This is a genomic window from Amycolatopsis heterodermiae (assembly GCF_034929455.1).
Taxonomy (GTDB): Bacteria; Actinomycetota; Actinomycetes; order Mycobacteriales; family Pseudonocardiaceae; genus Amycolatopsis; species Amycolatopsis heterodermiae.
This window is the reverse complement of record NZ_JAYFSI010000002.1, coordinates 1-57671: the sequence shown is the minus strand read 5'-3', so window position 1 is coordinate 57671 and position 57671 is coordinate 1. Positions and strand designations below refer to the sequence as shown.

The 57671-nt window shown below is 71.6% G+C and carries 52 protein-coding genes (1 of these 52 running past the window's edge); 20 read left to right on the top strand and 32 right to left on the bottom strand.

The genetic code is table 11. The features are described from left to right. Both VA596_RS11000 and VA596_RS10995 read right to left on the bottom strand, forming a co-directional pair. A protein-coding gene (locus VA596_RS11000; protein WP_323325871.1) for a 5-dehydro-4-deoxyglucarate dehydratase crosses the window boundary here: on the bottom strand, positions 1-409 show its 5' end (the start). Its footprint begins 527 nt before the window's first position; only the first 409 of its 936 coding nucleotides appear in the window; its start codon is at positions 407-409; the stop codon falls past the left edge of the window. A 49-nt stretch (positions 410-458) separates the two neighbouring features. Further along, positions 459-1964 (bottom strand): sodium:solute symporter family protein, encoded by a 1506-nt coding sequence (locus VA596_RS10995; RefSeq protein ID WP_323325869.1) that lies wholly within the window; start codon positions 1962-1964, stop codon positions 459-461. 174 nt (positions 1965-2138) lie between these two features. Here VA596_RS10995 and VA596_RS10990 point away from each other — a divergent pair, with 174 nt between their 5' ends. Next, positions 2139-2948 (top strand): IclR family transcriptional regulator, encoded by an 810-nt coding sequence (locus VA596_RS10990; protein WP_323325867.1) that lies wholly within the window; start codon positions 2139-2141, stop codon positions 2946-2948. A 25-nt stretch (positions 2949-2973) separates the two neighbouring features. Then, positions 2974-3780, top strand: coding sequence for an NAD-dependent epimerase/dehydratase family protein (locus VA596_RS10985; RefSeq protein ID WP_323325865.1), 807 nt, complete (start codon positions 2974-2976; stop codon positions 3778-3780). Between the two features lie 210 nt (positions 3781-3990). On the opposite strand, the gene VA596_RS10980 is transcribed toward VA596_RS10985, so the two are convergent. Beyond that, positions 3991-4608 (bottom strand): TetR/AcrR family transcriptional regulator, encoded by a 618-nt coding sequence (locus VA596_RS10980; protein WP_323325863.1) that lies wholly within the window; start codon positions 4606-4608, stop codon positions 3991-3993. Between the two features lie 67 nt (positions 4609-4675). Between VA596_RS10980 and VA596_RS10975 the strand changes: the two genes are divergently transcribed. The 6 genes from VA596_RS10975 (at position 4676) to VA596_RS10950 (ending at position 11641) form a co-directional block, all read left to right on the top strand. Then, entirely contained in the window at positions 4676-5302 is a 627-nt protein-coding gene (locus tag VA596_RS10975; protein WP_323325862.1) for an MSMEG_1061 family FMN-dependent PPOX-type flavoprotein, read from the top strand. Positions 5303-5305: 3 nt separating this feature from the next. Next, a complete protein-coding gene (locus VA596_RS10970; protein ID WP_323325861.1) occupies positions 5306-6196 on the top strand; it encodes a PDR/VanB family oxidoreductase in 891 nt (296 codons plus the stop codon). After that, entirely contained in the window at positions 6196-6990 is a 795-nt protein-coding gene (locus tag VA596_RS10965) for a siderophore-interacting protein (protein WP_323325859.1), read from the top strand. Before VA596_RS10970 ends, VA596_RS10965 begins: the two co-directional genes overlap by 1 nt. A gap of 30 nt (positions 6991-7020) precedes the next feature. Further along, positions 7021-8055, top strand: a complete 1035-nt coding sequence (locus VA596_RS10960) for a helix-turn-helix domain-containing protein (RefSeq protein WP_458364010.1) — start codon at positions 7021-7023, stop codon at positions 8053-8055. 74 nt (positions 8056-8129) lie between these two features. Beyond that, on the top strand, positions 8130-9899 hold the full coding sequence (locus VA596_RS10955; RefSeq protein ID WP_323325858.1) for a maleylacetate reductase and hydroxyquinol 1,2-dioxygenase domain-containing protein: 1770 nt from the start codon (positions 8130-8132) through the stop codon (positions 9897-9899). Beyond that, a complete protein-coding gene (locus tag VA596_RS10950; RefSeq protein ID WP_323325856.1) occupies positions 9896-11641 on the top strand; it encodes an FAD-dependent oxidoreductase in 1746 nt (581 codons plus the stop codon). Before VA596_RS10955 ends, VA596_RS10950 begins: the two co-directional genes overlap by 4 nt. Positions 11642-11782: 141 nt before the next feature. Here VA596_RS10950 and VA596_RS10945 read toward each other — a convergent pair whose 3' ends face one another. From VA596_RS10945 to VA596_RS10915, 7 genes are all read right to left on the bottom strand, one after another. Continuing rightward, on the bottom strand, positions 11783-12676 hold the full coding sequence (locus VA596_RS10945; RefSeq protein WP_323325854.1) for a peptidylprolyl isomerase: 894 nt from the start codon (positions 12674-12676) through the stop codon (positions 11783-11785). A 92-nt stretch (positions 12677-12768) separates the two neighbouring features. After that, a complete protein-coding gene (locus tag VA596_RS10940) occupies positions 12769-14184 on the bottom strand; it encodes a M1 family metallopeptidase (protein ID WP_323325852.1) in 1416 nt (471 codons plus the stop codon). A 107-nt stretch (positions 14185-14291) separates the two neighbouring features. Further along, positions 14292-18236 (bottom strand): Pls/PosA family non-ribosomal peptide synthetase, encoded by a 3945-nt coding sequence (locus tag VA596_RS10935; protein WP_323325850.1) that lies wholly within the window; start codon positions 18234-18236, stop codon positions 14292-14294. Positions 18237-18602: 366 nt separating this feature from the next. Further along, positions 18603-20072, bottom strand: coding sequence for a ribosome biogenesis GTPase Der (der, locus tag VA596_RS10930; RefSeq protein WP_323325848.1), 1470 nt, complete (start codon positions 20070-20072; stop codon positions 18603-18605). A gap of 16 nt (positions 20073-20088) precedes the next feature. After that, positions 20089-20748: a lysophospholipid acyltransferase family protein gene (locus VA596_RS10925; RefSeq protein WP_323325846.1), complete on the bottom strand. Its 660-nt coding sequence runs from the start codon at positions 20746-20748 to the stop codon at positions 20089-20091. Further along, positions 20745-21449: a (d)CMP kinase gene (cmk, locus tag VA596_RS10920; RefSeq protein ID WP_323327712.1), complete on the bottom strand. Its 705-nt coding sequence runs from the start codon at positions 21447-21449 to the stop codon at positions 20745-20747. Before cmk ends, VA596_RS10925 begins: the two co-directional genes overlap by 4 nt. Before the next feature lie 91 nt (positions 21450-21540). Beyond that, the gene (locus VA596_RS10915) at positions 21541-22107 is read right to left on the bottom strand and encodes a TetR/AcrR family transcriptional regulator (RefSeq protein WP_323325844.1); all 567 of its coding nucleotides are present in this window, start codon (positions 22105-22107) and stop codon (positions 21541-21543) included. A 91-nt stretch (positions 22108-22198) separates the two neighbouring features. On the opposite strand from VA596_RS10915, the gene VA596_RS10910 reads away from it, so the two are divergent. Genes VA596_RS10910 through VA596_RS10895 form a run of 4 tightly spaced genes read left to right on the top strand, consistent with a single transcriptional unit; the run spans position 22199 to position 25020 of the window. Beyond that, positions 22199-22567, top strand: a complete 369-nt coding sequence (locus VA596_RS10910) for a DUF4267 domain-containing protein (protein ID WP_323325842.1) — start codon at positions 22199-22201, stop codon at positions 22565-22567. 36 nt (positions 22568-22603) lie between these two features. Beyond that, positions 22604-23086: a cation:proton antiporter regulatory subunit gene (locus VA596_RS10905; RefSeq protein ID WP_323325840.1), complete on the top strand. Its 483-nt coding sequence runs from the start codon at positions 22604-22606 to the stop codon at positions 23084-23086. A gap of 7 nt (positions 23087-23093) precedes the next feature. After that, positions 23094-24287, top strand: coding sequence for a cation:proton antiporter (locus VA596_RS10900; protein ID WP_323325838.1), 1194 nt, complete (start codon positions 23094-23096; stop codon positions 24285-24287). Positions 24288-24291: 4 nt separating this feature from the next. Further along, positions 24292-25020: a hypothetical protein gene (locus VA596_RS10895; protein ID WP_323325836.1), complete on the top strand. Its 729-nt coding sequence runs from the start codon at positions 24292-24294 to the stop codon at positions 25018-25020. Here the strand turns inward: VA596_RS10895 and VA596_RS10890 are convergent. After that, positions 25017-26879 carry a Xaa-Pro dipeptidyl-peptidase gene (locus tag VA596_RS10890; RefSeq protein ID WP_410171874.1) on the bottom strand — a complete coding sequence of 621 codons (1863 nt, stop codon included), beginning with the start codon at positions 26877-26879 and terminating at the stop codon, positions 25017-25019. The genes VA596_RS10895 and VA596_RS10890 overlap by 4 nt on opposite strands. Positions 26880-26945: 66 nt before the next feature. On the opposite strand from VA596_RS10890, the gene VA596_RS10885 reads away from it, so the two are divergent. Continuing rightward, entirely contained in the window at positions 26946-27734 is a 789-nt protein-coding gene (locus VA596_RS10885) for an SAM-dependent methyltransferase (RefSeq protein WP_323325834.1), read from the top strand. A gap of 57 nt (positions 27735-27791) precedes the next feature. Here the strand turns inward: VA596_RS10885 and VA596_RS10880 are convergent, their stop codons facing one another. From VA596_RS10880 to xerD, 6 genes are all read right to left on the bottom strand, one after another. Further along, positions 27792-28544: a pseudouridine synthase gene (locus tag VA596_RS10880; protein WP_323325832.1), complete on the bottom strand. Its 753-nt coding sequence runs from the start codon at positions 28542-28544 to the stop codon at positions 27792-27794. Continuing rightward, positions 28531-29487 carry an SMC-Scp complex subunit ScpB gene (scpB, locus tag VA596_RS10875; protein ID WP_410171873.1) on the bottom strand — a complete coding sequence of 319 codons (957 nt, stop codon included), beginning with the start codon at positions 29485-29487 and terminating at the stop codon, positions 28531-28533. The genes VA596_RS10880 and scpB overlap by 14 nt, the downstream gene beginning before the upstream one ends. After that, on the bottom strand, positions 29484-30419 hold the full coding sequence (locus tag VA596_RS10870) for a segregation and condensation protein A (protein WP_323325830.1): 936 nt from the start codon (positions 30417-30419) through the stop codon (positions 29484-29486). The genes scpB and VA596_RS10870 overlap by 4 nt, the downstream gene beginning before the upstream one ends. Further along, entirely contained in the window at positions 30419-30841 is a 423-nt protein-coding gene (locus tag VA596_RS10865) for a cobyrinic acid a,c-diamide synthase (protein ID WP_323325828.1), read from the bottom strand. The genes VA596_RS10870 and VA596_RS10865 overlap by 1 nt, the downstream gene beginning before the upstream one ends. Beyond that, positions 30838-31809: a ParA family protein gene (locus VA596_RS10860; RefSeq protein ID WP_323325826.1), complete on the bottom strand. Its 972-nt coding sequence runs from the start codon at positions 31807-31809 to the stop codon at positions 30838-30840. The genes VA596_RS10865 and VA596_RS10860 overlap by 4 nt, the downstream gene beginning before the upstream one ends. A gap of 146 nt (positions 31810-31955) precedes the next feature. Further along, positions 31956-32858, bottom strand: coding sequence for a site-specific tyrosine recombinase XerD (gene xerD, locus VA596_RS10855; RefSeq protein ID WP_323327706.1), 903 nt, complete (start codon positions 32856-32858; stop codon positions 31956-31958). Between the two features lie 92 nt (positions 32859-32950). Between xerD and VA596_RS10850 the strand changes: the two genes are divergently transcribed. After that, entirely contained in the window at positions 32951-33445 is a 495-nt protein-coding gene (locus tag VA596_RS10850) for a DUF1707 domain-containing protein (RefSeq protein WP_323325824.1), read from the top strand. A 21-nt stretch (positions 33446-33466) separates the two neighbouring features. Here the strand turns inward: VA596_RS10850 and VA596_RS10845 are convergent, their stop codons facing one another. The 4 genes from VA596_RS10845 to VA596_RS10830 form a co-directional block, all read right to left on the bottom strand. Continuing rightward, positions 33467-34096, bottom strand: coding sequence for an NUDIX hydrolase (locus VA596_RS10845; protein WP_323325822.1), 630 nt, complete (start codon positions 34094-34096; stop codon positions 33467-33469). Further along, entirely contained in the window at positions 34093-35793 is a 1701-nt protein-coding gene (locus VA596_RS10840; protein WP_323325820.1) for a CTP synthase, read from the bottom strand. Before VA596_RS10840 ends, VA596_RS10845 begins: the two co-directional genes overlap by 4 nt. 79 nt (positions 35794-35872) lie before the next feature. Beyond that, positions 35873-37033 carry an acyltransferase gene (locus VA596_RS10835; protein WP_323325818.1) on the bottom strand — a complete coding sequence of 387 codons (1161 nt, stop codon included), beginning with the start codon at positions 37031-37033 and terminating at the stop codon, positions 35873-35875. Positions 37034-37247: 214 nt separating this feature from the next. After that, on the bottom strand, positions 37248-38582 hold the full coding sequence (locus tag VA596_RS10830; protein ID WP_323325816.1) for an aminotransferase-like domain-containing protein: 1335 nt from the start codon (positions 38580-38582) through the stop codon (positions 37248-37250). Between the two features lie 62 nt (positions 38583-38644). On the opposite strand from VA596_RS10830, the gene VA596_RS10825 reads away from it, so the two are divergent. Then, complete coding sequence (locus VA596_RS10825; protein ID WP_323325814.1) at positions 38645-39259, top strand: DJ-1/PfpI family protein; 615 nt, start codon at positions 38645-38647, stop codon at positions 39257-39259. Here the strand turns inward: VA596_RS10825 and VA596_RS10820 are convergent. Next, complete coding sequence (locus VA596_RS10820; RefSeq protein WP_410171884.1) at positions 39229-39930, bottom strand: GntR family transcriptional regulator; 702 nt, start codon at positions 39928-39930, stop codon at positions 39229-39231. The two genes, VA596_RS10825 and VA596_RS10820, sit on opposite strands and share 31 nt — an antisense overlap. Before the next feature lie 132 nt (positions 39931-40062). Here VA596_RS10820 and VA596_RS10815 point away from each other — a divergent pair, with 132 nt between their 5' ends. From VA596_RS10815 to VA596_RS10800, 4 genes are all read left to right on the top strand, one after another. Further along, entirely contained in the window at positions 40063-41484 is a 1422-nt protein-coding gene (locus tag VA596_RS10815) for an NCS1 family nucleobase:cation symporter-1 (protein ID WP_323325810.1), read from the top strand. After that, positions 41481-42188 (top strand): aspartate/glutamate racemase family protein, encoded by a 708-nt coding sequence (locus VA596_RS10810; protein ID WP_323325809.1) that lies wholly within the window; start codon positions 41481-41483, stop codon positions 42186-42188. Before VA596_RS10815 ends, VA596_RS10810 begins: the two co-directional genes overlap by 4 nt. 98 nt (positions 42189-42286) lie before the next feature. Further along, on the top strand, positions 42287-43558 hold the full coding sequence (locus tag VA596_RS10805) for an alginate lyase family protein (RefSeq protein WP_323325805.1): 1272 nt from the start codon (positions 42287-42289) through the stop codon (positions 43556-43558). Between the two features lie 207 nt (positions 43559-43765). Beyond that, complete coding sequence (locus VA596_RS10800; RefSeq protein ID WP_323325804.1) at positions 43766-45475, top strand: glycosyl hydrolase family 18 protein; 1710 nt, start codon at positions 43766-43768, stop codon at positions 45473-45475. Positions 45476-45526: 51 nt separating this feature from the next. On the opposite strand, the gene VA596_RS10795 is transcribed toward VA596_RS10800, so the two are convergent. From VA596_RS10795 to VA596_RS10780, 4 genes are all read right to left on the bottom strand, one after another. Next, positions 45527-46477 (bottom strand): copper transporter, encoded by a 951-nt coding sequence (locus tag VA596_RS10795; protein ID WP_323325802.1) that lies wholly within the window; start codon positions 46475-46477, stop codon positions 45527-45529. After that, the gene (gene steA, locus VA596_RS10790) at positions 46474-47658 is read right to left on the bottom strand and encodes a putative cytokinetic ring protein SteA (RefSeq protein WP_323325800.1); all 1185 of its coding nucleotides are present in this window, start codon (positions 47656-47658) and stop codon (positions 46474-46476) included. Before steA ends, VA596_RS10795 begins: the two co-directional genes overlap by 4 nt. An 86-nt stretch (positions 47659-47744) precedes the next feature. After that, complete coding sequence (locus VA596_RS10785) at positions 47745-48920, bottom strand: DUF1266 domain-containing protein (RefSeq protein WP_323325798.1); 1176 nt, start codon at positions 48918-48920, stop codon at positions 47745-47747. Then, on the bottom strand, positions 48917-49909 hold the full coding sequence (locus VA596_RS10780) for a zinc-binding alcohol dehydrogenase family protein (RefSeq protein ID WP_323325796.1): 993 nt from the start codon (positions 49907-49909) through the stop codon (positions 48917-48919). The genes VA596_RS10785 and VA596_RS10780 overlap by 4 nt, the downstream gene beginning before the upstream one ends. Positions 49910-49975: 66 nt before the next feature. Here VA596_RS10780 and VA596_RS10775 point away from each other — a divergent pair, with 66 nt between their 5' ends. Then, on the top strand, positions 49976-50422 hold the full coding sequence (locus tag VA596_RS10775; protein ID WP_323325794.1) for a MarR family winged helix-turn-helix transcriptional regulator: 447 nt from the start codon (positions 49976-49978) through the stop codon (positions 50420-50422). A 427-nt stretch (positions 50423-50849) separates the two neighbouring features. Here the strand turns inward: VA596_RS10775 and recN are convergent, their stop codons facing one another. From recN to VA596_RS10745, 6 genes are all read right to left on the bottom strand, one after another. After that, entirely contained in the window at positions 50850-52628 is a 1779-nt protein-coding gene (gene recN, locus VA596_RS10770; protein WP_323327704.1) for a DNA repair protein RecN, read from the bottom strand. A gap of 99 nt (positions 52629-52727) precedes the next feature. Then, entirely contained in the window at positions 52728-53654 is a 927-nt protein-coding gene (locus VA596_RS10765; RefSeq protein ID WP_323325792.1) for an NAD kinase, read from the bottom strand. Next, positions 53651-54484 (bottom strand): TlyA family RNA methyltransferase, encoded by an 834-nt coding sequence (locus VA596_RS10760; protein ID WP_323325790.1) that lies wholly within the window; start codon positions 54482-54484, stop codon positions 53651-53653. Before VA596_RS10760 ends, VA596_RS10765 begins: the two co-directional genes overlap by 4 nt. Positions 54485-54488: 4 nt before the next feature. After that, positions 54489-54686: a hypothetical protein gene (locus VA596_RS10755; RefSeq protein WP_323325788.1), complete on the bottom strand. Its 198-nt coding sequence runs from the start codon at positions 54684-54686 to the stop codon at positions 54489-54491. Between the two features lie 17 nt (positions 54687-54703). Then, positions 54704-55693 carry an HAD-IIA family hydrolase gene (locus VA596_RS10750; RefSeq protein ID WP_323325786.1) on the bottom strand — a complete coding sequence of 330 codons (990 nt, stop codon included), beginning with the start codon at positions 55691-55693 and terminating at the stop codon, positions 54704-54706. Beyond that, positions 55686-57671: hypothetical protein (locus VA596_RS10745; RefSeq protein WP_323325784.1), on the bottom strand; the 1986-nt coding region annotated here is incomplete at its 5' end. The genes VA596_RS10750 and VA596_RS10745, both read right to left, overlap by 8 nt.

Genomic DNA, 57671 nt, shown 5'->3' with positions numbered 1-57671 from the left:
CGATCACCGGCACGGATGTGTCGCCGACGGCGTAGCGGACGAAGTCGACCAAGCCCGACTGCGGCCCGGACACGAGGTACGGCGGCAGCAGCAGAACGCCGTCCGCGCCGCCCGCCTGAGCGGCCGCGACGCCGGCCCGCGCCGACGCCGCGCCGCCGCCGGCGCCCACCCAGACCGGGACGCGGCCGGCCGCCACCTCACGGGACCGGGCGAGCACCGCGGCGTGCTCGGCGGGCGAGAGCGAGCTGAACTCGCCGGTGCCGCACGCGACGAACAGCGCACCGGCGCCGGCCGCGATGTGGCTCTCCACGTTCTCCGCGAGCGCGTCGAGGTTGACCTCGAGGTCCTCGCCGAACGGGGTGAGGGGGAACGCCAGCAGGCCGTCCAGCTCGATCTCGGTCTGTGCCATCAGTTTCTGCTCTCTCGTCCTTGGTCGGTTCGGCCGGGTGTGGCCAACATCAGGCGGGCACTGTTGTGCCCGCCTTCGTGCGGTCGACGTCGTCGTCGGTGTTCACGGTGTCGACGATCTCATCGGTGACCGCGCTGCGCTCGGGCGCGATCAGGCCGAGGCCGGCGTAGAGGGCGAGCGAGACCAGGATCGGCGTCGCGATGAGCACCGTCTGGTTCGCCTCGAAGACGTAGTAGCAGAGGCCATAGGCGATCAGGCCGCCCGCCCAGGAGACGAGCGCCGCGCGCGGGCCGCACCTGCGGAACCACGGCAGCATGCCCAGCAGCAGCGGGATGGAGATCGGGCCCATCAGCGCGGCGACCCAGTTGACGACGATCTGCAGCACCCCGCCGAGGTTCTGCGCCTGCGTGGCCACCAGCATGGTCAGCGCGACGAACACGACCGTGGTGATCCGCGCCGCCTTGAGGCCCTGGACGTCGGTCCACTCGCGGGTGCGGCGGACCATCGCCGGGATCATGTCGCGGGTGATCACCGCGGAGATCGCGTTGGCGTCGGAGGAGACCATCGCCATGGTGTGCGAGAAGATCCCGGCCAGCACCAGGCCGACCAGGCCCGGCGGCAGGAACGTCGTCGTCATGATCGCGTAGGACTGCGTCGGGTCCTTGATGCCGGGGATCAGCAGCGGCGCCGCGAACATCGGGAACATCAGCACCAGCGGCCACAAAAGGTACAGCGCCGACGAAAGCCGCGCGCCGCGCCGGGCCGCCTGCGTGTTCGGCGCCGCCATGTACCGCTGCGCCAGGTTCCACATACCTCCGTTGTACTCGAGCGTCTTCACGAGTACGTAAACGAGCAAGAAGACGGTGGTGTACTTGGACGTCACGGGGTCGACGTGGTTCTCGGGCAGCTTGTCCCACATCGTCCAGAGCGCGGAGATCCCGCCGAGCTTGCCCAGCACCACGACGATCATCACGATCGCGGCGATGGCCTGGATGACGAACTGGCCGAAGTCGGTGAGCGCGTCGGCCCACAGGCCGCCGATGGTGCAGTAGACGAGGGTGACGGCGCCGGTGATCAGGATGCCCAGGTTGTAGTCCAGCCCGGCGAACACGTGCAGCAGGGTCGCGACGGCGAACCACTTGGCCGCGATGTCGAAGATCTTCAGCAGGCTGCCGCTCCAGGCGAGCGCCTGCTGCGTCGGCACGTTGTACCGCTGGGCCAGGTACTCCAGCGGCGAGGCGACGCCGAGCTTCGAGCGGAGGCGGTTCCACCGGGCGGCGAACAGCCAGCTGCCGATGCCCACGCCGATGCCGATGCTCGCGAAACCCCAGAAGTACACGGTGACGCCGGTGGTGTACGCGACGCCCGCGTACGCGACGAAGAGCACGGCGCTGTAGCCGGACATGTGGTGCGAGATCCCGGCCAGCCACCACGGCATCCTGCCGCCGGCCGTGAAGAAGTCCTTCACGTCGCTGACCCGTTTGTGCGACCACCAGCCGATCACGATCATCAGCGCGAAGTACGCGCAGATCATCGCCCAGTCGAGTGCGTGCACCGCAGGCTCCTTTCCGCGTCCACGGTGGTGCTGTCCCCGAGGTGCTATCCCCAAACGAGATGTTCACATCCGTGAACGGAGTCTGTTATAGTGATTATGTTCATCCATAAGAACGTTGTTCGGGACGCTAATATGGCCGGAGTCACAAGTCAACGGCCGGACGGAGGCGCGCAAATGCCGCAGAAGGTGGACAACCCGGCGGTGACCGACGGCGCCCCCGCCGAGTCTTCGGGAGTGAAATCCGCGCGCCGCGCGGTGGACCTCATCGAGACCTTCGCGGCGAACGACGTCTGGCTCTCGCTCTCCGACCTGCACGCGCGCACGGGGTTCCCGCGCTCCTCGCTCCACGGGCTGCTGCGCACCCTCCTGGAAGCCGGCTGGCTGGAGGCGGACGCCAACACCGCGCGCTACCGCCTCGGCGTCCGCGCGCTGATCTGCGGCACGGCCTACCTCGACCGCGACGCCGTCGTCCCGTTCGCCACCGAGGCCCTCGAGCGGATCCGGGAGAAGACCGGTTTCACCGCGCACTTCGCGCGCCGCAACGCCACCGAGGTCGTCTACCTGGAGACGCGCGAGTCGCAGCGCTCCACGCACCTCGTCTCCCGCGTCGGGCGCACGCTGCCCACGCACGCGACCGCGCTGGGCAAGGCGCTGCTGGCCGAGCTGACGCACGACGAGATCGAGGCGCTGATGCCGCCGTCGCTGATCGCGCTGACCCCGAACACCATCACCTCGCTCGACGCCCTGCACGCCGAGTGCGCCGCGACCCGCGAGCGCGGGTACGCCGCCGAGATCGAGGAGGGCACCCTGGGCGTGCGGTGCGTCGCCGCGGTGATCCCCTACCGGATCCCGGGCACGGACGCGATCAGCTGCTCGATGCCCATCTCCCAGGTGACCGACGCCGACGCCCAGCGCGTCGGCGAGCTGCTCGCCGAAACCACCGCCGAGCTCGGGCAGCAGCTGCGCCGCGCCGGCATTCGCTGACCGCCGCCCTGACGGAAGGAAATCCATGACGGACCAGCGTGTGCTCATCACCGGGTCGGCGGGTGTCGTCGGCACCCTGATGCGCCCCCGCCTGCGGCGCCCCGGCCGGGTGCTGCGCCTGCTCGACGTCGCTGCGCAGACGGCGTCGGACGCCGCCGAGGAGATCGTGACGGCGTCGGTCACCGACGCGGCGGCGATGGCGTCGGCGTGCGAAGGCGTTGACGCGCTGATCCACCTCGGCGGCCACAGCCGCGAGAACTCCTGGGCCGCGACGCTCGAGGTCAACATCGACGGCACGCACACGGTCCTGGAGGCCGCCCGCGAAGCCGGGGTCAAGCGCGTGATCCTGGCGTCGAGCAACCACGCCGTCGGCTTCCGGCGCACCGACTCCGACCTCCCGGCGGACTCGTCGCCGCGCCCGGACACCTACTACGGCGTCAGCAAGGCCGTGATCGAGTCGCTGGGCAGCCTGTACCACTCGCGGTTCGGGATGGACGTCATCGTGATCCGCATCGGCTCGTGCTTCGAGACGCCGCTGAAGCTGGGCCCGCGCGGCCTCACGACGTGGCTCTCCCCTGACGACGGCGCGCGGCTGTTCGAGGCGTGCCTGAGCGCGCCGTCGCCGGGTTACCGCCTGATCTGGGGCGTCTCGGACAACACCCGCCGGATCTACTCGCTGGCCGAGGCCGAGGCGCTGGGCTACAAGTCCCTGGACAACGCCGAGGTCTACGCGGACCGGCTGGCGGACCAGCCGGCCCCGGCGGGCGCGGCGGCCGAGTTCGTCGGCGGCCCGTTCTGCACCGCCCCCCTGGGCGAGTTCAACCCGCTCTGACGGTCTTCCGGAAGCCGCCACGACCGGTGGTGCCGGGCCCGCCCCGCGCGAGCCCGGCACCTCTCCCCGTTCGCCCTCGAGCCCCCCGGCCCGTCGAGGACGCGCACGCGCTCCCTCGCGTGCACCGGGGAAACCTGCGCCGCCCGGCGGCCTGACGCGGGGCGGCGCCCGGTCCCCCGCGCGGAGGACGACGAAAGTCGGGTACGCCGGTCACCCCCGGACGTAGCGGGTCAGCATCGCGACCAGCTCGTTCTCCAGCTTCCCGGTGTCCACCGGCTCGTGGTCGGCCACGAGCTGGTGGATGACCAGCTCGGCCGTCGTGACGATCAGCCGCGCCGCCGTCTCCGTGTCGGCGACGCGGACCTCGGGGTGGTCGTCCAGCAGCTGCCGCATGTAGGCGACCAGGTTCTTCTTGAGCAGCTCGACCTTCTCGAGCACGTCGGTCGACTTCGGGGCCTGCTCCAGCAGCACCCGCAGCAGCCGCGGCTCGTCGAGGTGGCTTTCGATCGCGCCGCGGACGAAGAGGCGGAAGATCTCCTCGATCGGGCCGGGCAGCTCCTCGCGCTGGACCCGCTCGGCGATCGCCGCGCCGTCGTCGAGGTGGCGGACGAGCAGCTCGGCGAGGATCGCGTCCTTGTTCGGGAAGTACTGGTACAGCGAGCCGATGGAGATCCCGGCCCGCTCGGCGATGCGGTTGGTGGTGCCCGCGGCGTAGCCGTGCTCGCCGAAAACGTGAGCAGCCGCGGTCAGGATCCGCTGCCGGGTCAGCTCGGCGCGGACCTGACGCGGCTGTTTACGTGGCTGGATGCGGCGCTGGTCCGACGGCACGGCGCTCCCTTCCGCGCGCCTCGAAAGCGAGTAGCGCAAGACCTGAGTATTTGCTCATAATTGTGTCATGACCAGCACAGATACGCTGCACCGAGTCTCCATGGCCGAGGTGCGGGCCCGGCTGGGCGACCCCGAGCCGATGATCGAGGCCAAGGTCGGCGACCACGTCGACAAGCACGCCCGCCGGTTCATCGCCCACTCCCCGTTCCTCACGCTGGCCACCGCCGACGCCGCGGGCCGCGCCGACTGCTCGCCCCGCGGCGACTACCCCGGCTTCGTGAAGGTGCTCGACGAGCACACGGTCGCGATGCCCGACCGCACCGGCAACAAGATCGCCGACTCCTTCCGCAACATCGCCGAGAACGACGGCGTCGGAATGCTGTTCTTCGTCCCCGGCATGCGGGAAACCCTGCGGGTCAACGGCCGCGCGTACGTCACCGACGAGCCAGACGTGCTCGCCCGGATGCGGACCGAGGCGAAGGAGCCGATCCTGGCGATCGTCGTGGAGGTCGAGCAGGTGTACTTCCACTGCGGCCGCGCGCTGATCCGGTCGCGGCTCTGGGATCCCGCGAGCCAGGCCCTGGCCGAGGAACTGCCGTCGGCCGGCGAGATCGTCACCGACCAGCTCGGTATGGACATCGATCCGGCGCAGTTCGAGGCCATGCTCGAAGCCGGCTACCGGAAGTTGTACTGACCCATGCAGAAGACGATCCTCGACCGCGTCGAGCGGGTCGCCGACGACGTCGTTTCCCTTACCCTGCAAGGAGACGAAGGGCCGCTGGCACCGTGGGAACCGGGCGCGCACGTCGACCTCGCGCTGCCGAACTGGCTGACCCGGCAGTACTCGCTGTGCGGCGACCCGGGTGATCCGACGAGCTACCGGATCGCGGTCCGCCACGACCCGCTCAGCCGCGGCGGCTCGGAGTACGTCCACCTCTACCTGCGCCCGGGCCGGACCCTCGAAGTCTCCTTGCCCCGCAACCACTTCCCGCTGGAACCGGCCCCGGAGTACCTGTTCCTGGCCGGCGGGATCGGGATCACGCCGATCGTGCCGATGCTGCGGGCGGCCGTCGCGGCCGGAGCCAGGGCGACACTCGTGTACGCAGGCCGTTCCCTGGCGAGCATGCCGTTCGCTGCGGAACTCCTCGCCGAGTACGGCGAACGCGTGCGGCTGTTCCCGACGGCCGAACGCGGCCGCCCGGACTTCGCGGCGCTGAGCCCGCGCGCCGAGGTCTACTGCTGCGGTCCGGCGTCGATGCTCGCCGCGGCCGAGGCGGTGTTCCCGCGTGTGCACGCCGAACGCTTCCAGCCCACCCGCCGCGTCTTCGGGCCCGACACGGCGTTCGAGGTCGTCTGCGCCCGTTCCGGGCAGACGATCCAGGTCCCGCCGGACGAATCCCTGCTGGACGCGCTGACCCACGCCGGACGTCCGGTGTCCTCCGGCTGCCGCGAAGGCGTCTGCGGCAGCTGCGAACTCGCGGTCGTCGACGGCGAGCCCGACCACCGCGACGACATCGGCGCCCCGCCCGGCCGGATATACGCGTGCGTATCGCGCTCGCTCTCGCCCCGGCTCGTCCTGGACGTCTGATGATCCCGAAGGTGCGCCGCGCGAAGACGCGGAAGATGGTCACGCTCGAAGTCCTGGCGAACACCGCGCCGAGCCCGGCGTTCCGGACCGTCACCCTCGGCGGCCCGGAGCTGGCCGCGTTCGAGCCGGCGGGTGACGACCAGGCCGTCAGGCTGTTCTTCCCGCGCGCCGGGCAGGACGGGCTGCGGATGCCGACCCGGGACCACGAGGGCTGGATGGCGGAGGTGCTGATGATGCCGAAGAGCCGCCGCCCGTGGGTCCGCAACTACACGATCCGGCGGTCACGCCCCGGGGAGATCGACATCGAGTTCGCGCTGCACGACGGGGACGCCCCGGCCGCCGACTGGGCCCGCCACGCCCACCCGGGCGACCCGGCCGGAGTCTTCGATCTGGGCGTGAGCTACCTGCCGCCGTCCGGGGTGGCCTGGCAGCTGCTCGCCGCGGACGAGAGCGCGCTGCCCGCGGCCTTGGCGATCCTCGAGAACGCCGCCGCCGACCTGGTGGCGGAGGTGTTCCTGGAGGTGCCGTCGAAAGCGGACATCCGGGAGGTCGAGGCACCGTCCGGGGTGAAGGTGCACTGGCTGCCCCGGGACCGGGCCGGACGCCCGGGCGCACTCGCGCTGCAGGCGGTCCGGGACGCCGACCTGCGGTCCGGAAGCGCCTACGCGTGGATCGCCGGGGAAGCCGCGCTGGCCACCGGGGTCCGTCGCCACCTGGTCCGCGACCGCGGCTGGCCGAGGCCCGACATCGCCTTCCTCGGCTACTGGCGCCACGGCCGGTCGTCCCCGGGCTGACGTACCCAGCCGGACGACACGCGCACCGGGATGGACGACACGCGTACCTGGACGGACGACACGGCCCGGCGAGGTCCGGTCACCGTGTCGTCCGGCTGGGTACGCGTGTCGTCCGCCGGGGTACGCGAGTCGTCCGGCTGGGTACGCCGGGCGGGTACGATCGCGGTCGGCCTCGACGTCGAGGAGGCAGGCGTGGGCGAATTCGGGCTGGCCGACACCAACGGCATCCTCGCGCTGCCCTGGGTCCGCCCGGAACGCACCAGCGAAGGCCTCGGCTGGGAGCGCCTCTACCTCTCCAAGCAGCGCGAACGGCCCTACCGCGCCCAGTTCGGCGCCGCGCGCAGCCATCAGCTGATCCTGCACCTCGGCGGGCCCGTGACGGTCCGGCGCGGCGTCGGGACCCCGCGCGAGCGGAGCCGCCGGATGCCCGCCGGCGGGCTGTTCCTGCAGCCTTCGCACACCGAGCTGTCCGTCGAGCTCGGCGGGGAGCTCGACACCGTGCACGTCTACGTCGCCGACGACGCCGTCCAGGAGGCCGCCGGCGGCGGCACGCCGGTGCGGCTCGCCGAGGAGTTCGGCAGCGATCCGCTGCTGGAGCAGCTCGTGCTGAGCCTCGACGGCGTCGTGCGCGACTGGGAGCCGAGCGCGCGGACCTACGCCGACCAGCTGGGCGCGCTCGTCGCCGCGCAGCTCGTGCGCCACCACCAGGCCGGGCCCGCGCGCGGCCCCGAGCCGTTCCGCGGGCTGTCCGACCACCAGTTCGCGCGGGTGCGCGACCGGATGACGGACCGGCTGGCCGAGCCGGTGCCGCTGGCCGACCTGGCCGCGCTCGCCGGGCTGAGCGTCAGCCAGTTCTCCCGGCAGTTCAAGGCGCGCACCGGCCTGCCGCCGCACCGGTTCCTGCTGCGGCTGCGCGTCGAGCAGGCCGGGCTGCTGCTGCGCACGGGCACCGACCCTATCGCCGAGATCGCGCTCCGCTGCGGCTTCTCCCACCAGGAGCACCTGACGCGCGTGCTGCGCGCCCAGCTCGGCACCACCCCCGCCGCGCTGCGCCGGGCGGGCTGAGACGCGCGTTTCGTGCCGCTCCGGAGCACGAACGTGCAGGACCCGCCGCCGCCCGGCCGCTGATACTGCGTCCCATGACCTCGTTCAGCTACGCCGCGAACCCCGTGCGGGTGGTGTTCGGCTCCCTCCACGACGTCGGCGACGAAGCCGACCGGCTGGGACTCGGGCGCGTCCTGCTCGTCGCCGGCCCCCGGTACGGCGACCGGGCCGCGCGGCTCCTCGGCCCGCGGCTGGCCGCGCGGTTCGAGGACGCGGCGATGCACACGCCGGTCGACGTCACCGAGCGCGCGCTGAAGCTCGTCGCCGAGCACGACGTCGACGGCGTCGTCGCGGTCGGCGGCGGCTCGGCCACCGGGCTGGCCAAGGCGCTCGCGCTGCGCACCGATCTGCCGCAGCTGATCGTCCCGACGACGTACGCCGGTTCCGAACTCACGAGCGTCCTCGGCGAGACGGCCGACGGCCGCAAGACCACGCAGCGGTCGCCGAAGGTGCGCCCCGAGGTCGTGCTCTACGACGTCGACCTGACCCTCTCGCTGCCCGTGGCCGTCTCGGCCGCCAGCGGGGTCAACGCGCTCGCCCACGCCGTCGAAGCGCGGTACGCCCCGGACGCCAACCCGATGACCGACCTGCTCGCCGCGGAGGCGATCCGGCTGCTCACGGACGCCCTCCCGCGGATCGTGGCCGATCCGTCCGATGTGGACGCCCGCGCCGCCGCGCTGCGCGGCGCATGGCTGGCGGGCTCGTGCCTCGACAGCGTTTCCATGGGCCTGCACCACCAGCTGTGCCACCACCTCGGCGGCAAGTTCGGGCTGCCGCACGCCGAAACCCACGCCGTCCTCCTCCCCTACGTCATGGCCCACCTGGGGGTGGCCGACGCGAACGACGTCTTCGAGCTGACGGCGTCCCTCCCGATCCCGCACTCGCTGGCCGAACTCGGGCTCACCGAGGACGACATCGCCGGCGAGCCGGAGGCGGAGTTGCTGCGCCAGGCGGTGAACGGCACCCGGCCGACCGCCCCGCCCAGTCTGAAGGCGCTCACGAGGCAGGTCGTCGAGAGCTTCGCGGGCGCGCCGGACCGCGTCCGCGAGCTGCTCACCGACCTCGTCGAAACGCTGCACGGGTACGCGATCCGCACCGACCTCACGCAGGAGGAGTGGGAGTACGCGATCGGGTTCCTGACCCGCACCGGGCAGATCTCCAGCGACACGCGCCAGGAGTTCATCCTGCTGTCGGACACGCTCGGCGTGTCGAGCGTCGTCGACGTCCTGACGAACTCGCGCACGCCGGACACCACGCCGTCGGCCGTGCTGGGCCCGTTCTACGTCGAAGGACCGCCGGAGACGCCCCAGGGCGCCGACCTGGCCGACGGCCTGCCCGGCACTCCACTGTGGACGGACGTCGCCGTGGCCGACACCGAGGGAAACCCGGTCCCGGACGCGGTCGTCGACGTCTGGCAGTCCAATGAGGACGGCTTCTACGACGTCCAGCTACCGGACGTCGACGGCCCGGTGCTGCGGGCCCGCTTCCGCACCGACGACGGCGGGCGGCTGCGGTTTCGGACGATCGTGCCGAGCGCGTACCCGATCCCCGCCGACGGCCCGGTCGGGCACATGCTCGAAACCGCCGGGCGGCACCCCTACCGGGCCCCGCACGTGCACTTCATGATCGCCAAGCCCGGCTACCGCACCCTGATCACCCAGCTGTTCGTCGCCGGGGGCGAGTACCTCGACTCCGACACCGTGTTCGGCGTCAAGGACGGCCTGATCGTCGACTTCACCGAGCGGCCCGGCGAAACCGGGCGGCGGCTCGAGTTCACGTTCCGCATCTCAGGGAGCAGCGCATGACCCACGACACCGACGTCATAGTGATCGGCAGCGGCCCCGCGGGTGGTTCGGCGGCGCTGCTGCTCGCCACCTACGGCGTCCCCACCGTGCTCGCGACGAAGTACGGCTGGATGGCCAACACGCCCCGCGCGCACATCACCAACCAGCGGACCATGGAGGTCTTCCGCGACCTCGGCGTCGAGGACAAGGCCCTCGCCGTCGGCACGCCGCCGGACCTGATGGGCGACACCGTGCTGTGCACGTCGCTGACCGGGCCGGAGATCGGCCGGATCGCCAGCTGGGGCACCGGTGCCGGATCGGCGTCCGAATACGGCGCCGCGAGCCCGTGCCACATGATCGACCTGCCGCAGACCTACCTCGAGCCGATCCTGGCGAGCGAGGCCGCCGCGCGCGGCGCGAAACTGCGGCTGGACACCGAGTTCCTCGACTTCACCCAGGACGAAGACGGCGTCACCGCGCGGTTCCTCGACCGCGTCCGGGGTGACGAGTTTTCGTTGCGGGCCAAGTACCTGATCGGCGCGGACGGCGCCCGCAGCCGCGTCGCCGAGCAGGCCGGCCTGCCGATCGCCGGGCAGACGGGCAAGGCGGGCAGCATGAACATCACGTTCACCGCCGACCTCGCGCCGTACGTGGCCCACCGGCCGAGCGTGCTGTACTGGGTGATGCGGCCGGGCGCGCACCTCGGCGGGATCGGGATGGGCCTGGTCCGGATGGTGCGGCCGTGGAACGAGTGGCTGCTGACCTGGGGCTACGACATCGAGCAGGCACCGCCGGAGGTCGACGTCGAAGAGGCGACGCGGCTGGTGCGCGACCTCGTCGGCGACCCGGGCCTCGACGTCGAAATCACCTCGACGTCCCTGTGGACGGTCAACCACAACTACGCGACGGAGTACCGCAGCGGCCGGGTGTTCTGCGCCGGGGACGCCGTGCACCGGCACCCGCCGTCCAACGGGCTCGGCTCGAACACGTCCATCCAGGACTCGTACAACCTGGCGTGGAAGCTCGCGATGGTGCTGCGCGGCGAAGCGGGCGAAAGCCTGCTGGACAGCTACACCGCCGAACGCGCGCCGGTCGGCAAGCAGATCGTCGACCGGGCGAACCTCAGCCGCGACCAGTTCGGGCCGATCTTCACCGCGCTCGGCATCTCCGGCGACACCGACTCCGACGGCATCACGGCGGGCCTCGAAACCTGCCTCGCGCCGACGCCCGAGGGCGCGCTGAAACGGCGTGAGCTGGAGAAGGCGATCGAGCTGAAGCACTACGAGTTCAACGCGCACGGCGTCGAGATGGACCAGCGGTACGTCTCCGGCGCGGTGCTGCCCGACGGCGTCGCCGCCCCTTCGCCCGAGCGCGATCCCGAGCTGTTCCACCGGCCCGGCACCGAACCGGGCGCGAAGCTGCCGCACGCATGGCTGGTCGGCCCGCACGGCCGCCGGGTGTCCACTTTGGACGTCGTCGGCGGCGGCCGCTGGACGGTGCTGACCGGCCTGACCGGCACCGCCTGGCGCGACGCCGCGGCCAAGGCGGGCGCGGAGCTCGGCCTGGACCTGCGAGCGGTCCTCATCGGCGCCCCCGACCTGCGCGACGCCTACGGCGACTGGTCCCGCCTCAGCGGCATCACCGAAGACGGCTGCCTCCTGGTCCGCCCGGACGGCTACATCGCCTGGCGCCGCCGCACCACCTCCCCCACCGCAACCCCCACCCTCCTCACCGCCCTCCGCGACCTGCTCAACCGCCCTTAACGGGCATCACGCGTGATCCGAGGGGCATCACGCGTGATTGGAGAGGCATCACACCCGATGCCCCTTCAATCACGAGTGATGCCCGCTCAATCACGAATGATGCCCCTCCAGTCACGCGTGATGCCTGCTCGATCACGCGGGTTACGGGGTGGTGATGGTGACCGGGGTCTTCGGGGGGCCGCTGCCGTCGCCGATGCCGGGCTTGGACGGGTCGACGCCGGCGGCGGCGACCTTGTCCAGCACCGCGAGGCCGGCGTCGTCGATGCTGCCGAACACCGTGTACTCCGGCGGGATCCGGGTTTCGCCGAAGACCAGGAAGAACTGGGAGCCGCCCGAGTCGGGTTCGGCCGTCTTGGCCATCGCGAGGACGCCGCGGCCGTACGTCAGCTCCGGGAACGTCTCGTCCTTGATAGTGTAGCCCGGGCCGCCGGTGCCGTCGCCGGCCGGGTCGCCGCACTGCAGCATCCGCAGCCCGTCCGCCACCGAGAGCCGGTGGCACGCGATGCCGTCGTAGAACCCTTGCCGGGCCAGGCTCAGGAAGTTCACCACCGTGCACGGCGCCAGCGCGCGGTCCAGCGTCAGCCCGATCGCGCCCGCGCTGGTCGCGAGCAGTGCCGGGACGGTGCCCGACGACGGCGCCGGGCCGTCCGGCGGCGGGGTGGCCTTCTTCGGCGCGGGTGCGCCGGGGGCGGGTGTGAACGCGCACGTGATCGGGTCGGCGAGCGGCGTCGTCCGCTTCGGCAGCTCGGCCCGGCCACCCGGCGACGACGGCGGCGGCGCGGGCGTGGTCGTCGTCGGGACCGGGGACACGAGCGTCGCCGACGGGGCGGGCCAGATCCCGATCTCCGACTTCGCCTCCGGCTCACGCAGGAAGCCGGGATAACCCCAGGCCAGGAACGCGAAGGCCATCACGACGACCACGACGGCCGAGCCGGTGATCAGCACGACGGCGGCCGGCGACGTCTTCTTCGGCGGCACCGGCGGCTGCCACTGCGGATACCCGTAAGGCGGCCGGCCGTCCCCCTGCTCGCGCATCGGCGCTCCCCTCGTCGAGCCCCATTCTGCCGGGAAGACCACGCCGTCCGGGCGGGAACGGGCAAGGGAACTCCCCCGGCCGTCCGCGAAACCTAGGGCAGCGGCGGCAACGCCGGGGTGTCCAGCCAGCGCGTGAAGAACGCGCCCAGCGAACGGGCCGCGTACGCCTCCGCCATCGCGACGAACCCGTCGGTCGTGACGAGCCCGTGCCGGTGGTCGGTCGTCCACGCCTTCAGCAGCGCGAAGAACGCCGGGTCGCCGATCTCCGCCCGCAGCGCGTGCAGGGTCAGCGCGCCGCGCTTGTAGACGCGCTCGTCGAACATCCGCGCCACGCCGGGGTCGGCGATCCGGACGTCCGCGGGCCTGGCCTTCATGCGGGTGTGCCAGGTGCGGGCCAGCGACTGCGCGGACTCGCCGCCCGACTCCTCCGACCACAGCCACTCGGCGTAGGTCGCGAAGCCCTCGTTCAGCCAGATGTGGCGCCAGTCGGCCACCGTCAGGCTGTTGCCGAACCACTGGTGCGCCAGCTCGTGCACCACGAGCCGCTCGTACGTGCGGCGGCCGTCGACGTGGTTGGCGCCGAAGATCGACATGCCCTGCGCCTCGATCGGGTCGTCGAGGTCGTCGTCGGCCACGATGATCACGTACTCACCGAAGGGGTACGGGCCGAACAGCCGCTGCAGGACCTCCATCATCCGGCCCTGCCGGCCGAAGTCGCGCTCGAACAGCCGGCGCAGCCGGGGCGGGACGGCGGCGCGCTGCGGCACGGTCGCGAAGACCGACTCCACCTGCCCGCTCTCGCGGCCGAAGTCGACACTCAGCCGGCGCGCGGCCGCGCCCACGCGGGCGAGCCAGCCCCCTCCGGTCAGGTCGATGTCGTCGTACCGGCCGACCTGCACGCTCATCAGGTAGGTCGCCGTCGGCTCGCGCCGTTCGAAGATCCACTTCGTGGTGCTGGCCGAGGTGTAGCGGTCGACCAGGTCCCCGGTGACGGCGACCAGGTACGGCGACGCCGTCGTCACGGCGACCCGGTAGGTCGCCTTGTCGGACGGGTGGTCGTTGCACGGGAACCACGACGGCGCGCCGACCGGCTGGCTCGCCACGAGCGCGCCGTCGGTCAGCTCGTCCCAGCCGACGTCACCCCAGCGGCTCCCCACCGGGCGCGGGTTGCCGACGTAGCTGATCTCGACGACGAACGCGCTGCCGGCGGCGATCGACTTCTGCGGCTTGACCTGAAGCTTCCGGACGCGCTTGAGGTACTTCGCGGGCTTGCCGTCGACGAGCACGCGGTTGATCCGGAACTCGCCGAAGTCGAGGGTGAGGCGCGACAGCGCCTGCGTCGCCTCGGCGGTGATCACCGCCGAGGCCGACAGCCGGTTCGGGGCGACCTTGTAGTCGAGGGTCAGGTCGTAGTGCTTGACCCGGTAGCCGCCGTTGCCGTGCGCGGGGAGGTAGGAGTCGCCGGAGGTGTCCGCGCCGGGTGCGGGGGCGGGGGCCTTCGAAATCACCCGTCGCGAACCTTTCCTCGTACCTGCTTCACCAAATGCCTACGTCATAAACCAGGCTCGCACGGAGGGGTGATTCCGTGCGAGCCGGGTGGGTACTTCGTGACCTTCTACTTACCCGTCCACGCGGAGATCGGGTTGCCGAGCCAGCGGGTGTCGGCCGGCACCTCGTCGCCGCGGGTCACCAGGGACCCCGGGCCGACCGTGGTGCGCGCGCCGATCCCGGCGCCCGGCAGCACGATCCCGTGCGGGCCGAGGGTCGCGCCCTCGCCGAGGGTCACCCGCGACATGCTCATGATCCGGTCGTGGAACAGGTGCGTCTGCACGACGCAGCCGCGGTTGATCGTCGCGCCGTCACCGAGCTCGACGAGGTCGGACTCCGGCAGCCAGTACGTCTCCAGCCACACACCGCGGCCGATCTTGACGCCCATCGTGCGCAGCCAGGCCGTGAGCAGCGGGGTGCCGCCGATCGAGCCGATCAGCCACGGCACCGCGAGCGCTTCGACGAAGGTGTCGGCCAGCTCGTTTCGCCACACGAAGGAGCTCCACAGCGGGTGGTCGACCTCGCGGAACTTGCCGACCAGCAGCCACTTCATCACGGTCGCGGTCAGCGCCGCGACGATCCCGGCGGCCAGCAGAGCGGGCCCGGCCAGCAGCACGGCGACACCGAAGCCGAACACCGACGCGGCCCACAGCAGCCCGAACGCGACCGAGACGGTCAGCGCGACCCCGCACATGACCGGGACGATCCGGCACAGCTCGACCAGCGCCCGCGCCGCCTTGAGGTGCAGCGCCGGGGTGTAGGTGCGGCTCGTGTCGGCGTCGCCGATCGCGCGGCGCACCGGCAGCGGCGGCATGCCCAGGTACGACGAGCCCTTCTTCGCCTTCAACGGCGTCGAGGACAGCACACCGACGAGGCCGCGCTTGGGCACCGAACGGCCGGGCGCGGTCATCCCCGAGTTGCCGAGGAAGGCCTGCTTGCCGATCCGGGCCGGGGCGACGTGCAGCCAGCCGTGGCCGAGCTCGTAGGTGGCGACCATCGTGTCGTCGGCCAGGAACGCGCCGCTGTCGACCTTGGTCATCTTCGGCAGCGCGAGCACGGTCGACGCCTCGACGTTGCGGCCGACCTTCGCACCGAGCAGCCGCAGCCACACCGGTGTGAACAGGCTGGCGTACAACGGGAACAGGCCTTCGCGGGCCATGCTCATCAGCCGCTCGGTGGCCCAGACCTGCCACGCGACGCGGCCGTGCACCGGGTGGTAACCCTCGACCATGCCGATGCTCAGGCACCGGACGCCGGCGAGCACGAGCAGCATGTAGGCCAGGAAGTACGCGGCGGTCGCGACCGGCACGAAGAGCAGCGCCTGGGTGAACGCGGCGAGCAGCGTCGGCGCGCCGGCGATGGCGTAGCCGAGCACGGCCACGCCGGGGAGCGCGGCCAGTCCCGGCAGGAAGCCGAGGATCACCGAGGTGATGCCGTAGACCGCGGCCCAGAAGTGCGAGCGCGGCGGGCGGCTCGACGGCCACTTCAGCGCGTCCTTCGCGTCCTTGCCGTCCTTGCCGACGGGGGCGGCGGGCGAACCGGCGAAGTGCTGGCCGGCCTTGACCACGCCGCGGACGGTCGACCCGGCCGCGATCTCCGCGCCCTTGCCGATGCGGACGCCGGGGAACAGCGTGCTGCGCGCGCCGATCCGGGCCTCCGCGCCGATGCGGACCTTGCCGATGTGCACCAGGTCGCCGTCGACCCAGTGCCCGGTCAGGTCGACCTCGGGCTCGACGGCGGCACCGCGGCCCAGCTTGAGGAACCCGGTGACCGGCGGCGGCGAGTGCAGGTCGACGTCTTTGGCGATGCGGGCGCCGAGCGCCTTGGCGTAGGTCGTCATCCAGGACGCGCCGGCGACGCTGTCCGCGCCGGAGAACTCCGCGAGCTTTTCGGCCGTCCACAGGCGCAGGTGGACGCTGCCACCCCGCGGGTAGGTGCCGGGGCGCACGCCGGAGAGCAGCACGCGGGCGCCGCCCGCGGCGATCGCGATGCGGCCGGCCGGGCTGAACAGCACGACCCAGGCCAGGCCGATCCAGGCCCAGTGCAGCGTCGGCGCCCAGGCGACCCCGAGCAGCGACAGGATGTTCGACAGCGCGGCGGCGAGCGTCGCCCAGCGCAGGCCGACGAGCCCCATCAGGGGAACCATCAGCAGCGTCTGGATCACGCCGGCGCGGCGCCGGGTCGGCTGGATGTCCCGGCGTTCGGTGGCCTGGCCACTCAGCGCGTCCAGCATGGCGGCCAGCGCGCCCAGCTTCGGGTAGGCGTAGATGTCGGCGACCGACACCTGCGGGTGCCGGGTGCGGATCCGCGCGACGACCTGGGCGGCGGTCAGGCTGCCGCCGCCGTGGGTGAAGAAGTCGGCCTTCGGGTCGTCGACCGACACGCCGAGGATCTCGGCCCAGCCTTCGGCGAGCCACGCCTGGGTCGGCGACAGCCCGGCCGCGGCGGCGTCCACAGTGGACAGCGGCCACGGGAGGGAGTTGCGGTCGACCTTGCCGGAGGTGCGGGTGGGCAGGTCTTCGACGACGGCGAGCAGCGGCACCAGCGCGGCGGGCAGGTGCTCGCGCAGCCGGGTCGCGGCCTGCTCGTGGTCGAACGACACTCCGGCAGCCGGGACGACGTACCCGACGAGAACCTGGTTGCCCGCCTTGGTGCGGCGGATCGCGGCGGCCGCGCCCTGCACGCCCGGCAGGGCCTGCAGCGCGGCGTCGACCTCGCCCAGCTCGATGCGGCGGCCGCCGAGCTTGACCTGCTCGTCGAGCCGGCCGAGGAACAGCAGGCCCTCGGCTTCGGCGCGGACCATGTCGCCGGAGCGGTAGGCGCGCTGCCAGCCCAGCGACGGCAGGGCCGCGAACTTCTCGGCGTCCTTCTCGGCGTCGAGGTAGCGGGCCAGGCCGGCACCGCCGATGACGAGCTCACCGGTTTCGCCCATGGCGACCGGCTGTCCCTCGTCGTTGACGACGGCCAGCTGCCAGCCCGCCAGCGGCAGGCCGATGCGGACCGGGCCCTCGCCGGTCAGCTGCGCGGCGCAGGCGACGACGGTGGCTTCGGTGGGGCCGTAGGTGTTCCAGACCTCGCGACCTTCGACGGCGACGCGCTCGGCCAGCTCCGGCGGGCAGGCTTCGCCGCCGAAGATGAGCAGGCGGACGTCTTCCAGGGCGTCGGCGGGCCACAGGGCGGCCAGCGTCGGCACGGTCGAGACGACGGTGATCTGCTGCGCGACCAGCCAGGGGCCGAGGTCGACGCCGGTGCGGACCAGCGCGCGGGGCGCCGGGACCAGGCAGGCGCCGTGGCGCCAGGCCAGCCACATCTCTTCGCAGGAGGCGTCGAAGGCGACGCTCAGCCCGGCCAGCACGCGGTCGCCGGGGCCGATCGGCTCCTCGGTGAGGAACAGCCGGGCCTCGGCGTCGACGAACGCGGCGGCGGAGGCGTGCGTGACCGCGACGCCCTTGGGCTTGCCGGTGGAACCGGAGGTGAAGATGATCCAGGCGTCGTCGGCCGGGCCGGGGGTGCCCTCACGGCCGCCGGGCGTGCTGTGGACGTTGATCTTGCCGTCGGTGGCGACGGCGGCCACCTGGGCCTCTTCGAAGACCAGCTCGGCGCGCTCGTCCGGGTCGTCCGCGTCGACCGGCACGTAGGCGGCGCCGACGGACAGGGTGGCGAGGATCGCGACGTACAGCTCGGCGGTGCCGGAGGAGATCCGGATGCCGACCCGGTCGCCGACACCGACGCCGTAGCCGCGCAGGCGGCGGCCGTAGGCGTCGATCTCTTCGAGGAGCCGGCGGTAGGTCAGGGTGGTGGTGCCGTCGTCGATCGCGGCGGCGTTGGGGTGGCGCTCGGCCGTGGCGGCCAGGATGTCGAGCAGGGTGCGCTCGCTCGCGCCGAGGCCGGACCAGAACAGGGCGCGGTCGGCGACGGGGGCCGTCGACGGCGCGTGGGTCACCTCGGCGACGCAGGGCAGCGGCGCGGTCGTCTCGGCCGCCGTTTCGGCCGGCTCGATCGTGACGGTCATCGCCCGGTCACCTCGGCCGTGACTTCGAGCGTGATGCAGACGTGCAGGACTGAACTATGGGCGGACAAGCCCATCACTCACCTTCCGCGAGCCTCTATCGGGCTTGCTCTCCGGAATGAGGCGCCCGCAACGACCCTCCACTGTAACCGAAGATGAACGAAAGGTATCTCGTGGGTCACGGCGGAGTGTCGGACCTCACGCTCCGGACGAACCCGCGTGACGGAGGGGTCGACACGCGTGATTGCAGGGTCGACACGGCGTTGGGCCGGTGATTCTCCGTGTCGTCCCCGTAATCACGCGTGTCGGCGTCCGCATCACGCGTGTCGTCCATTCAGTCCCGGGCGTTCCCCGGAACGGGGGAGGAAATCACCGGGATTTGGCGGGACGGGCCGCTTTTCCGCCCGCTTTCGGCTTTGCGCTCTTTTCCCGGACGCGCACATTCACCCGGACGGGGCTGCCTTCGAAGCCGAACTGCTCGCGGAACCGGCGCTCGATGAACCGGCGGTAGCCCGCCTCGAGGAAGCCGGTGGTGAACAGCACCAGCGTCGGCGGCCGGATGCCGGCCTGCGTCGCGAACAGCACCTTCGGCTGCTTGCCGCCGCGGACCGGCGGCGGGGTGGCCGCGATCAGGTCGGACAGCCACGAGTTGAGCTGGCCGGTCGGCACCCGCTTGTCCCACGACGCGAGCGCCGTCCGCAGCGCCGGGGCGATCTTGCGCACCGAACGGCCGGTCAGCGCGGAGACGTTGACCTTCTCCGCCCACGGGACGCGGACCAGGCCGCGGTCCAGCTCGCGGACCATGGCGTGCCGGCGGTCCTCGTCGACCAGGTCCCACTTGTTGAACACGAGCACGCACGCGCGCCCGGCCTCGACGACCATGGTCAGCACCCGCAGGTCCTGCTCGGACAGCGGCTCGGCCGCGTCCAGCAGCACGACCGCGACCTCGGCCGCGTCGATCGCGGTCTTGGTGCGCAGCGAGGCGTAGTACTCGGCGCCCGCGGCGAAGTTGACGCGCTTGCGCAGGCCGGCCGTGTCGACGAACCGCCAGGTCTCGCCGTCCAGCTCGACCAGCGAGTCGACCGGGTCGACGGTGGTGCCGGCGACCGAGTCGACGACCGAGCGCTCCTCGCCCGACAGCTTGTTCAGCAGGCTCGACTTGCCGACGTTCGGCTTGCCGACCAGCGCGACGCGCCGCGGGCCCGACGTCGCGGCGACGCCCTCGCGCGGCGCCTCGGGCAGGGTCTTGAGGATGGCGTCGAGCAGGTCGCCGGAGCTGCGGCCGTGCAGCGCGCTGACCGGGTGCGGCTCGCCGAGGCCGAGCGACCACAGCGACGCGGTGTCCGCGAGCAGCCGGTCGTCGTCGACCTTGTTCGCCACGAGCAGCACCGGCTTCTTCGAGCGGCGCAGCACCTTGGAGGCGGCTTCGTCGGTGGCCGTGGCCCCGACCGAGGCGTCGATCACCAGCAGGATCGCGTCGGCGGTCTGCATGGCCAGCTCGGCCTGGGCGGCGACGGAGGCCTGCAGCCCGGTCGCGTCCGGTTCCCAGCCGCCGGTGTCGACCAGGGTGAACTTGCGCCCGCCCCAGTAGGCGTCGTAGGCGACGCGGTCGCGGGTGACGCCCGGCACGTCCTGCACCACGGCTTCGCGGCGGCCGATGATGCGGTTGACCAGCGTGGACTTGCCCACGTTCGGCCGGCCGACCACGGCGAGCACCGGCTGCGCGAGCGCGGCCTCCTCGGCCGCTTCGGCCGCGTCGATCTGCGCGTCGATCCGGGCGAACTCGGTCTCGTCCGACCAAGTGCCGTCGACTTCGCCGGCGCCTTCGTACTCTTCCATCAGAACCCAATTTCCCTTATGGCGTACCGAAACCGTTTTCGGCACGCCAATCGTCCAAAGTCTTCACGAGCGCCGCGAGCTCGCCGCGCAGCTCCTCGGTGCCCTGGTCGAGCCCGGTCTTCCCGGGTCCGACCTTCGGCGAGAACGGCTCCCCCACGAGGATGTCCACGCGCGGGCGCCAGCGCCGCTTGCCGTTCGACGGCTTGAGCGTCCCGCGGGTCGCGACCGGCAGCACGACCGCGCCGGACGCCCGGACCAGCCACGCCGCGCCGCGCTCGGCCGCGCCGACGTCCCCGGCACCGCGGGTGCCCTCCGGGAAGATCCCGACGACACCGCCGTCCTTCAGCACGCCGACCGCCGTCATCAGCGGTTTGCGGTCGATCGCGCCGCGCTTGAGCGGGATCTGCCCGATCGCCAGGAAGAACTTCCCGACGATCCCGGCGAACAGCTCGGCCTTGACCAGGAACGCCGAACGCCGCGGCAGCATTCCGAAGATCAGCTGCGGCTCGACGAACGAGCTGTGGTTGGCGACCACCAGCACCGGCCCGGTGGCGGGCATGCGCTCGCGGCCGTGGACGCGGATCCGGAAGACCGCCCGCAGATGGTACCGGCCGACGAGCCGCCCGGCGTCGTGGAGCCAGCCGACGGAGCCTTCCGGCAGTCCGTCAGCGCTCATCGCGCTACCTCGGCGTTGCACCCCACCAGCAGGCCGCGGTGGCTGGCCAGTTCGCTGAGCGCGACGATCACCTGGTCGATGGACAGTTCCGAGGTGTCGACGTGGACCGCGTCGTCGGCCGCGCGCAGCGGCGACGTCACGCGGGTCGAGTCGAGGTGGTCACGGCGCTCGACGCTCGCCAGCGCGTCGGCGACCGACGACTTCCGGCCGGCCGCGGAGTCCTGGGTGCTGCGGCGCGAGGCGCGGACGTCGGCCGACGCGGTCAGGTAGACCTTGAGCGGCGAGTCCGGCGCGACGACGGTGCCGATGTCCCGGCCTTCGACGACGATGCCGCCGACGCCGCCGAGCACCTCGTCGATGATCCGCCGCTGCCGGGCGACCAGCAGCTCACGCACGTGCGGCACGGCGGAGACGGGCGAGACGGCCTTGGTGACCTCGGGCCCGCGGATGTCGGCGGCGACGTCCTGGCCGGCGAGGCGGATCTCGGGCCGGTCGGGGCTGGTCCCGATGGCGAAGTCGGCGTGGTCGGCGAGCTGCGCAACGGCCGGGGCGTCCGCCGGGTCGACGTCCGCGCGCAGCACGGCGAGGGTGACCATCCGGTACATCGCGCCGGTGTCGAGGTAGCCGGCGCCGAGGCGCTGGGCGAGCTTGCGCGCGACGGTGGTCTTCCCGGTCCCCGACGGGCCGTCCAGGGCGACCACACCTCGTAGGGCTCCCGTCACCGGCACTCTCCTCGCGTTCTCGTCTCGTCCTCCGCCGGTGTCCATTCTGCCGGTCGGGGTGCGGAGGAGATCAGTCGCCCCGCGCGCCGAAGCGCGCCACCACCACCGCCAGCCGCTCCGCGTGGTTCTCCGGGGAGAGCCGGCGGCCGCGGTCCAGCGTGATCAGGCCGTGGAGCGCGCCCCAGAACACCTCGGTCAGCGTGCCCGGCGCCTGCCTGCCGGCCACCGGCTCGACCACCGCGTACAGGCCCGCGAACGCCTCCTGGAGCACCGGCGGCGTGTCGTCCTGGGCGAAGGGCAGGTCCGAGGCCAGCGTGAACATCGCGTCGTAGAGCGCGGGCTTGGCCTCGGCGAAGGCGACGTACGCGCCCGCGACCCCCGCGACACCGCCTTCGCGGGCGGAAGCCAGCACCTCGGCCAGCTCGGCGAAGCCCTCCAGCGCGGCGGCCGCCATGATCGCGTCCTTCCCGCCCGGGAAGTGGCTGTAGAGCACCGGCTGGCTGTACTCGATCAGCGCCGCGAGCCGCCGGGTGGTGACGGCGTCCCAGCCCTCCGCCTCGGCCAGCTCCCTGGCCGCGGAGACGATCCGCTGCCCGCGTTCGGATCGGTCGCGCACACGGCGCTGTCGCTGGGTCATGCCGCTGATACTAGCACTGCTAGACAATCTAGCGCCGCTAGGTTAGCGTTGCTAGTATCGCTAGCAACGCTAGAAAACTGGAGGGAACACCATGGTCATCGCCGGCTACGTCCTCGTCGCGATCGTCTCGCTCGGCATCATCTACGTCGGCCTCAACTACCTCTTCGCGCCGGCGAAGATCGCCGCGGGCTTCGGTTTCACCGAGGTCCCCGAAAACGCCGAGAGCTTCCTCAACGTCAAGGGCGGCCGCGACATCGGCGCCGGGCTGGTCCCGCTGGCCCTGGTGCTCTACGGCGACCCGCACGCGCTGGGCTGGGTCTTCCTCGCCGCGGCCGTCTGGCCCGTCTTCGACATGCTGATCGTCCTGCGCCACGGCGGGAAGAAGGCCATCGCGTACGGCGTCCACGGCCTGACCGCCGCCGTGATGGTCGTCGCGTCCCTGCTGCTCCTGCTCGGCTGAACATCGCGAATCGGACACGTGGGTTACGGTGGTTAGGTGAACGTCGAAGTAACTCCCCTGCCCGGCATCGGGGTCCGCAAGGACTTCGCCACCCGTACCGGCCGCCGCATCGGCGTCGTCACCCAGCGGGACGGGCACATCGAGCTGATCGTGTCCAAGACCGACGATCCCGACACCTGCGTCGCCTCGATCCCGCTGACCGCCGACGAAGCGGGCGCGCTGGCCAACCTGCTCGGCGCGCCCCAGCTGGTCGCGCAGCTGACCGAGGAGCACCGGGACCTGCCCGGGATCAGCACCCGGCAGCTGCCGATCAAGCCGTCCGGCCCGTTCGACGGCCGCACGCTCGGCGACACGGCCATGCGCACCCGCACCGGGGTTTCGGTGGTCGCGGTGGCGCGGGCCGGCCAGGTGCACCCCTCGCCGACGCCGGACTTCACCCTGACCGGGGGCGACCTGCTGGTCGCGGTCGGCACCGGTGAAGGCTTGGAAGCCGCCGTCAAGATCCTGAAGTACGGCTGAGCCCACCATGGACCACACCGCACTGTCCCTGATCGAACTGGGGGCGGTCTTCTTCGTGCTGGGCGCGCTCGGGCGCCTGGCCGGGAAGATCGGCCTCTCCCCCATCCCCCTCTACCTGCTCGGCGGCCTCTGCTTCGGCTCCGGCGGGCTGATCCCGCTGACCGACATCGGCGGCTTCACGCACCTCGCCAGCGAGATCGGCGTCGTGCTCCTGCTCCTGCTGCTCGGCCTCGAGTACTCGGCGGCCGAGCTGTTCACCGGGCTGCGCCGCTCCTGGACGGCGGGGCTGCTCGACATCGTCCTCAACGCCGCCCCCGGCGCGGCCGTCGCGCTGCTGCTGGGCTGGGGCCCGGTCGGCGCGATGGTGATGGCGGGCGTCACGTACATCTCGTCGTCCGGGATCGTCGCGAAGGTGCTCGGCGACCTCGGGCGGCTCGGCAACCGCGAGACGCCGGTGGTGCTGTCGATCCTCGTGTTCGAGGACCTCGTGATGGCGCTCTACCTGCCGATCCTCACCGCGGTGCTGGGCGGGGTCTCCCTGCTGGGCGGCATGGAGGCCGTCGGGATCTCGCTGCTGGTGATCACCGTGGTCCTGGTGATCGCGCTCAAGTTCGGCCGGTACGTCTCGGCCGCCGTCGACAGCCCGGACCGCGAGGTGTTCCTGCTCAAGGTCCTCGGCGCGGCGCTGCTGGTGGCCGGGATCGCGTCGGCGCTGCAGGTGTCGGCCGCGGTCGGGGCGTTCCTGCTGGGCATCGCGATCTCCGGCTCGACGGCGGAGAACGCGACGCACATGCTCGAGCCGCTGCGGGACCTGTTCGCCGCGGTGTTCTTCGTGGTGTTCGGCCTCAACACCAACCCGGCGTCGATCCCGCCGGTGCTCGGCTGGGCCGTGGTGCTCGCGGTCGTGACGACGCTGACGAAGGTCGCCACCGGCTGGTGGGCCGCGCGCCGCCAGGGCATCGGGAAGATGGGCCGCGCGAGAGCCGGGGCGTCCTTGGTGGCCCGCGGCGAGTTCTCGATCGTCATCGCCGGCCTGGCGGTGACGGCGGGCGCGGTGGACGGCGAGCTGGCCGCCCTCGCGACGGCGTACGTCCTGCTGATGGCCATCCTCGGCCCGACGGCCGCGCGCGTCGTCGAGCCGGTCGCCCGCGCCCTGCAACGGAAGTCGGCTGCGAAGACCGCTCCCGCCGAGGCAAGCTGACGTGATGAACGCGACCTTGGCCGCCGTCCTCGACCGCGAGGAACGGGACGGGCAGCAGATCCTCGCCGCGCTCGTGGACCACGGGGTGTTCGTCCCGGTGGACGCGAACGGCTCGGTGGTGTTCCTCAAGGGCGAGGACGGCGACCCCGTGCTGCCCGGCTACGTCAGCGAAGCTTGCCGCGCCGAGCTGCTGCCCTCCGCCGACGGGGCCGTCCGCTGTGACGCCCTGCGGCTGCTGGACATCGCCCGCGACACCGGCGTCGAGGTCCTGGCGCTGTTCTCGACCGGCGGCTGGGCGCGCGTTCCAGCAGCTCTGCTGCGGCAGACGCTGCAGGAGCGTGGTCAGCAGGCTGCCGGCGACCAGCTGAAGCTCGGCTGGTCGCGGCACCCGGCGGCGGTGGTCCTGCGCGACGGCGCGGTCCAGCGGATCCGGGAGTTCCCGGCGGTGCGCACGGTGTGGGTCTCCCACGCGCGACGGCTCGCCACGGGCGCGGAGCACCTGATGGTGCACATCGCGGTCGACGAGGACCTGCCGTCGGCGTCGGCGGACCGGCTGATGAAGGCGCTCCTCGCCGACGCACGCCAGGACGTCCCGGTGGGAATGCTCGCCCTGAACACGAAGACGCACGCCGAGACGATCGCCGAGCTGGGCACGATGGGGCTGGACACCGTGCTGGCCGACCACACCACCGGCCGCGTCGAGGTGCTCTCGCGGGAGTACGACCCGGGCTAGTGCAGGTCCGCCCGGCCCGCCGACGGCACGAACGCGCCGCCGCCGAGGCTCGGGTGGGTCGACGCCGCCGGGAGGACGCCGGCCAGCGGGACCGACGCCGACGTCTTCGCCAGGTCGAGCGTCACCCGCCCGGGACGCGCCGGGCCGCGGATGAAGCTGCCGTCCGTGCCGCCGATGATCAGCGCCAGCGCGTGGCCCTTCGGCACGACGTGGTCCGTGGACGCCAGCCGGAACGTCATCGTGTACGCCGTGCCCGGTGTCAGAACCCGTTCCTGCGAAAGGGAAGCGTAGTTCGCGAGGTCGGCCCAGCCGCGGCTGAGGATCGTGTAGTTCACCTTCTTCGGGTCCGCGGAGGTGATCCGGTAACAGGCGTCGTCACCCGTCGTCGACGAGCCCCAGCAGTTCTCCGTCGTGCCCGTCTTGATGCCCTCGCCGCTGCCCGCGAAGTTGCGGATCGTCGCGGGGCCGAGGTCCACCAGCAGCGCCGAAAGCCGCGCCGACGACGTGCTCGGCGTGGCCGTGACCGTCAGCGAAGACGTGCCCGACACCTGCAGGTCCGACGTCAGCGTCCCGGTCGAGTAGGTCAGCGCAGCGCTGCCCGGGTTCGTGACCCAGGTGTCCTCGCCGACGTTCGGGTTGTCGGTGAACGACGCCGTGCCGGACGCCGCGGCCGTGCCGAGCTTGCCACCGGCCTGCGGGCGCAGGGCCGTCGCGATCGCGTTCGCGGCCGGGTAGGCGGACTGGTCGGCCCACTGGTCCGGCTGCCGCTCGACACTGGCCATCGGGCCGTTCTGCACGCCGTTGTCGACGCCGAGCAGGTAGTGGTCGAACCAGCGGTGCAGCAGGTCGACCCAGTCGGAACGCCGGTAGTCGAACGGGTCGACGTGCCCGGTCTGCGCGAGCCAGATCTTCCGCTCGACGTGGTTCGCGGCCAGCGCGTCCCACCACTGCCCGAAGTTGATCGTCTTGACGTTGAGGTCGTTGACGCCGTGGGAAACCAGCACGCTGGCGTGGACGTTGCGCGCCTGGGCGACGTAGTCCCGCGCGGCCCAGAGCGGCCCGTAGTCGCCGTTGGCCGTCGCGCCCGTGGCCAGGTCCTGGTTCTGCGCCGAGCAGTTCTGCCCGCTGTTGTTCGCCTCGACCGTCTGCGCCAGCCCGGCCGGGTCGAAGCCGAAAGTCGCGCCGTCGGAGCGGTAATAGTCGTACCAGGAGCTGATCGCGGAGATCGGCACGATGGTCTTCAGCCCGGCGACCCCGGTCGCGGCGACGCCGTTGGCGATCGTGCCGTCGTAGGACTTGCCGATCATGCCGACGTTCCCGGTGCTCCAGCCCGCGCTCACCGCGCTGCCGCCGGTCTTCGCGCTGTAGCCGGTCGCGCGGCCGTTGAGCCAGTCGACGACCTTGCGGGCCGAGCCGACGTCGGAGGCGCCGCCGACGTCCGCGCACCCGGCCGAGCGGTTCGTCCCGGCCAGGTCCACGAGCACCGCCGCGTACCCGCGCGGTACGAAGTAGTTGTCGTAGAACAGCGGGAACTTCACCGGTTTCCCGGCGCTGTCGTACGTCTTCAGCTCGCTCTCGTTGCCGCGCCCGCAGCACGAGTAGTACGGGCTGGCGTCCATGATCACCGGCACCTTGGTGCCCGCCGCGGCGGGTTCGGACGGCCGCACGATGTCGGCGGCCACCCGGTCGGACTGACCGTCCCCGTCGCCGTCCCGGCCGATGTCGACCCAGACGGTCTCGCGGATCGCCTTCGTGTAGTCGTAGACGGGTTCGCTTGCCCGGGGCGCCGCGGCCACCGCCGGGGCGAGCGCGCCGAACAGGACCACCGCGAGGACTCCGCACACCAGACCGGATCGCATGCGGGTCACGCTACGAGGCGGAGATCGTTCCCGCCACGGCGGAAAGTCGGGGGTAGCTTGGCGGTCATGACGGAGTCCCTGCCCGCGGTCGGCCGCACCGCCGTCGGCGTCGCCGCGTTGCGAGCCCTGGAAAGCCGCCGTCCGGACCGGCTGTTCGACGACCCGTACGCCACCGCGTTCTACCAAGCGGGCCGCTCGGCGCTGCCGGCGACCCGGGACGGGCTGGGCCCGGTCTTCGCTTCGCAGGTCGCGATCCGCACCCGCTTCTACGACGACTACCTGCTCGGCGCCGGGTGCCCCCAGGTGGTGCTGCTCGCCGCGGGCCTCGACGCGCGGGCGTTCCGGCTGCCCTGGCCGCCCGGGACCCGGCTGTTCGAACTCGACCTGCCCGAGGTCCTGGCGTTCAAGGACCGGGTGCTCGCCGGGCAGGGCGCGCAACCGTCGTGCGAGCGGGTCGCCGTCGGCGCGGACCTGCGTGACGACTGGGCGGCCGCGTTGCGCGCCGCCGGGTTCGACGCGCGCGTCCCGGCCGCGTGGCTGGCCGAAGGCCTGCTCGTCTACCTCTCCCGCGAAGACGCGGACCGGATGCTCACCGCGGTGACCGAGCTGTCCGCGCCGGGCAGCCGGGTGTCGTTCGAGCACGGGACGACCGACGGCCTGCTGGCCCGCGCCAGGGCGACCTCGGGCGGCGAGCACGTCACACGCCTGTGGAAGGGCGGCCTCGGCAGACGGGCCCCGGAGTGGCTGCGCGAGCACGGCTGGGAACCCGCCACGGTGACCCGCTCGGCGCTGGCGGAGCGCTACGGCCGCCAGGACGAGCAGACCGCGGACGGGTTCGTCACCGCCGTGCTGTGACAACTGGGGCTTCGCCCCAGGCCGGGGGCTTCGCCACCCGGACCCCCGGAAAACGGGTCAGAGCTCGACGTTGCGGTAGAGCGTGCCGACCTCGGTCTTGGTCAGGCGGCGGATCGAGCCGACGCGCTGGTTGCCGAGCTGGACGTCGCCGACCGCGGTACGGACCAGCTTGAGGACCGGGTGCCCGGTGTCCTTGAGCAGGCGGCGCACGATGTGCTTCTTGCCCTCGTGGATGACCAGCTCCACCAGCGACTTACCGGAGTGCATGTCCTTGACGCGGAACTGGTCGACCTTGATGATGCCGTCCGGCAGCTCCCAGCCGTTGCGCAGCTCCTTGCCGAGCCCGCGCGGCACCAGGCCGTCGACCTCGGCGAGGTAGGTCTTGAGCACCCGGTAGGACGGGTGCATCAGCCGGTGGCCGAGGTCACCGTCGTTGGTCAGCAGCAGCAGGCCCTCGGTGTTCTCGTCGAGCCGTCCGACGTGCACGACGCCGGGCGTCTCCTCGTAACGGCCCTTGAGGTAGTCGCCGACGCAGGGGCGGCCGCGGTCGTCCGACATCGTCGAGTGCACGCCCTTGGGCTTGTTCAGCGCCAGGTAGATCAGGTCGTCGCGCAGGTTCACGCGGGTGCCGTCGACGTGGATGATCGCCTCGTCGGGGTTGACGCGGCGGCCCAGCTCGGTGACGACCTCGCCGTTCACCTCGACCCGGCCGGCGACGATCAGGTCCTCCGCCGCACGCCGGGACGCGACCCCGGCCTGCGACAGCACCTTCTGCAGCCGGATGCCGTCGGGGTGTTCACTGGAAGTCATCGATGGTGTCCACTTCGGGTAGCAACGGAGCGATGGCGGGCAGGTCGTTCAGTGACGACAGCCCCAGTCGCTCCAGGAACAGCTCGGTCGTCACGTACAGCGTCCCGGTCGTCTCGGGGTCGGTCCCCATCTCTGCGATGAGGCCGCGCGCGAGCAGCGTCCGGATCACGCCGTCCACGTTCACGCCGCGCACCGCGGCGACCCTGGAACGGGTCACCGGCTGCCGGTACGCGATCACGGAGAGGCTCTCCAGCGCGGCCCGGGTCAGCTTCGACCGCTGGCCGTCCAGCAGGAGCTTCTCCACGAACGGGGCATAGACGTCCCTAGTGTAGAACCGCCACCCCTCACCGACTCGCCGCAGGTCGATCCCGCTGACGCGGTCGGTGAACTTCTGCGCCATCGTCCGCAGCGCGACGACGATGCGGGCGCGCGGTTGCTGCAGCGTCTCGGCGAGGGAGTCTTCGCTCGCGGGCGAGTCGACGACCAGCAACAGCGCCTCGAGCGCGGCTTCGAGCGCCTCGTCGGAACTGATGTCGGGCATCGAGTCGACATCCCCGGCGGCGACCAGGTCGGACTCGGGATCGGCGGGATCCAGCTCGGCCGCGCCTTCGCCCGCTTCCGCGGAAGCGTCACTTTCACGTGAAAGTGCCGGGCTCGGCTCTTCCGCGGGCACCGGCTCCCCCAGCGGTTCCTCTGGTCGGCCGTCCTCGGTCACCGGTTCGCCGGACAGGGCTTCGCCGAACGCCAGCTCGGCCGCGGCGGCCTCGACCGGCTCATCGGCCGCGGGCGGTTCCGGATCCTCGACCTCGGGCGAGGCGGTCCCCGGCGCAGCCGTCTCAGCCGCAGCCGTCTCGGGCGCTGTGGCCTCGGCCGCAGCGGTCCCCGGTGCAGCCGTCTCGGCCGGAGTGGCTTCCTCGTGCGGCGTGGTGTCTTCGGGGGTCACCCGTACTCCTCTTCGTCTCCGGCGGTCAGGTCCTTCTCGGCCGCCACGGAGGCTTCTTCCTTCGAACCGCCGGTCCAGCGCACGTGCAGCTCGGCCAGCGCCTCGGACTGCTCGAACTGCACCGTCGCCTCGCGGTAGAGCTCCAGCAGGGCCAGGAACCGCGCCACGATCTCGACGGTGTGCTCGCAGTCGTCGACCAGCTCGCCGAACGTCGCCTGGCCGCGCTCGGCCAGCATCACCCGCAGCAGCGCCGCGTGCTCGCGCACCGAGACGCGGCCCATGTGGATGTGGGCGATCGACACCGTCGGCGGCGGCTTCGGCTTGAACACCGCCACGGCGATCTCGGCGAACTTCTCCGGCGTCACGCCCAGCATCACCTCGGGCAGCAGCCCGACGAACCGCTCCTCCAGCGCCACCGACCGCGGGTACCGCCGCAGCGCGCCCTGCTCCAGCTCGCCGAACAGCGCCGCCACCTGCTTGTACGCGCGGTACTGCAGGATCCGCGCGAACAGCAGGTCACGGGCTTCGAGCAGGGCGAGGTCGTCCTCGTTCTCCACCTCGGCCGACGGCAGCAGCCGCGCGGCCTTGAGGTCGAGCAGGGTCGCCGCGATGACCAGGAACTCGGTCGTCTCGTCGAGGTTCCAGTCGGTGCCCAGCGCCCGCGTGTAGGCGATGAAGTCGTCGGTGACGCGGTGCAGGGCCACCTCGGTGACGTCCAGCTGGTGCTGCGAGATCAGCTGCAGCAGCAGGTCGAACGGCCCTTCGAAGTTGGCCAGCCGCACCTTGAACTTCGACGTGCTCAGTTCCTCGTTGGCCAGGCCTTCGGGAACCATGCCGCCGTGCACCGTCTCGTGCTGGTGCGGCTGTTCTTCCGGGGCCTGGTCGACCGGCTCCGGCGGTGCGTCGACCGAGGCCGGTTCCGGCTCGTCCATCAGCCCTCGGTTTCGCCGCCGTCTGAGCCGACCACCCGCAACCTCTGCACCAGCACCGAGTCTTCGCCGTTCGCGTCGAAGTCGGCCAGCAGCACCGCGACGGCCTCGCGGACCAGCCGGCCGCGGTCGACGACCAGCTCGTGCTTGGCCCGCAGCGTCAGCCGGGCCTGCTCCATGGCCACGAGCTCGTCACCGGAGACGTAGACGGTGATCTTCGCGTCGTGCTTGGTCCGGCCGGAGCCGTGCGGGGCCACGTCGCCGCTGCGGGCGAGCTGCTGCTCCGCGCGGCCGTTGCCCTTGCCACTACCACTGCCGTTTTCGGCCGGTTCGGCGGGCGCCGTCTGGGGCGGGAGATCGAGAGCGGGGCTGGAGGTGATGCGGAAGAGTTCCGACGCTCCGGGCAGGGAGGCGCGCCTGCTCACCGAGCGATCACCTCGCGAGCCAGCTGACGGTACGCCGCCGCGCCGGCCGACTTGGGGGCCCAGGTCGTGATCGGCTCACCCGCGACCGTCGTCTCGGGGAACCGCACCGTGCGGTTGATGACCGTGTCGAACACGGTCTCGCCGAATGCCTCCACCACGCGAGCCATGACCTCCTTCGAGTGCAGGGTTCTCGGGTCGTACATGGTGGCGAGAATCCCGACTATGTCCAGTTTGGGGTTGAGGCGTTCCTGCACCTTCTCGATCGTGTCGATCAGGAGCGCTACACCTCGCAGACTGAAGAACTCGCACTCCAACGGGATGATCACGCCGTCCGCGGCGGTCAGCGCGTTCACCGTGAGAAGGCCGAGCGAGGGCTGGCAGTCGACAAGAACATAGTCGTAGTCGTTCATGACCGGACGAAGGACCCGTAACAACGTGTGTTCGCGCCCTACCTCAGCGACGAGCTGGACCTCCGCCGCGGACAGGTCGATGTTGCTCGGCAGCAGGTCAACGCCGTCGACGCGGGTCTTCAGCAGCACGTCGGTGGCGCTGACGGCCCGCTCCATGATGGCGTTGTAGACCGTGTGGTCCAGTTCGTGCGGCTGGATGCCGAGGCCGACGGCGAGCGCGCCCTGCGGGTCGAAGTCGACGAGCAGCACCTTGCGGCCGTACTCGGCGAGGGCGGCGCCCAGGTTGATGGTCGACGTCGTCTTGCCGACGCCACCCTTCTGGTTGCACATCGCCATGATCTTGGCCGGGCCGTGGCGCTCCAGCGGGGCCGGATCGGGGTGCTCGCGGATCGGGCGGCCGGTCGGCCCGATACCCTCGAGCTTCACCTTCTTGCCGTTGCGCTCTCTCGGTTCGTCGCCGTCGTGGTTCACGGGGGTGGCGATCGTGACGTGCTGGAGGTTCGCCGCGGCCGACCCGGCGGACGCGGCCGGTACGGCCGGCTGGTTCGGTGTCGACATGGCGAGAAGGCTCCTTGTCCGTGGCGTCCGGGGCAGCCTATGCGCGGACTCCGAGCCCCGGCAAAGCAACGCGCCGGACCCGAGGGGGCAATGTCATTCGACCGTCGGTCCAGCGTAGGAAGGCCCTTGGCCCTCTATAGGGCCGTCTAGCCCAACGCCCGGGGGTGCGCCGTGGCGTACACCTCGCGCAGGGTGTTGACCGTGACCAGCGTGTACACCTGCGTGGTGGTCACCGACGCGTGACCGAGCAGTTCCTGCACGACCCGGACGTCCGCGCCGCCTTCGAGCAGATGCGTGGCGAAGGAGTGGCGGAGCGTGTGCGGCGAGACGACGGCGGCGATCCCGGCCCGTTCGGCGGTGTCCTTGAGGACCTGCCACGCGCTCTGCCGCGAAAGCCTGCTGCCGCGGACGTTGAGGAACATCGCCGCGGTGCCGCGGCCGTGCGCGGCGAGCACGGGCCGCGCGCGGACGGTGTAGGCGTGCAGCGCGGCGATCGCCGGCCGGCCGATCGGCACCAGCCGCTGCTTGCCGCCCTTGCCGTCGAGCAGGACCGTGCGCTCGTCGTCGTCGATGTCGTCCAGGTCCAGCCCGACGGCCTCGGAGATGCGGGCACCGGTCGAGTAGAGCAGCTCCAGCAGCGCCCGGTCGCGCAGCGCGCGTTCGCCGTCCGGCGCCGGGGTCTCCAGCAGCCGCAGCACGTCGTCGACCGGCAGGGCCTTGGGCAGCCGCTTCGCCGGCGTCGGCGGCCGGACCTCGCGGGCCGGGTTGTGCTCGGTGACGCCCTCGGCGTGCGCGAACTTGTGCAGGCCCCGCACGGCGACCAGGGCCCGCGCGGCCGACGACGCCGCGAGGGGCATGTGCTCGCCGTCGCCCTCGCGCAGCGCGGCGCCGAACGACGTGACGTGCGCGGGGGTGACGTCGGTGATCTTCGCGATGCCGGAGCCGTCGAGGTGGGCGGCGTACCGGCGCAGGTCACGGGAGTAGCTGTCCAGCGTGTTGCGCGCGGTCCCGCGTTCGACGACCAGGTGGTCGAGGTAGGCGGCGATCACGTCGGCCGTGCTGCCCGGGGCTGCCACGCCGTCACCTTAGGCCGCGCGGCGCTCGTGACCCGGCAGAAACCCCGGTCGGCTACCTTGGATCCATGGGGTCCGAAGAGCTCCGCATCGGCACCGCCGAGCGGGAGGAGGCGGCGAGGTTGCTCGCCGACCACTTCGGCATGGGCCGCATCACGCCGGTCGAGTACGAGACGCGGGTGACGGACGCCTACGGCGCGACGACCCTGGGCGAGCTGCGGCCCCTGTTCCGCGACCTGCCGCACCCGCACCCGGGCTTCTTCGGGCCGCCACCGGGACCGATGCCGATGCCGGTGTACGCGCAACCCTCGATGCCCGTGGCGATGCCGTACGGGCCGCCACCCGTGGTGTACTCGCACCGGTCGAAGACGGTGGCCGGGGTCCTGCAGATCGTGCTGCCCTTCGGCGTCGGCCGGTTCTACACCGGCCAGACCGGCCTGGGCATCGCCCAGCTCTTCGCCACCTTCTGCACCGGGGTGGGCGTGCTCTGGCCGATCATCGACGGCATCATGCTGCTGGTCAACGGCGGACTCGACGCCGAAGGCCGTCCGCTGCGCCCCTGATCCCGGGGCGCAGCGGACGGCTCAGCCTTCGCGGCGCTTGGCGAACGCCGTCGGGCGGTCGGGCCACGGGGCGTCGGCCGGGCGGGGCGCGGCCACGCCGCTGACGACCGCGTGCGCGGCCAGCACACCCGACACCGTGGCGCCGTTCACCAGCTCGCCGGCCAGCGCCATCCGGACCGCCTCGGCCAGCGGGAACGTGTGGACGACCAGGTCGGCCTCCTCGTCCCCGAGGACGTCACGCTCCACTTCGGACAGTCCGCGGGCGAGGAACACCCGCACCACCTCGTCGGTGAAGCCGGGTGACGCCGCGACGTCGACCAGGGTCACCCAGTCCTCGGCGGCCTGCCCGACCTCCTCCACGAGCTCCCGGCGGGCCGCGCCGACCGGGTCCTCGCCGAGGTGGTCGATCAGGCCGGCGGGCAGCTCCCACAGCCGGTGCCCCATCGGGTGCCGGTACTGGTGGATGAGCGTGACCCGCTGCTCCTCGTCCAGCGCGACGATCGCGACCGCGCCCAGGTGCTCGATCACCTCGCGGACGGCGGTGTTCCCGCCCGGCATCACGACGTCGTCGATGCGCAGGCCGACGACCCGTCCGATGTGGACGTCACGGCTGGAGGCGACGGTGAACTCGTGCTCGCCCGGCGCGGTCACCGGGCCGCCACGGGGGCCTCGGGCAGCGCGACCGGCAGCCGCTCGGCGACCTTGCGGTCCACCACGGCCTTGACGAACGCGCTGAACAGCGGGTGCGGCCGGGTCGGGCGGCTCTTCAGCTCGGGGTGCGCCTGCGTGCCGACGAAGAACGGGTGCTTTTCGGCGGGCAGCTCGACGAACTCGACCAGGCGGTCGTCCGGCGAGGTGCCGGAGAACACCAGCCCCGCGTCGGTGAGCTGCTTGCGGTAGGCGTTGTTCACCTCGTAGCGGTGCCGGTGCCGCTCGGACACCTCGGTGGTGCCGTACGCCTTCGCGACCTGCGAGCCCGCCTTGAGCTTCGCCGGGTACGCGCCGAGCCGCATCGTGCCGCCCATGTCCCGCTCGCCCGCGACGACGTCGCGCTGGTCGGCCATCGTCGAGATCACCGGGTGCTTGGTGTTCTCGTCGAACTCCGACGAGCCGGCGTCCTCGATGCCCGCCAGGTTCCGCGCGGCCTCGATGACCATGCACTGCAGGCCGAGGCACAGGCCGAGCAGCGGCACGCCGCGGGTGCGGGCGTACTCGATCGCGCCGACCTTGCCCTCGATGCCGCGGATGCCGAACCCGCCCGGGATCAGCACACCGTCCACATCGGACAGTACGGAGGCCGCGCCGGACGCGGTCTGCGCGTCGTCGGAGGCGACCCAGACGATCTCGACCTTGGCCCGGTGGGCGAACCCGCCCGCGCGCAGCGCCTCGGTGACCGAGAGGTAGGCGTCCGGCAGGTCGATGTACTTGCCGACGACCGCGATCTTCACCGTCTCGCTCGGGTTGTGCACCCGGTCGAGCAGGTCGCCCCACACCGTCCAGTCGACGTCGCGGAACGGCAGGCCGAGGCGGCGCACCACGTAGGCGTCGAGCGCCTCGCTGTGCAGCACCTTCGGGATGTCGTAGATCGACCGCGCGTCCGGGCAGGCGATGACGGCCTCGGTGTCGACGTCGCACATCAGGCCGATCTTGCGCTTGAGGTCCTCGGGGATCTCCCGGTCGGCCCGGCAGACCAGCGCGTCGGGCTGGATGCCGATGTTGCGCAGCGCGGCCACCGAGTGCTGGGTCGGCTTCGTCTTCAGCTCGCCCGAGGGCGCCAGGTACGGCACCAGCGAGACGTGCAGGAAGAAGCAGTGGTCCCGGCCGACGTCGTGGCGGACCTGGCGGCACGCCTCGAGGAACGGCAGCGACTCGATGTCGCCGACCGTGCCGCCGACCTCGGTGATGACGACGTCCGGCGTCTGGCCGGCCTCGTCGGGCTCGGCGGCGGCGGTGATCCGGGACTTGATCTCGTCGGTGATGTGCGGGATGACCTGCACCGTGTCGCCGAGGTACTCGCCGCGGCGCTCCTTGGCGATCACCTCGGAGTAGACCTGACCGGTCGTGACGTTGGCCTTGCCGTCGAGGTCGCGGTCGAGGAAGCGCTCGTAGTGCCCGATGTCGAGGTCGGTCTCGGCGCCGTCGTCGGTGACGAACACCTCACCGTGCTGGAACGGGTTCATCGTCCCGGGGTCGACGTTGAGGTACGGATCGAGCTTCTGCATCGTGACGCGAAGCCCGCGCGCGGTAAGGAGTTGTCCCAGGCTGGATGCCGTGAGTCCCTTACCCAGAGAGGAGGCGACGCCTCCGGTGACAAATACGTACTTGGTAGCCCGCGACTGAAGTCCCACGGGCCGCCAGCATATCCGAAGCCCGCGGATCCGCTTGCTGTGACATGCCCGAACGGCGTTTTATGGCCCTGACCACGCCTCAGGCGGCGACCTTGGCGAGTCGCAGCCGCGGACGGCCGGTGAGCGCGCGGCTGCCCGGCAGCCGCCGCAGCACCTCGACCATGGCGATCGTCAGCGCGATCGTGGCGAAGTAGATGATCACGCTGAGCCACGGCGCGCCGAAGTGGTCCGCCACGTGCGGGATCACCGGGCCGAGCACGGCCAGCGCGAACGGGTGGACCAGGAAGATGCTGAACGACCGGTTCGCCGCCCAGGAGACCAGGCGCGCGCCGCGGCCGCCCTCGGTGCGCCGCGCGGACCACCACGTGGTGAACGCGTAGATCGCCGCGATGACCGTGAGGAACCACGGGATCAGGTACGGCTGGAACGGGTCGCTGGCCACCTGCGGGAACGTTCCACTGTGGACAGTGCGGAGGTAGTACCACTCGGTGCCGGCCAGCACCGCCAGCAGCGCGCCGCCGAGCAGCAGCCGGTGCCGGCCCACCCAGGCGTGCACGGTCTCGAAGTGCATGGCCACCAGCGCGCCGAACAGCGTGTAGAACTGGTACGGCAGGATCGTGGCGTAGAGGTGCGTGATCGTCTCGTAGCTGACGCCCAGCGGCTGGTAGGTCATGAACGCGACCACGCCGACCTGCAGCAGCCCGCTGCCCAGCAGCAGCCACTTGTGCTTGCCCGCGGTGGCCCGCAGGAGCTTCATCAGCAGCGGGAAGAGCAGGTAGACCTGCATCGTCACGAGCAGGAAGTACAGGTGGTACCAGGCGCCGCCGGTGACGAGGTCGGTCAGGAGCAGGCGCATCGACGCCTCGAGCGATCCGGGCTGCTGCCCGCCGGTGACCAGCGAAAACGCCCAGAAGAACATCGTCCACGCGAGGTAGGGCGTCGCGACCAGCGGCAGCCGGCGGCGCCAGAAGTCACCAGCCCGCAGCTCGCGGCCGCGGTTCTGGAACACCAGCACGAACCCGGTCAGCGCGAAGAACGCCTCACGCGTGAAGTGCAGCGGGGTCTCGACGGCGTTGGCGCCGACGTCCTGCGCGAAGTTCGTCGCGCCCACGACGTGGATCAGGATCACACAAGCGAAGGTGATCAACCGGAACAGGTCGATCTGGTGGAGGTAGGGCGCTTTGCCGCCCGGTCTCGCGACGCGGGCGGGGGCCTCGAGCGTGGCCTGGGCGGTCGTCATCGTGCCACCTTCACGGCACCGGTTTCGGCGTTGATCACGGTCTCAGGTTTGCCGCCCATTCTGTGAATTTCCCATGAAGCCACTGGGAACCGCCTGTTGGACCAGCTCCCCCGCGGTGTCGGATATGCCACGTCGGTTCAGGGAGCGGGGAGCCGGTGATCATGTTATCGCGTGAGCTTCCGGGTACTCAATGTGACGCTCACGCTAGGCCGGTTCAGCGACGCGCGTCCGTCTCGACCTCCTCGCGGACCGCTTCCAACGCGGTGCGTAACTCGCCGAGCCCGACCGAGCCGAGCGCCAGCCGCAGCGCGCGGGGCACCGCTGGCGTCGTCGCGAACGGCTCAGCGGTGGACACCGCAACCCGCCGCCGGGCCAGCGCCGCCACGATCCGGTCCGGGCGCGTGTCCGGGCCCAGGGGCAGCCAGCGGAAGTACGACGCCGGGTGCCCGATGTGGGACAGCCCGGCCAGCACCTCCGACGCGACGGCCTGCCGCGCGCGGGCGTCTTCGCGCTTGCGTGCCTCGAGCCGGTCGACGGTGCCGTCGTCGAGCCACCGGCGCGCGATCGCCGCGGTCAGGGCCGGGGTGTTCCACGTCGTGGCCCGGACGGCGCGTTCGAGGTCCGGCACGAGCGGCACGGGCGCGGTCACGAACCCGATCCGCAGGCCGGTCGCGACGCTCTTCGACAGGCCCGACACGTGCACGGTGACCTCCGGCGCGAGCATCGCCAGCGGCGGCGGCGCGTCCTCGGCGAGGTAGGCGTACGAGGCGTCCTCGACGAGCGTCAGGCCGTGGCGGCGGGCGAGCGAGACGAGCCGCGCACGCGACTCGCCGCCGAGCACCCAGCCGAGCGGGTTGTGCAGGGTCGGCATCGTGTAGACCGCGCAGACCCGGCGCCCGCGGCACAGCCGGTCGAGCGCGTCGAGGTCCGGTCCTTCCCCGGTCGCCGGCAGCGGCGCGAGCTCCAGCCCGAGGGTGCGGGCGAGCACCCGGAACCCGGGGTAGGTGAGGGCGTCGACGGCGACGACGTCCCCGGGCCGGAACAGGGCCATGGCCGTCACGGCGAGGCCGTGCTGCGCGCCGTTGACGATCAGCACCCGTTCGCGGCCGGTGTCGAGCCCGCGACGGCGCAGGTACCGGGCGACGGCCTCCCGGTCGTCGGCGCGCCCGCGGTGCGGCTGGTAGCGCAGCAGCGCGTCGAGGTCCCCGGACGTGGCCAGGTCCCGCAAGGCCCGGCGCAGCAGGTCGGCCTGGCCGGGGACGGAGGGCGAGTTGAAGCTGAGGTCGACCGCGTCGGCCGCGACCGCTCGTTCGTCGGCGCCGTCGTCCGCGGCGGCCAGGTCGCGGACGAACGTGCCCCGCCCCTGCTCGCAGCTGACCAGGCCCATCGCTTCGAGTTCGGCGTACACCCGCGACGCCGTCACGACGGCGATGCCCTCGTCGGCCGCGAGCCGCCGGTGGGTGGGCAGCCGCGTGCCGGCCGGCCACTGCCCGCCGCGGATCTTCGCCGCGAACGCGTCCACGATCACCTTGTACTTCGGCACCCGCACGCCGCGATTGTAGGCAGGACAATTTGTGGACTGTCCTGGATCGGCCGTCTTAACCTGCCGAAATGCACACCGCGATCCTGACCTTCGACGGCTACAACGAACTCGACTCGCTCATCGCGCTCGGCGTCCTCAACCGCGTGCCCGGCTCGCGGGTGTCGATCGCGAGCCCCACCCCGCGGGTGACGTCCATGAACGGCGTCACGATCGACGCCATGATCGGCCTGGAAGAGGCCTGCACGGCCGACGCCGTGATCGTCGGCAGCGGCTCGCAGACCCGCGAGGTCGTCGAGGACCCGGCGATCATGGCCACCCTGCGCGGCCTCGATCCCGCCCGTCAGCTGCTGGCCGCGCAGTGCTCGGGCACGCTCGTGCTGGCGAAGCTGGGGCTGCTCGACGGCGTGCCCGCCTGCACCGACCTGACGACCAAGCCGTGGGTCCTCGCCGCCGGGGTCGAAGTGCTGAACCAGCCGTTTTTCGCGCGCGGCGACCTGGCCACCGCCGGTGGCTGCCTGGCCTCGACCTACCTCGCGACGTGGGTCATCGCGCGCCTGCACGGTCTCGAAGCCGCCGAGCACGCCATGCACTACGTCGCACCCGTCGGTGAGAAGGACGACTACCTCGCGCGGGCCCTGCGCAACGTCACGCCCTACCTGGAGCCGGCCGCGATCTCGGCCTGATCGTCGCCGAAGAGGGACTTCAGCGTCACCTCGCGGTTGACCCGCACGTGCTCGACGGCGTACGCCTGCGCGCGCTCCGCATCCCCCGACGCGATCGCCTCGTAAAGCCGGCGGTGCTCGTCGAGCAGCTCGGTCCAGTGCTCGTTCTGGCTGGTCAGCCAGCGGAGCCTGCCCTGCAGCGGCTGCAGCATCGTGGTGAGCAGCGTGTTGCCCGCGATGGCCACGATCTCGTCGTGGAAGCGCGAGTTGAGCACGGTGATCTTGGCCGCGTCGCCGCGGGCCGTCGCGCGGGCGGCGTCGGCGAGCATCCGCTCGAGCCGCTTCAGCTCCGGCGCGCCCGCCCGCTCGGCGGCCCGCCCGGCGGCGAGCCCCTCCAGGGCCTCACGGACGTCGAACAGCTCCTCGACGTCGACCCGCGCGAGCTGCCGGACGACGATCCGGCGCGCCGACTGCTCGACGAGGAACCCCTCGGCCTCCAGGCTGCGGATGGCCTCGCGCACCGGCACCCGGGACACCCCGAGGTCCTCGGCCAGCTCGCGCTCGACCAGCCGGTCCCCCGGGCGGAGGCGGCCGGTCAGGATCCGTTCGCGCAGCTCGTCGCGCACCCGCTGGCGGGTGGCCGCGAGGGGCTGCCGCTCACTCGCCGACGTCACGGGTCCCCTCTCGGTCAACACGCCCGTAACCGGACGTAACGCGAGTTTATCCGCCGGAGGGTTGACGGACGCGGACGTCGGGGTGATATTTGGGATACCAAAATTTGGTATCCCAAATCTCCGTCCCCGCACGTCGACCGGAGGCACGTTATGACCGCCGCCCCGCTCACCGAGACCGGACAAGAGACGCCAGCCCCGCCGGACCCCCGGCTGTGGAACGAAGACCTCGCCCCCGCGCAGGAACGCCGGTGGAAGGTCTACGACATCTTCGCGCTGTGGATGTCCGACGTGCACAACCTGGGCAACTACACCTTCGCGGCCGGCCTGTTCGTGCTCGGCCTCTCGGCCTGGCAGGTGTTCACCGCCCTGCTGTTCGGCTTCGTCATCATCTACGTCGGCATGAACCTGATGGGCCGGATCGGGCAGCGCACCGGCGTGCCGTTCCCGGTCGTCGCGCGGCTGAGCTTCGGCACCTTCGGCGCCAACCTGCCCGCGCTGATCCGCGCGGTCATCGCGATCTTCTGGTACGGCATCCAGACCTACCTCGCGAGCGTGGCCATCACGCTGCTCGTGCTCGCCATCGACCCGGGCCTGAAACCGTTGACCGAGCACGGTTTCCTCGGCCTGCACGCGCTCGGCTGGATCTGTTTCGTGGCCCTGTGGGCGGTCCAGGCGCTGATCCTGACCCGCGGCATGGAGTCGGTGCGCAAGTTCCAGGACTGGTGCGGCCCGGCGATCTGGGTCGTGATGATCGCGCTCGCGGTGTGGATCCTCGCCGCCGGGCACTGGAACATCTCCTTCACCAGCAGCCCGAAGCAGCTCTCGACCGGCGAGCAGATCCGGCAGTGGTTCGGCGCGGCCGGGCTGATCCTCGCCACCTACGGCACGCTGATGCTCAACTTCTGCGACTTCTCCCGCTTCGCCCCGGACCAGAAGACGGTGAAGCGCGGCAACTTCTGGGGCCTGCCGATCAACTCGACGGCGTTCGCGCTGCTGTCGGTCGTCGTCACCGCGGGCAGCATGCAGGTGTTCGGCGAGGCCATCACCGACCCGGCCGAGCTGCTGTCCAAAGTGCACAACACGCCGGTGCTCATTGTCGGCGCGCTGACCTTCGCGATCGCCACCATGGGCGTCAACATCGTCGCGAACTTCGTCTCCCCCGCCTACGACCTGGCCAACATCTGGCCGAAGCGGATCACGTTCACCATCGGCGGGATGATCAGCGCGGTCGCCGCGCTGTGCGTGCTGCCGTGGAAGCTCTACTCCTCGCCCACGGTGGTCAACTACTTCCTCGGCGGGCTCGGCGCGTTCCTCGGGCCGCTGTTCGGGATCATGATCGTCGACTACTACCTGATCCGGCGCGGCAAAGTCGACGTCGCGCAGCTGTTCGTCGACGGCGGGATCTACCCCCGGGTGAACCCACGCGCCCTGGTGACGTTCTTCCCCACCGCCGCGCTGGCCGCGGTGATCGCGCTGGTGCCGTTCTTCGCCCCGGCCGCGCCGTACTCGTGGTTCATCGGCACGGCGTCGTCCGCGGCCCTGTACTTCGCGGTGTCGAGGAAACACCGATGAGGATCGTCGTCACCAACTGCAACACCACCGAGACGATGACGAAGGAGATCGAGACCGGGGCCCGCGCCGCCGCGAGCCCCGGCACCGAAATCCTGGCCAGGACACCGAAGTGGGGCCCGGAGTCGGCCGAGGGCTGGCTGGACAGCTTCCTCTCGGCCGCCGCCGTGCTCGATCTGCTGCGAGGCCTGGAAGAACCGTTCGACGCGGTCGTGCTCGCCGGGTTCGGCGAGCACGGCCGCGAGGGGGCCCGCGAACTCCTGGACGTCCCGGTCGTCGACATCACCGAGGCCGCCGCGCACCTGGCCTGCCTGCTGGGCCGCCGCTACGGCGTCGTGACCACATTGGACCGCACGTGCGGGCTGATCGAGGACAGCCTGCACTCCGCGGGCGTCGCGCAGAACTGCGTGACGGTCACCGGCGCCGGCCTCGGCGTCCTGGAGCTGACCGACGAACGCCGGACGGAGTCGGCGCTGCTGACCGCCGGCCGCCGCGCCCGTGACGCCGGCGCGGAGGTCCTGGTGCTCGGCTGCGCCGGGATGACCGGCCTGGACCGCCGGATCGCGACGATGCTCGACATCCCGGTGATCGACGGCGTCGCCGCCGCCGTGCGGCTGGCCGAGTCGCTCGTCGGGCTGGGGCTCAAGACCAGCCGGGCCGGTTCGTACGCCAAGCCCCTGGCCAAGAAACGCACCTGGCCCGTTTGACAGCCGCCGCACCGGAGAGCCAGAATCGCCGACGCCACTGCCGTACCGCCGCCCGGTGACGAGTGGGGATCCTGGCGTCCCCGAAAGGGCGGTCGAAGGTGCGAAGGCAGCTACACGTTCTCGGGGCGGCGGTGCTGGCCGCGTGCCTGGCCATGGTCCCGGTCAGCGGGACGGCGACGGCCGGGCAGGCACCGCGCACCGTCGTCACCGACGGCAAGAAGCTCGCGGACATCCAGTCGGCGCTCAGGCACGGCCACGCGACCCGCGCGCAGCGTGACGCGCTGAAGGTGGTGCTGGACAAGGCGAACACCGCGCTGAGCGCCGGGCCGTGGTCGGTCATGGACAAGCCGACCGCACCGCCCAGCGGCGACAAGCACGACTACATGAGCCAGGCGCCCTACTGGTGGGCGGGTGAGAAGACCCCGGAGAACCCGCAGGGCTGCCCGTACGTCAACAAGGACGGCCAGCGCAACCCGGAGGCCGACGCGATCACCGACCACACCTACCGGATGGTGGCGTGGGACGCGATGTACTACCTCTCGCTCGCCTGGTACTACACCGGCGACCCGAAGTACGCCAAGCGCGCGGCCCTGGACATCCGGACGTGGTTCCTCGACCCGGCCACCCGGATGAACCCGAACATGACGTACTCGCAGATCATCCCGTGCAAGACCACGATCAGCGGCACGGGCATCATCGACTCGACGCAGTCGTTCAGCCAGGTGCTCGACGTCTTCGCGCTGCTCGACACCGGCGCGCCGGGCTGGACGAACAAGGACCGCACCGGCGTCAAGGCGTGGCTGTCGCAGTACCTGACCTGGATGCAGACCAGCCCGCAGGCGAAGCTGGAACTGGCCGCCACGAACAACCACGGCACGTTCCTCGACATGCAGAACGCGACCATCGCCGCCTACCTCGGCCGGCGGGACACGGCGAAGAAGATCGTCCTGGACGCGGAGAAGAACCGGTTCCCGGTGCAGTTCGCCGCCGACGGCAGCCAGCCGTTGGAGCTCTCGCGGACGATGTCGTGGCACTACGTCAACTTCAACCTCACGGCGTGGGGCCGGATGGCGGAGCTGGGCAAGAACCTCGGCGTCGACGTCTGGAAGTACACCGCGCCGAACGGGGCGACCCTGCGCAAGGTCGTCGACCAGCTGATCCCCGGTGCGCTGCAGGGCGCCGCGGGCTGGCCGCACCAGCAGATCGGCGTGTTCGACCAGTCGATCGCGGCGGACATCTTCCACGCTGCGGCCGAGGAGGCCCACGACCAGGACGCGGCAGCGGCGCTGAAGAAGATGCCGCTGCCCGCCGGCGGTGACACGTGGTCCGTGCGCGTGTCGTGCTTCCCGCTCGACCCGCCGCTCAAGTAACCCCTACTAACGCTGGGAAATCCGGACACCGCACCCCATAGCGCACGCCACCGCAAGATTGGTCTAGTCCAAAGTATTGACACTCGGTGTGCGCACGCGCACATTCATGAACGGGCCGGCACCTGTTCGTGAAGAACCATCGCGTACCGCCCCCTCCCGCGCCGTCGCGGCCCGGGAGGGGGCCGTCCGCCTGCGCGAGGAGACAGCATGCAGAGGGTTTCCCGAAGAATGGCGCTGTTCGCCGCCGCCGCGGCCGCCGTGGTCGTCGGCGCGCTCACGGTCGCCGGTCCGGCCGCACCACCCGCGTCCGCCGCGACGTCCGGCGGGGTCCGGATCGCCTACTTCGACCAGTGGAGCATCTACCAGAACGCGTACTACCTGAAGAACGTCGATTCCATCGCCAACAACCTCGACTACCTGCTCTACGACTTCGAGAACATCGACCCCACGAACCACACGTGCTTCGAGGCGACGAAGGCGACCACGCCCGACCCGGGCGGCGAGACCGACCCGAACGCCGGTGACGGCGGCGGCGACCAGTTCGCCGACTACCAGAAGTCGTTCGGCTCCGACATCAGCGTCGACGGCACCGCCGACGTCTGGAACCAGCCCGTCGCCGGCAACTTCCACCAGCTGCAGGAGCTCAAGGCGCGGCACCCGAACCTCAAGGTGCTGCTGTCGATCGGCGGCTGGACGTACTCGAAGTACTTCTCCGACGCCGCCGCGACCGACGCGTCGCGCAAGAAGCTCGTCAGCTCGTGCCTGGACATGTTCATCAAGGGCAACATCCCGGCCTCCGGCGGCTACGGCGGCCCGGGCACCGCGGCCGGCATCTTCGACGGCATAGACATCGACTGGGAGTACCCGGGTTCCCCGACCGGGCACGTCGGCAACCACTACAGCGCCGCCGACACCGCGAACTACACCGCGCTGATGGCGGAGTTCCGCACCGAGCTGGACGCGCTGGGCGGCAAGCACTACGCGCTCTCGGCCGCGCTGCCGGGCGGGCAGGACAAGATCGCGAAGATCCAGACCGACAAGATCGGCCAGTACCTGGACTTCGGCAACGCGATGACCTACGACATGCACGGCGCGTGGGACGCGACCGGGCCGACGAACTTCCAGGACCCGCTGTACTCCGCGCCGAACGACCCGTCGGGCACGATCCCGCCGGGCACCGAGAAGTACACGATCGACTCGGTGGTCAAGGACTACCTGCACGGCAACAGCGCGTACGGCATCGCCGGCGGGTTCCCCGCGAGCAAGCTGACGCTGGGCATCCCGTTCTACTACCGCGGCTGGACCGGTGTCCCCGCCGGCTCGAACCACGGCCTGTACCAGTCCGCTTCGGGTCCGTCGGCGGGACACACGCTGAGCGGCAACGTCCCGGGCGTGGCGATGTACAAGGAGCTCTCGGGCATCGTCGACAACCCGTCCGACACGTTCTTCGACCCGGTCACGCAGTCGGCCTGGTTCTACGACGGCAGCAACTTCTTCGGCGGCTCGTCCGCGCAGTCCGTCAAGGCCCGCACCGACTACATCCACTGCACCGGCCTCGGCGGCGCGATGATGTTCTCGCTCTACGACCTGGACCCGGGCTCGACGCTGTTCCACGCCGTCGTGAACGGCCTGGCCGCCTCGACGCCGAACTGCTCGACGCCGCCGCCCACCACCACGCCGACGACCCCGACCACACCCACCACCCCGACGACCCCCACCACGCCGACCACGCCCACGACCCCGCCGACGACCACGCCCACCACGCCGCCGTCGGTGCCCGCGTGGGCGCCGAACACGGCGTACGCCACGGGCGCGAAGGTGACCTACAACGGCGTCACGTACACGTGCCGCCAGGCCCACACCTCGCTGGTGGGCTGGGAACCGCCGAACGTCCCGGCCCTCTGGCTGGCCAGCTGACCCCGTCGTGAGTGAGAAACAGTGTTAGAACACTGTTTCTCACTCACGACGTCAGTTGCCGGTGGGGCTGGCGACGCCCGGCGCGGGAGCCTGGGCGTTGCCGGCGATGCCGTAGCGGCCGGCGGCGCCGTCGAGCTGTTCCTTCAGCGCCAGCACGGTGCTCACCCGCCCGGCGGAGGTGTCCACGTTGTCCACAGTGGACAGGATCGACGTCGACGACGTGTCGGCGCGGACGACCCCGAGCGCGCCGGTGCCGTCGGCGGAACCGGCGTCCCCCGCGAGCACCGTGCCCGCGCCGGTGCGGTCGAGCTGCGTGGCGAACCGCGCGATCGTGGCCGCCCGGTCACCCGCGCCGTCGCCGGTCGCCTGCGCGCCGGTGAGCACCACGGCCAGCTGAGCCGGCTTGACGTCGGGGCCCGCCTTCACGAACCCGCCGTCGGTGAGCCCGCCCAGCGCCGCGGCCAGCTCCTCACCGGAGGACTGCGGCTTGGCGGAAGTCTTGTCCAGCAACAACACCGAGCCGAGCAGCGCACCGGCGAGCGTGCCGGTGTCACCCGCGGTCGGGAACTTCGACCCGGCGGGCTGCAGCCGCGTGACGACGTCGCGGAGCTGGTCGGCCTTGTCGGGATCGGCGAACGCGGCCGTCAGCTGGACCTCGCCGGTCACGGTCGCGCCGGACTGGCCGATCAGCTGCTTGAGCGCGTCCCGGTCGGCCGGTCGCGCGTCCTCGGTGGTCACGAGCACCACCGACCGCTTGTCCAGCACCCCGGCGACGACCTTCGGCCCCATGGCGCCGGCGAACGCGTCCGCGTCGGCGAGCCGGGCGTTGAGCGCGTTGCGCTGGGCCTCGAGGTCGGAGACCTGGCTGCCCAGGTCCTTCTTCTCCCCCGCCAGCCCCGAAAGCAGCGAGCCGTTCAGCGCGGTCGAACCGAGCACGACGCCGACGGCGAGCGCCAGGAAGCAGGCGGCGATGGAAACAACGTGGTAGCGGAGCGAAATCACGTGAACAATCCCTTGACCCAGGCAGCGAACGTATTCCAGGTGTGCCGGAGCCAGTCCAGGTAGACCGAGCCGACGTCGGACACCAGCAGGGCCGCGGCGACGACCACGACCGCGGCGAGCACGAGCAGGACGACCGCGCCGATCGACACCCGGCTGCGGTGCAGCGTCGCCACCGCCTTCCCGTCGACGAGCTTCGTGCCGAGCTTCAGCCGGGTCAGGAACGTCGACGGGTTGGAACCGGACCGGCCGTGGTCGAGGAACTCGCGCAGGGTGGCCTGGAAGCCGACCGTGACCACCAGGCTCGCGCCGTGCGCGTCGGCCAGCAGCAGCGCGAGGTCTTCGGCGTTGCCGGACGCGGGGAACGTCACCGCGCCGATGCCGAGGTCCTGGATCCGCTCGACCCCGGGCGCGTGCCCGTCGGGCTGCGCGGGCACCACGACCTCGCCGCCGCTGCGCAGCGTGGCGGTGCCGATGCCGGTGGGGTCGCCGACCATGACGTGCGGCAGGTGGCCCTGCGCGCGCAGGGTGTCGGCGCCCGCGTCGACACCGATCAGCACCGGCCGGTGCTCGGCGATGTACTTCTTGAGCTTCTTGAGGTCCTCGGCGTGCCCGTTGCCGCCCGCGACGACCAGCACGTGCCGGTCGCGCAGCTGCACCTTCAGCTCCGGCACGCCGACGCCGTCGAGGATCAGGGTGCGCTCGCGGCGGAGGAACTCGATCGTGTTCGCCGAGAACGCCTCCAGCTGCGTCGACATCCCGGCCTTGGCCTCGATCATCTGGTCCGCGACGCTGTCGGCGGTCTGCTCGATGCCGGAGGCGACCTGCCGCTCGCCGACGTACACGACCCCGTCGTGCAGGCGCAGCTTGGTGCCGTCCTTGATCGAGCGCAGCAGCTCACCGCCGACCGAGTCGACCAGCGGGACGCCGGCGGCGATGAGGATCTCGGGGCCCAGGTTGGGGAACCGGCCGGAGATCGACGGTGACGCGTTGACCACGCCGGCGACCTCGGCGTCGACCAGGGCGTCGGCCGTCGCGCGGTCGAGGTCCAGCTGGTCGAGCACGACGATGTCGCCCGGACTGATCCGGCGCAGGAGCTCCCGGGTGCGGCGGTCGACCCTGGCGACCCCGGTGATGCCCGGCAGGGGTTCGGAGTTCCGCGTGAGCAGACCGGTGAGCTTCATGTGGCCGATGGTGACAAATTTGCTCGTGGGACTGCGCACGCCACGCCGTAGCAGAGGTGACTCGTTGTGGTGAGCCACGCCGCGCCTCAAGCGTCGGACTCCTCCGAAAGAGACCCGAAATCGAGGTTCACCCAGGGGCTGCCCGGGTCCTGAAGGAGCTGGTGGTGGACCCGCACGGCCGCGGGGTACCACTCGCCGAACTCCTCGTCCCGGCTGTGCAGCACCCGGCCCATGAGGTAGCCCGCCGACAGGTCGGCCCATGACTGGTGGTAGCGACGGGCCAATGAACCGGCCTCCAGGACCATCAGCTCGGCGGTCAGCGCGTCGCAGTAACCGGCGGCCAGCCCCCAGCGCGCGATGTTGACGGCGCGGCCGACGTCCCAGGACAACGCCGTCGTGACGAAGCCTTCGGCGTCGAGCAGGCCGTCGGCCCGGAAGCGCTGCTCGTAGCGCGACACGCGGCGCACGGTGTCGCGCAGCTCGTCGGCCTGGTCCTCGGCGTCGTTCTCCGCACACCAGCGGCTCACCACCTCCGCCCAGGTCAGCGGGTCGAACTCGCCGTTGCGCGGCCCGTACTCCGCGGCGAACCGCAGGCGCAGCATCAGCACCAGGTTGCCGGGCGTCAGCGCGTACCCGTCGCCGATGAGGTCGGCCATCGTGGCCCGCCAGGCCGGCGGGTCGGCCACCCCCCACCAGTCCCGCAGGCCGCGGACCTCGGCCACGTAGTCGTGGTAGCGGGCGTCGAGCAGGTTCCACGGCGCCGCGTTCAGCACGGCCAGGTGCGCGCCGCAGGCCAGCGCGTGCGCGATCGGCCCTTCGAGATGGCCGTACGGCGCGGTGATCAGCCGTTCGACCTGCTCTTCCAGCGGCGTGACGTCGTCGAGGTGCGCGTCCAGCCACGGCTGCAGCGTCGCACCCGGCAGCCGCCACTCGCCGCGGGTGCCGCGGTTGAACACGACCCGCTCGTGGCGCCCGACGCCGTCGACCGCCCAGTCCAGCGCCCCGCTCATGAAGACGACGTCCGAGCCGAGGTCGGGCAGCGCGCCGCGGGTGAAGACCTGCAGGAACTCGTCGCCGCGGGTCTCGTAGTAGACGTTCGGGAACGTCTCCGCGCGGTCCTCGAGGATGCTCTCGGCGTCGGCCCGCCGGATCGGGACGAACAGCTCCTCCTCGGCGAGCAGGCCGAGGTAGGTGTCGAGGTCACCCTCCCGGCGGGCGGCGGCCAGCTGCGCTTCGACGTCGGCGGGTGGCGGCAGGATCAAGGGGCGGCTCCCTCCGCTCGGCGGGTCAGCACGACGAGCTTGCCCGCCGTCCGGTTGTGCTCCAGGTCGTCGTGCGCCTGCCGGATCGACTCCATCGGGTACACCCGGGCCGGGCCGAGGCTGACGCCGCCGGCGGCGATCCGGTCGAGGTACCGCTGGAGAACCGATGCGGGCAGGTCGTCCGCCTCACCACCATAAGCGGTCAGGCGCACGCCGGAAGGGAGGAATCCGATGGGATAGAAGTTCGGAATGATCCACTGGTTCGAGAGCATGCCCGTGAAGCACACGGTTCCGTGCACCCGGGTGGCCGCGAGGGTGTCCGGCAGGGTCGGCGTCCCGACCAGTTCGAGAGCCGCGTCGACCCCGTCCGGCACGATCTCGCGGACCCTCGCGGCGACGTCACCGTCGTCCAGGAGCGGGTGCTCGACGCCGTGTTCGGCAAGGGTGTCCAGCCGGTCCGGCTGCCGCGTCGTGGCGAGGACGGTGGCGCCGAGGTCACGGGCGAGCGTCGCGGTGGCGAAGCCGAGCGCGGACGTCCCGCCGCGGATCAGCAGCGTCTGACCCCTTTGGAGGTCGAGCCCGGTGGTGAGGGAGCCGTACGCGGTCTGCAGCGTCTCCGGGACCTGGCCGAGCACCTCCCAGGGCAGGTCCGAGCGGAACGGGACGACCTGCCCGCGCGGCACGAGCGTGTACTCGGCATAACCGCCGTCGAAGGTGCGGCCCATCCCGCCCATCATCGTGGCAACCTGCTGCCCCACCGCGAAATCACCGTCCGGCGCGGCGTCGACCACCCCGACGGCCTCGATGCCGGGCACCCGCGGGAACGTGACCCCGTCGGCCAGGCCGAGCCGGGTGTGCAGCTCGGAGCGGTTGAGCCCGAACGCCCTGACGGCGATCCGCACCCAGCCAGGCTTGGTTTCAGGCAGCGGAAGTTCCTTGATTTCGAGATTCTCGACCGGCCCGGGCTCACGGAGTACGACTGCGCGCATCTGGAATCCTTCCTTCGCAAGCGAACAGTCCGCACAACAACTGTCCGCACGAGTACTATTCCCGGAGTGAGCCTGTCCCGAGAACACGACGCGGCATGGCGCGGCTTCCTGCGCTCATCGGCCCTGCTGCTGCGGGTACTGGACACGGACCTGCGCGCCGCACACGGGATGTCACACCGCACGTACGACGCACTGGTCCAGCTCTCGGAGGCCCCCGATCAGCGTCTCCACATGAAGGCCCTGGCCGACGCCTTGGTGCACAGCACAAGCGGCCTGACCCGCCTGGTAGACGGCCTGGAGCGCGACGGTTACGCGAGGCGCGAGGTGGACCCTGCGAATCGCCGGGCCACGCTGGTAGTGCTGACGCCCGAGGGGCTGGCGGCGCTGGAGAACGCGTGGCCCACGCATGTTCGAGGAGTGGAGCGCCACTTCGCGGCTCACGTGAGCCGCGACCAGGCCAGGGTGCTCGCGGAGGTATTCGCCAAGATCAACACGGACTTGGACGGCAGCTGACTCCAGCGGCGCCCGGCTTTCGCCCACCGCCCTGCGACGCCCGGCTCACTACTGACCCGGCGGCACTGATTCTCCACCCACTGCTCCAGCCGGGCCCGGCCTTCGAACTGCCGCGCCTGCGGTCCGGCTGCACCCAGGCTTCCCCTACCGCTCCGGCGTCGCCGAGCCTCCGCCCACGGCTCCAGCCTGGCCCAGCAGCACCACTGGCCCGGCAGTGCCCAGCCTGCACCTGCAGCTTGAGCAATATCAGGCCTTCGAACCGCCACACCATTGGCCGGCTGCGCACAGCCACTTCACACCGCCGTACCAGCGAGCCCAGCAGCTCCAACCTTCGAACCGCTGCACCACCAGCCCAGCAGCGCCCGACTTCCGCCCGCCGCTCCAGCGACTCAGCAGCACCGAGCCTCCGCCCAGCGGCGACCCGCGGCTACTTCTTCTTGGCCCGCTTGCGTTTCGGCTCGAACTCGGCCTTGTCCTTCTCCGCTGTGGCCAGCAGTTCCTCGGCGTGAGCGCGGCCGGTCTCGTTGTCCATGCCGGCGAGCATCCGGGCCAGCTCGCTGACCCGCTCGGTCGGCGCGAGGTTCTTCACGCCACTGCGCGTCACCCCGCCCTTGTGGCCCTTGTCGACCACCAGGTGCTGGTCGGCGAACGCCGCGACCTGCGGCAGGTGCGTGACCACCAGGACCTGGTGGGTCCGCGCGAGCCGCGCCAGCCGGCGGCCGATCTCGATCGCCGCGCGGCCACCGACCCCGGCGTCGACCTCGTCGAACACCAGCGTCTGCACCGTGTCGGCGTGCGCGAGGACGACCTCGATCGCCAGCATCACCCGCGACAGCTCACCGCCGGAAGCAGCTTTGTGCACCGGCAGCGGAGGCGCTCCGTCGTGCGCGCGCAGCAGCAGCTCGACGTCGTCGATGCCATCAGACCCCGCGTGCACCGCCCGGCCGTCGATCGCGAGCGCGTGCGTGTCGCCGTGCTCGGCCGGGCGCTGCTCGACCGTGACCTCGATCGCGGCCTGGCCCATCGCCAGGCCGGACAGCTCCCGCGTGATCTCCGCAGCCAGCTCGGCCGCTGCCTTCTCGCGCGCCGCCGAGACCTCGACGGCGTGCGCGGCCAGCTGGATCGCGAGCTGGTCGCGCCGTAGCCCCAGCTCGGCCAGCGCCTCTTCCGAGGTGTCCATGGTCTCGAGGCGGCGCCGGGCGTCGTCGGCCCAGGCGAGCACGCCGTCGACGTCCGCCGCGTACTTGCGGGTCAGCCGCTTGAGGTCACCTTGGCGGGCCAGCACCTTCTCCAGCAGCGCCGGGTCGGCGTCCAGCGTCTCGACGTACCCGCCGAGCTCCGCCCCGACGTCGGCCAGCAGCACCGACGCCTCTTCCAGCCGCGGCGCCAGTTCGCGCAGCACGGCGTCCTCCGACGTCGACAACCGCCGCAGGGCCTCGGAAACCAGGCCCATGGCGCCGGGCGCGTCCGGGTCGCCTTCGGCCGAGCCCGACACCGCGACGTGCGCCTCGGTCGCGGCCGCGCGCAGCTCGTCGACGGCCGCGAGCCGCTTGATCTGCGCCGTGAGCTCGACGTCCTCGCCCGGCTCCGGCTGGACGGCGTCGATCTCGGTGAGCCCGTGCTTGAGCAGGTCCGCCTGCTGGGCCATCTCGCGCGACCGCGTCGAGCGCTCGGTCAGCTCGGCGATCACCGCCAGCCACTCGGACCGGATCTCCTGGTAGGCGCGCAGCGGCTTGGTGACGGCGTCACCGGCGAAGCGGTCGATCACCGCGCGCTGCTCGGACGGGCGCAGCAGCCGCAGCTGGTCGTTCTGCCCGTGCACCGCGATCAGCTGTTCGGACAGCTCCGCGAGCACGCCGACCGGCACCGACCGGCCGCCGAGGTGGGCCCGGGACCGCCCGTCGACGGCGATCGCGCGCAGCGCGATGACGCTGCCGTCCTCGTCGACGTCGGCACCGGAGTCGGTGACGATCCGCTCGGCACCTTCGACACCCGAATAGGTGAATCTTCCTTCCACGAACGCCTTGAGCATCCCCGTTCGCACCTTGGAGACCTCGGCCCGGCCACCGGAGAGCAGGTGCAGCCCGGTGACGACCATGGTCTTCCCGGCACCCGTCTCACCGGTGACGACGGTGAAGCCCGCGTGCAGTTCCAGCAGGGCGTCCTCGATGACTCCGAGGCCCTGGATGCGCATCTCGGCCAGCACGCCGCCTACCGTAGCGGCCACCACCGACGAACCACGCACCCGGAGCCCCGGCGAGTCGCCGATATGTTCGAATTTCGCGCCGAACGGGCCGTTCGCGCCCTATTCGTTCGGGCGGGCGTGGCGCTCGCGCCAGCTCTTCACCGGCAACGCGAACTTCTGCACCAGGCGGTCGGTGAACGGGCCGTCCCACAGCCGGACCAGCCGCACCGGCGTGCTGCCGCAGGTGACCCGCACCCGGGCCCCCGGCGGCAGGTCGTGGCTGCGGGTCCCGTCGCAGGTCAGGACCGCGGACGAGCCGTCAGGGTCGATCCCGACGGTGATCACCGAGTCACGGGAGACGACCAGCGGCCGCGAGAACATCGCGTGCGCGTTGCTCGGCACCACCAGCAGCGCCTGCACGTCCGGCCAGATGATCGGGCCGCCGGCCGAAAACGCGTACGCCGTCGAACCGGTCGGTGTGGCGCACAGCACACCGTCGCAGCCGAACGCCGAAACCGGCCGGCCGTCGACCTCGATCAGCGCGTCCAGCACCCGCTCGCGCGTGCTCTTCTCGACACTCGCCTCGTTCAGCGCCCAGGTCCGGCTCAACTCGGTGCCGCCGTGGGTGACGGTGACGTCGATCGTCATCCGCTCTTCGACCTGGTAGTCGCCGTCGACGACGCGCTGCACGGTGTCGGCCAGCGCGTCCGAGTCGGCCTCGGCGAGGAAGCCGACGCGGCCGAGGTTCACGCCGAGCACCGGCACCCCGGCCGGGCGGGCGATTTCGGCCGCGCGCAGCAGCGTGCCGTCGCCGCCCAGGACGAACACCAGCTCGACCCCGGCGGCGGGGTTGTCGTCCGGGTCCACGACGGTGCAGCTCGCGCCGACGCCGTGCTCGTCCGGGTTGATCAGCGCGCAGACGTCGTCCTCGATCACCCGGATCCGGATCCCGGCCTTGGCGAAGCGCGCGGAAACCTCGCGCGCGGCTTCCCCGGTCGCGTCGCGATCCGGGTGCACCATGAGGAGAACTTCACGTTCGGTGGTCATGCGGGCCCTTCCTCGACGGCGGTTCGGACGAGCCGCTCGGCCTCAGACCTGTCTACCGCGTCCACAGTGGACTCGGCCACGTGTTCTTTGGTGAGCCACACGAAGTACTCGACGTTTCCCGACGGCCCCGGCAGCGGGCTGGCGGTGACCCCGCGCAGCGCAAGCCCCAGTTTCGCGGCCTCGTCGAGCACACCCAGCACGGACTCGGCACGCAGTCCGGGGTCGCGCACGACACCACCGCTACCCAGCCTGTCCTTGCCGACTTCGAACTGGGGCTTCACCATCGGCACCAGATCGGCGCCTTCGCGCACGCACTCGACGAGCGCGGGCAGCACGAGCTTGAGCGAGATGAACGAGAGGTCGCCGACCACGAGGTCGACCGGCCCGCCGAGGTCGTCCGGGGTGAGGTTGCGGACGTTGGTGCGGTCGAGCACCACAACCCGTTCGTCGGTGCGGATCCGCCAGTCGAGCAGGCCGCGGCCGACGTCGGCGGCGATCACGGTCGCGGCGCCGTTCCGGAGAAGCACATCGGTGAACCCGCCGGTGGACGCGCCGGCGTCGAGGCAGCGCTTGCCCTCGACGTCCAGCCCGAGCGGGGTGAACGCCTCGAGCGCGCCGAGCAGCTTGTGCGCGCCCCGCGAGGCCCAGCCGGGATCGTCCTCGTCCTTCACGACGATGGGCGCGTCGGTCTCCACCCCGGTGGCGGGCTTGGACGCGACCATCCCCCGCACGGTGACCTTGCCCCCGGTGATGAGGGCCGAGGCTTGTTCCCGGGAGCGGGCGAGGCCGCGCCGGACCAGTTCCGCGTCGAGGCGGGCCCGTTTGGGCACCGGGTCAGACCTTGTCGATGCTGGACAGGGCCACGGTCAGCTCGGTGTGCACGGCGTCGAAGCGCTCGACGTGCTCGGTGAGCGGAAGCGCGTCCAGGTCGTCCAGGCCGGCGACGGCCTCGTCGATACCGGCCCGCGGGTCGGTCTGCTCGGAGAACGAACCGGGCGGCGGTCCCGGGACGGGGTACGGGTGATCCTGCACGTCAAGAACGGTAGCAGTCAGGCCAGTCCGAGCCGCGCCAGCGCGGCCTTCGCGGCTTCGCCGTCACCCTGGACCGTCGTCTTGCCGGACTCCCACGCCGCGTGGCAGAGGGCCCGGAGCAGGTCGAGGTCGTTGCCTTCGCCGGTCACGACGACGGCGTCGTCCCCGGCTTCGGCCGTCCAACCCGGCCGCGGCCCGATCTTCAGTTCTTCGAGAGTGGACGTGAGCGCGGTGAGGTCGGCCGCGAGGTAGGTGCCGCGTTCGGCCGGGACGGCCTCGACCAGCTGCTTCGGCGTCGCGACCCCGGAGAGCACCACGAGCGAGTCCATGCCCGCGGCGACCCCGCCGGCGATGTCGGTGTCGAGCCGGTCGCCGACTACGAGCGGATGCTCGGCACCGGCCGACTTCGCGGCGGTCTCGAACAGCAGCGGCTCCGGTTTCCCGGCCACCAGCGGCTCGACGTCGGTGGCGGTCCGCAGGGCGGCGACCATCGACCCGTTGCCCGGCAGCAGGCCCCGCTCGCTGGGGAGCGTCGCGTCGACGTTGCAGGCCACCCAGAGCGCACCGGCCCGGATGGCCAGGCACGCCTCGGCCAGCGCGGCCCAGGTGTTGTCGGGAGAGTGGCCCTGCACGACGGCCTGGACGCTCTCGGCGTTCTCCCGAACGGGCTTCAGCCCGGCCTGGGCCACCTCGGCTGCGAGCGACTCGGTACCCACGACGAGCACCTCGGCCCCGGGCTCAAGCCGTTCCCGAAGCAGGACGACGGCCGCTTGGGCGCTGGTGTGCACCTCGTCGGTATCGGCGGGCATGCCGAGCCCGACGAGGTGCTCGACGACCTCGGCCGGAGCCTTGGACGCGTTGTTGGTGACGAACCGCACCGGCGTGCCGTGATCGCGAGCGGCCTTGACCGTCTCCGGGGCACCCGGGATCACCTGGGTGCCGTGGTAGACGGTGCCGTCAAGGTCGAAAAGGACGGCGTCGTAGGCCGCCAGCAGCGAGTCAGTCATCCGACTCGTCGGAGCTGCCGGACTTGACGGCCTTGGCCGGAGCCTGGTCGGTCGCCGTGGCAGTCTCAGCCGACTCGCCTGTCTCGGCGGCCTCGGCTGCCTTGGCGGACTCGGCCACCTTGCCTGTGTCGCCCGACTCCGCCGCCGTGGCCGACCCAGCCGATTCGCCTGCCTTGGCGGGCTCAGCCGCATCGGCCGGCTCGACTGCCTTGGTCGACTCCGTACCTTCGACCGGCGCAGCCACCTCGGCCGCGTCGGCCGCCTTGGCGGGCGCAGCTGCCTCGACCGACTCCGTCGCCTTGGCCGGCGCAGCCACCTCGGCCAGCTCGACTGCTCCGGTCGGCTCGGCAGCCTTGGCCGACTCCGTACCCTCGACCGGCGCAGCCACCTCGGCCGCCTTGGCCGGCTCGACCGCGTCGGCCCGCTCCGTCGCCTTGACCGGCGCAGCTGCCTTGGCCGGGGCGGGCGCCTTGACGGGGTCGGTCGGGGCGTTCGCTTCGTTCGAGAGTTCCGCGGCCCGCTCGGCGGCGTCCGTCTCGTCCTCTGCGTCGGCGTCGGCCGAGTTGAGGAACCAGCGGATGGCCTCGTCCTTGCGGCCGGCCGCGACCAGGTTGTCGGCATAGGCGTAGAAGAGCCGCGCGCTCCACGGCTCGCGCTTCTCGGCCTTGAGGTCGGCCCCTTGCAGGGACACGACCGCGGCGTCGATCTGCCCGAGGTCCCGGCGCGCCCCGGCCGCGACGATCGCCAGCTCGACCTGCGTCGCCTTCGCCAGCTTCGCCGTGTCGACCTCCTTCGAGAGGTCCAAGGCCCGCTCGGGCCGGCCCAGCGCGCGCTCGGCGTCGGCGATGATGGCGATGTGCTCGTCGCTGCGGGTCATCCGGCGGACGGCGCGCAGCTCCGACAGCGCCTCCGACCAGTTGCCGGAGTGGTAGGCGACCAGGCCGAGCGCTTCACGCACAATGGGCACGCGCGAGGCCTTGGCCTTCGCGTACTTGGCGTGCTCGAGCGCGGCCTCGGGATCACTGTCCATCAGGCCGCCGGCCGCGACGAGGTGCTTCCCGACGGTCTCGGCCAGCCCCTTCGGCAGCGTCCTCAGCTCGCGGCGGACGTCCTCGTCGAGGTCCGAGAACTCGATGTCCTCGGGCAGCTCCGGCGCTTCCAGGAGCTCCCTGGCCAAGGCCTCGTCGTCGAGCGGGGTGTTGGCGTAGGGCCGCGGGTTGCGGTGGACGCTGTCCTTGCGCTCCGGACGGTCCCGGCGGTCACCCGCGGGCCGCCGGTCGTCCCGCGAACGGTCGAACGGCTTGCTGCCGGTGCGCTCTTCACGGCTGCCGGAGTCGCGCTGGCCACCACGGTTGTCGTCGCGGCGCTGGTAACCACCGGAATCCCGCGAGCCGGTGGAGCGACGGTCGTCGTCCCGGCGCTGGTAGCCGCCACGCGAGTCAGAACCGCCGCGGTTGTCGTCGCGACGCCGGTCGTCGGAGCGGGGGGCGCGGTCGTCGTCGCGCTTGGGGTAGCTGCCCTTGCCGCGGTCGTCCGGACGGAACCCGCCGCCGGTACGCGCACCGCGGTCGTCGGACCGGGGACCGCTGCTGCTCCGGTCGTCCGAGCGGAAGCCACCGGTACGCGGCCCGCGGTCATAGCTGCCACGTCCACGGTCGTCGGAGCCGCCACTACGGGACCCGCGGTTGTCGTAGCTGCCGCGACTGCGGTCGTCGGACCCGCCGGTGCGGGAGCCACGGTTGTCGTAACTGCCACGGCTACGGTCGTCGGAGCCGCCAGTGCGAGATCCGCGGTTGTCGTAACTGCCGCGACTGCGGTCGTCGGATCCACCAGTGCGGGAGCCGCGGTTGTCGTAGCTCCCACGGCTGCGGTCGTCGGAGCCACTGCTGCGGGAGCCCCGGTTGTCGTCGCGGCGCTCGTAGCTGCCGCGACCCCGGTCGTCGTCGCGCTTGGGGTAGCTGCCCTTGCCGCGGTCGTC

Coding starts and splice junctions, on each gene's coding strand:
- VA596_RS10810 (WP_323325809.1), top strand. CDS start 41,481: ATGAGGATCGTCGTCACCAACTGCAACACCACCGAGACGATGACGAAG.
- VA596_RS10925 (WP_323325846.1), bottom strand. CDS start 20,748: ATGAGCGCTGACGGACTGCCGGAAGGCTCCGTCGGCTGGCTCCACGAC.
- VA596_RS10765 (WP_323325792.1), bottom strand. CDS start 53,654: ATGACCACCGAACGTGAAGTTCTCCTCATGGTGCACCCGGATCGCGAC.
- VA596_RS10965 (WP_323325859.1), top strand. CDS start 6,196: ATGATCCCGAAGGTGCGCCGCGCGAAGACGCGGAAGATGGTCACGCTC.
- steA (WP_323325800.1), bottom strand. CDS start 47,658: ATGAAGCTCACCGGTCTGCTCACGCGGAACTCCGAACCCCTGCCGGGC.
- VA596_RS10955 (WP_323325858.1), top strand. CDS start 8,130: ATGACCTCGTTCAGCTACGCCGCGAACCCCGTGCGGGTGGTGTTCGGC.
- VA596_RS10985 (WP_323325865.1), top strand. CDS start 2,974: ATGACGGACCAGCGTGTGCTCATCACCGGGTCGGCGGGTGTCGTCGGC.
- VA596_RS10945 (WP_323325854.1), bottom strand. CDS start 12,676: ATGCGCGAGCAGGGGGACGGCCGGCCGCCTTACGGGTATCCGCAGTGG.
- VA596_RS10970 (WP_323325861.1), top strand. CDS start 5,306: ATGCAGAAGACGATCCTCGACCGCGTCGAGCGGGTCGCCGACGACGTC.
- VA596_RS10990 (WP_323325867.1), top strand. CDS start 2,139: ATGCCGCAGAAGGTGGACAACCCGGCGGTGACCGACGGCGCCCCCGCC.
- VA596_RS10835 (WP_323325818.1), bottom strand. CDS start 37,033: ATGACGACCGCCCAGGCCACGCTCGAGGCCCCCGCCCGCGTCGCGAGA.
- VA596_RS10880 (WP_323325832.1), bottom strand. CDS start 28,544: ATGACTTCCAGTGAACACCCCGACGGCATCCGGCTGCAGAAGGTGCTG.
- VA596_RS10975 (WP_323325862.1), top strand. CDS start 4,676: ATGACCAGCACAGATACGCTGCACCGAGTCTCCATGGCCGAGGTGCGG.
- VA596_RS10780 (WP_323325796.1), bottom strand. CDS start 49,909: ATGCGCGCAGTCGTACTCCGTGAGCCCGGGCCGGTCGAGAATCTCGAA.
- VA596_RS10870 (WP_323325830.1), bottom strand. CDS start 30,419: ATGGACGAGCCGGAACCGGCCTCGGTCGACGCACCGCCGGAGCCGGTC.
- VA596_RS10910 (WP_323325842.1), top strand. CDS start 22,199: ATGGTCATCGCCGGCTACGTCCTCGTCGCGATCGTCTCGCTCGGCATC.
- der (WP_323325848.1), bottom strand. CDS start 20,072: ATGGAAGAGTACGAAGGCGCCGGCGAAGTCGACGGCACTTGGTCGGAC.
- VA596_RS10850 (WP_323325824.1), top strand. CDS start 32,951: ATGGGGTCCGAAGAGCTCCGCATCGGCACCGCCGAGCGGGAGGAGGCG.
- VA596_RS10950 (WP_323325856.1), top strand. CDS start 9,896: ATGACCCACGACACCGACGTCATAGTGATCGGCAGCGGCCCCGCGGGT.
- VA596_RS10960 (WP_458364010.1), top strand. CDS start 7,021: ATGGACGACACGCGTACCTGGACGGACGACACGGCCCGGCGAGGTCCG.
- VA596_RS10815 (WP_323325810.1), top strand. CDS start 40,063: ATGACCGCCGCCCCGCTCACCGAGACCGGACAAGAGACGCCAGCCCCG.
- VA596_RS10750 (WP_323325786.1), bottom strand. CDS start 55,693: ATGACTGACTCGCTGCTGGCGGCCTACGACGCCGTCCTTTTCGACCTT.
- VA596_RS10825 (WP_323325814.1), top strand. CDS start 38,645: ATGCACACCGCGATCCTGACCTTCGACGGCTACAACGAACTCGACTCG.
- VA596_RS10890 (WP_410171874.1), bottom strand. CDS start 26,879: ATGCGATCCGGTCTGGTGTGCGGAGTCCTCGCGGTGGTCCTGTTCGGC.
- VA596_RS10915 (WP_323325844.1), bottom strand. CDS start 22,107: ATGACCCAGCGACAGCGCCGTGTGCGCGACCGATCCGAACGCGGGCAG.
- VA596_RS10800 (WP_323325804.1), top strand. CDS start 43,766: ATGCAGAGGGTTTCCCGAAGAATGGCGCTGTTCGCCGCCGCCGCGGCC.
- VA596_RS10935 (WP_323325850.1), bottom strand. CDS start 18,236: ATGACCGTCACGATCGAGCCGGCCGAAACGGCGGCCGAGACGACCGCG.
- VA596_RS10895 (WP_323325836.1), top strand. CDS start 24,292: ATGAACGCGACCTTGGCCGCCGTCCTCGACCGCGAGGAACGGGACGGG.
- VA596_RS10900 (WP_323325838.1), top strand. CDS start 23,094: ATGGACCACACCGCACTGTCCCTGATCGAACTGGGGGCGGTCTTCTTC.
- VA596_RS10885 (WP_323325834.1), top strand. CDS start 26,946: ATGACGGAGTCCCTGCCCGCGGTCGGCCGCACCGCCGTCGGCGTCGCC.
- VA596_RS10860 (WP_323325826.1), bottom strand. CDS start 31,809: ATGTCGACACCGAACCAGCCGGCCGTACCGGCCGCGTCCGCCGGGTCG.